This window comes from bacterium (assembly GCA_040754625.1).
In the GTDB taxonomy this organism is placed as follows: domain Bacteria; phylum JACRDZ01; class JAQUKH01; order JAQUKH01; family JAQUKH01; genus JAQUKH01.
In genome coordinates this window covers 1-48,241 of the sequence record JBFMCF010000128.1, presented here as the reverse complement: position 1 = coordinate 48,241, position 48,241 = coordinate 1, and the positions used below count along the sequence as shown (strand labels likewise).

Sequence of the window (48,241 nt, the reverse complement as noted above, 5' to 3'; positions counted from 1 at the left end):
ATTGCGCAATGAAGAGGATAACTGTGTGTCTATACCGAATAATTTTTGTTGGGGAGAAGTTTTTTTATACATGACTCTTTATAGCATAGTATAATTTCTAAATCAAGAGTTACTTCTCAGGAATCAAAGTATGAATTTATTAACGGTTAATCATTTCAAAAAAAACAGGGAAGATTTTATTTGACGGCTCGGCTGAAGATGAGGGTTAAGGGGAAATCGGCGCGTTCAAATCTATTACTATTTGTTTCTATCCAAATATAATTATAGACAAAACCGTAAAAAATGCCTTTTATTTTAATATTTTCACGATTATGTCGACAAAAGCGTGAAAAGGTAAACTTTTGGCAAAAAATAAAAAAAGACAGATTAATATGGCTAATTTTTTATAATTGAATGTTTTTTGAACCAATCCGCGATTTTTTCAATCTGGATTTTCCGGGCGGCGATTTTCAAAGTAAATTTTTCAAGTTCTTCATTTGAAGCTTTCAGTAAATAATTATTGCGTGCCAGGAAAAGCGAGCCGGAAGTTATCGCCGTTCTTTTATTGCCATCGATAAAAGGATGATTTTTAATTAATGAATGCGTCAATGCGGCGGTTTTTGTGAAAATATCAGGATAAAGGTCATTTCCGCCGAATGTTGATATAGGGCGTGCCTGCGCGGATTTAAGCAGTGAGGTGTCCCTGACTCCATGGCTCCCGCCGGTTTCTTCGATTAACCGGTAATGAATAAATAAAATTTGTTCAGTAGTCAGGTATTTCATTTTTTCGCAAGTTCTTTCAAAGCGGGTTTATATTGCTGGATAAATTCCTTGACCTGTGACGCGAACTCCGGATCTATCGGTTCGTGATAAGATTTTACAGACTTTATGATAATTTTTTTGTTTTTCTCCTCAAAACTTAATTCAATTTCATCGCCGGTTGTCAAATTCGCTTTTTTAAGGATTTCTTTTGGTATCAAAACCCCCTGGCTATTGCCGACAGAACATATTTTTCTTAACATGATTTTGCCTCCATTTCTTCTAAGGTTATTACAATGTTATAACATCGCAATAAAATTGTCAAGTGATATTTGGGAAAAAATATCAAAAAGGATTTTAGGCAAGATATCCATTAATTTTAATTGACTTTTTTTTGTTTTTATATATAATAATTTTTGAAATTACAGGTTCAGGGAAGCCGGTTGGAAACCGGCGCGGTCCCGCCGCTGTAATCCGGTCCTTTTTGAAGAGATGATGCGTAGAAGCGCAAAAGCGTGGATGCGTGAAAGAGAAGAGGAAGCTTTTAGCGATTGTTTGCCACTGTCCCGATGTGAAATCGGGGTGGGAAGGCTGCTGAAAGTGCCGGAAAGCCAGAATACCTGCCTGTACTTGCGTAGAAGCGTTGAAGTGTGAAGCATAGACGCGTATTAAGAATTTTAGCGCATATACGCATCAACGCATATACACGTTTACGCGTTTCCTCGAGGAAAGGGTGAAGTTAAATCAGGGTGCAACCCTTAGCATCAATATTTTGGTGTTAAGGGTTTTTTATTTTCTTCACTGTTGGAAGTGAAGAAAATAACCCTCCGAAGCTTTAGCAAAGGAGGGTATTCGGAAAGCAAAGATGAATAAATTTATCTTTATTTTTGGCGGGATAAAAAGCGGGAAAAGTTCTTATGCTGTTCAATTGGCAAAAAAGCTGGGCAAAAAGGTTGCATTTATCGCGACGGCAACCGCTTCTGATGAAGAGATGAAAAAGAGGATCAAACTCCATAAATCCTCAAGGCCTAAAACATGGAAGACTATTGAGGAAAATGAAGATGTTACTGGGATGATAGAGAAAACAGGTAATGAATATGAAGTAATAATAATTGATTGTCTGGGTTTATTAGTGTCTAATTTGTTTCTTAAAGAATTAAAAGAACCGGAGATAATAAAAAAAATTAAAAAATTAAAAAATGTTGTTTCAAAAAGCAAGCGGACTGTAATTTTGGTTTCTAATGATGTGGGTAGTAGTTTGGTTCCGGATAATCCGCTGGGAAGGCGGTTTGCGGATTTAATAGGATTTGCTAATCAGATAATGGCAAAAAACGCGGAAGAAGTAGTTTTTATGCAGGCGGGAGTTCCCGTAAAAATAAAGAGTAGGAGCTAATAATGATAAGCAGAGCTAACAAATTCTGTAAATTTTATCCATGCCATGAAGGATTGGAAGACTGCACGTTTTGTTATTGCCCGTTATATCCTTGTGGAAATCAACTCAGGGGGGAATATGTTTATTCAATAAAGTTTAAGAAAAATATCTGGTCGTGCGAGCATTGTAACTGGATACATAAAAAGAAAACTGTAGATAATATTTTTAAAATAATCCGGAAAAACAAAAGGAGAATAGATGCAGATACTAAAAGAAACAATAAACAGGATTAACAAAATAGACAATTCTTTGGCGGGAAAAACCCAAAAAAGGCTGGATAATCTTACCAAGCCCCAGGGGAGTCTGGGAAGGCTTGAAGACCTGGCTAAACAGGTAGTTGAAATTACAAGGATTGATAATCCGTTGTTAAAAAGTAAGGTTATTTTTACAATGGCGGGAGATCATGGAGTAACGGAAGAGGGCGTAAGCGCGTTTCCTAAAGAAGTGACGCCCCAGATGGTTTACAACTTTATAAATGGCGGAGCGGGGATAAATGTGTTGGCAAGGCATGCGGGGGCGAGGGTTGTTGTGGTGGATATGGGAGTGGCTGAAGAGTTAAAAGTTAAAAGTGAAAAGTTAAAAGTGAAAAAAGTTAATTTAGGGACGAAGAATTTTACGAAGGGGAATGCAATGACAAAAGAAGAGGCGATTCGGTCTATTGAGGCTGGGATTGAAATATTTGAAGAAGAATTAAAAAATGGGATCGATATTGCAGGGACAGGTGATATGGGGATTGGCAACACAACTCCTTCAAGCGCGATTGTTTCATCGATTACAGGGTGCAAGGCCGAAGATGTTACGGGCAGGGGAACGGGGATTGATGATAAAGGATTAGCGAATAAAATAGAAACAATCAAGAAAGGCCTTTTAATAAATAAACCAAATCCAGAGGACGGATTGGATGTTTTGTCTAAGGTCGGAGGCTTTGAAATCGGAGGGTTGGCAGGCGTGATTCTTGCGGCGGCTTCACACAGGGTGCCGGTTGTTATTGACGGTTTTATTTCAGGAGCGGCGGCGCTTGTTGCCTATACAATTGAGCCTAAAACTAAAGATTACATGATTGCTTCGCATTGCTCTGTTGAAAAAGGCCATAAAGTTATTTTGGATTTTATCGGGTTAAATCCTGTTCTAAACCTCAACTTAAGACTGGGGGAAGGAACAGGCGCGGCGCTTGCGATGACTGTGATTGAAGCGGGTGTAAAGATTCTGAATGAAATGGCGACATTTGAAAGCGCGGGTGTATCGGAAAAAAGCATAGAGCATGGAGCATAGTGCATAGAATTGTAGGGGCGAACCCATGTGTTCGCCCAAAATAATTATGAAACATTTTCTAATCGCATTGCAATTTTTAACCATTTTTCCCATTAATATCAATGGTGAATTAAGGGAAGAAGATTTCGGCAAATCTTTAACTTATTTCCCGGTTGTTGGCGCGATCATTGGGCTTGTTCTGGTTTTAAGCCTTTTCACTTTACGATTTTTGCCAATACAAGTTGAAAGCGCGCTGATTCTGATTATTTCGATTTTTATTTACGGAGGGATGCATCTTGATGGTTTTGCTGATACCTGTGACGGTTTTTACGGGGATAAAGAGCTTTCGAAAATTTTAGAAATTATGAGGGACAGCCATGTTGGCGCGATGGGTGTTATTGGCATTGTGTGTCTTATAATTTTAAAATATTCACTTTTCACAGTTTTGCTGCCGTTTGAAAATTTCTGGAAAATAATTTTTTTAATGGCGGTATTCAGTAAGTTCATGCAGGTGGCCGCCTGTTATAAAACCAATTATCCGCGTAAAGAAGGCAAAGCAAAATATTTTGTCGGCAAAACAACATACAAACAATTGGTTTTTGGACTAATTTTTACAGTGGGCCTATTCACAGTATTGCTAAAAATAAATGGAATACTAATATTTATATTGTCAGCAGTTACAATATTATTTATAGTAAACTGGTTTAAGAGAAAAATAGGCGGAATGACGGGGGATACGATAGGTGCGGCAAGTGAAATCAGCGAGGTTATAGTTCTTTTATTTAGTTTAGTTTTGGTTTTATTTAAGGATTTTTAGAGGGGAAAATGATAAATCGAATTCACGGCGGGAATATATGGCTTTATCCTGAAAATAAAAGGCTGGTTGATTTCAGCGCAAATATAAATCCTCTGGGTATTCCTAAAAGTTTAAAGATTAATATTATAAGAAATATTGACAGGTTGATTAATTATCCTGAACCGGAATCAACCGGTGTCAAAAAGCTTTTAGCGGCTTATCACAACATAAAAGAAGATAATCTGATCGCGGGAAACGGGTCAATAGAACTTATTTATTTAATCCCAAGGGCCTTAAATATTAAAAACGCTTTGGTTATTACACCGGCATTCAGCGAATATGAGTTTGCGTTAAAGGCAAATAAATCAGGTATTGTTTTCCATAAAACAAAGGAAAAAGACAATTTTAAGATTGATATCCAGGCAGTAGAAAAGCTGCTTAAAAATATGGATGCAGTTTTTTTGGGCAACCCGAATAATCCGACGGGAAATTTTTTGGAAAAAGATGAACTTTTTGAATTGGTTAAGTATTGCGAAATAAATAATAAACTTATGGTAGTGGATGAAGCTTTTATTGGGTTTCTTTTTAATGGTGAGGAATTTAGTTTAATAGAGAAAGTTAATAGAACAAAAAATTTAATTGTAATAAGGTCGTTGACAAAATTGTATGCGATTCCCGGGTTAAGAATCGGATACGCGGCAGGACATAAAGATTTAATAAAAATGCTCCGCGGCATTCAATACCCGTGGAACGTGAATTTATTCGCGCAGGCTGCAGTAAAAGATATTTTAGAGGCAGACAAATATATTAAAGATACCAGGAAAAATATTTCCACCGAGAAGGATTTTTTATTCAATAATCTCAGGAAAGCAGAGGGTGTTAAAGTATTTTGCCCAAGTGTCAATTTTATATTATGCAAACTTCGAAACAGAAAAATCAAAAATGCAGATGAATTAAAAGATAAACTTATTTCAAAAGGCATTTTGATCAGAAGCTGCGGGAATTTCAGGGGATTGAATAATGAATATTTCAGGGTCGCAATTAGAAAACGGCGTGAAAATATCAAATTAATTAAAGCATTAAAGGATGTTTTGGGTGAAAAAAGCTAAAGCTATTCAGGTCTGCGGGACCGGTTCAGGTGTCGGGAAAAGCGTAATTACGGCTGGACTTTGCAGAATATTTTTGCAGGATGGTTTCATGGCCTGCCCCTTTAAAGCACAGAATATGGCATTGAACTCATATGTCACGAAAGAAGGAGGGGAAATCGGACGGGCGCAGGCGGTCCAGGCGCATGCCGCGGGTATTGAGCCTTCTGTTGAAATGAACCCTATTTTAATTAAACCGAACACCGATACATGCGCGCAGGTAATTGTATTAGGAAAACCGCTCAGAAATATGGAGGCTGTCCAGTATATAAAACATAAAAAAAGCCTGGTAAAGACAGTCCATAAGTCTTTTGATAGGCTGATCAATAAATATGAAGCTGTTGTTATCGAGGGGGCGGGAAGCCCGGCTGAGGTAAATTTAAAGTCGCATGATTTTGTAAATATGAAAATGGCGGAATACGCCAGAGCGCCTGTTATCCTGGTTTGTGATATTGATAAAGGCGGGGCGTTAGCATGGGTGGTCGGGACGCTGGAACTGTTGACCGGAAGGGAAAGAAACAGGGTAAGGGGAATAATAATAAATAAATTCCGCGGGGACATAAATCTTCTTAAACCAGGGATAAAATTTCTGGAAAAACGCACAGGGATAAAAGTTCTTGGTGTGATTCCGTATTTCCGTGATGTAAGGATACCGGAGGAGGATTCGGTGCCGATAGAAAGCATGGTGCATCCTCCACGGCGGACAAGTGGAGCAAAGAGAGTAGAGCAAAAAGAGAAGAAGGAAAAATTATTGGACGTGGCGGTAATTTATTTACCTCACATTTCCAATTTTACTGATTTTGACCCGCTTGAGAAAGAACCTGATGTGTTATTGCGATATGTGAGAAGTCAGGGAGAATTAGGCAATCCTGACATTATAATCCTCCCCGGAACAAAGAACACAACCGGTGATTTGCAATATCTCAGGAAATCAGGCTTTGCTGAAAAAATTTTATTCACGATTCACGGTTCACGGTTTACGGTCCTGATCGGTATCTGCGGCGGGTATCAGATGCTTGGTAAAAAAATATTTGATAAATATGGCATAGAATCTAAAAATAAAGAAATTGACGGATTAGGATTATTGCCTATTGAAACAAATCTGCAAAAAGAGAAAACTCTGACACAGGTAAGAGGTAAGCATTTAAAATCTGGTTTAAATATCTCCGGTTATGAAATACATCATGGCAAAACGAATGTTCCAAAAGGTTTTAAACCATTATTCCAAATTTTAAGTAAAGAAACAAATGATTATGACGGGATGATAGATAAGAGTGGAAGAATTATAGGAACGTATATCCATGGATTGTTTGAAAGTGATAAGTTCCGAAGGGATTTTTTAAACAGGATTAGAATTGCAAAGGGATGGGAACCTTTAAAAACAGAGACAAATTATGACCAGGATATAGAATTTGATAAACTGGCGAATGTGCTGAGAGAGAATTTGAATATGGGTTTGATTTATAAAATGTTAGATTTAAGAAAAAGGGTTGTATGATTGAAAGGATAAATATTGTTATTTTAGCCTACATATTGGATTTGATATTCGGCGATCCGGGATGGCTGCCTCACCCGGTAAAAGGCATCGGTTTTACAGCAGGTAAATTGGAACCGGTCATGCGTAAATTGATAAAAAACGAAAAAACCGCGGGTGTCATTTTTAATATTTTAATTGCCGGCGGCGTTTATTTGTCAGTATATTTTATTGATAAATATCTTTATTCAATAAATAAAAATTTGGGCCTGGTTTTTTCTGTTTTTTGCGTGTATACAGCTCTGTCAATAAAGGATTTGAAAGATGAAAGCATGTCCGTTTATGATGAATTGGAAAATAATAATATAAAATCAGCACGTGAGAGGCTGGGTAAAATTGTCGGGAGAGATACGGGTAACCTGGATGAAAAGGAGATCATAAGGGCGGCTGTTGAAACTGTCTCGGAGAATATCGTAGATGGTATAATTTCCCCTCTTTTTTACGCTTTTATTGGCGGCGCACCTTTAGCTTTGGCTTATAAGGCAGTTAATACACTGGATTCAATGGTCGGTTATAAAAATGAAAGATACAGGGATTTCGGGTGGTTTTCTGCGAGAGTTGATGATGCCGCGAATTATATACCGGCGAGATTGTCGCTTTTATTTCTGCCTTTAGCAGGTTTTTTGGCGGGAAAAAATATGTTTAATTCATGGAAAATTATAAGAAGAGACGGCGATAAAAATCCGAGCCCAAACAGCGGAATACCGGAAGCGGCAGTCGCAGGAGCTTTAGGAGTAAGATTGGGCGGAGCAAATTTTTACAATTCCGTAAGTATTACAAAACCATTTATCGGAGACGGGATAAATTCGTTGGATAAAAAACATATAAAAGAGAGTATTTTTATAGCGTATATTTCCTCCGGTTTGTTCCTGTCATGCGGACTATTTTTATTATGGATTTTAAAAAAATAAGAAAAGTTTTAGTCTTGATTTTATTTGTATTTTTTGTTTTTCAGCAGGGAAATTTTTCAGGGAACCCATTAAGAATAATATCTTTGGCGCCGGTATTGACTGATGAACTTTATCTTTTGAATGTTCCGGATAAACTTATCGGGTGCACGGTTTACTGCAAAGCAGAGGACAGGATTGAACGTGTAGGGACTGTAATGGAGGTTAATCTTGAAAAAATTATGAGCCTTAAACCCGATTATGTACTGGCGTCAAATTTAACGGATGTGAACGCCGTCAAAAAACTTGCCGAAGTGGGTGTGAATGTTGTTGTTTTCCCTCTGGCAAAAAATTATGAAGAACTGTGCGGGAATTTTTTAAAACTTGGGAAAATAGCGGAGAGAGAAAAAGAAGCCAAAGAGATTATCAGCGATTCAAAAAAAAAGGTGGATTTACTAAAAACAAAAGTCAGAGGTACCAGGAAAACAAGTGTTTTTGTCCAGTTAGGTTCAAAACCCTTATTCGCGTTAACCGGCGATATGTTTGGCAATGATTTTATTGAATTTGCGAATGGAATAAATATAACAAAAGGCTTAAAAAGCGGGCTTTATTCAAGAGAAGAGCTTCTGAAGAATGATCCTTGCGTGATTTTGATTTCAGACATGGGGATTACAGGCGAAGAGGAAAAAAAAGAATGGGAAAAATACAGCATGCTTCAGGCAGTAAAAAATAAGAAAATTTTTATTATTGATTCATATGCGCTTTGCAGCCCGACACCTGTAACATTTCCTGAAACTCTAAAATTTATAGCGGAATTATTGCATCCGGAGATTAAAACTCTAAATCCGAAACTGAAAAAAACAACTCCCCCAATCCCCTCTTTTTTAAAAAGGGGGCAGGGGGAGTTAAAGTCTAAGTAAGATGAATTTTTAATTATCATGAATAAAAAATTAATAAATTGGTCTTTTTACATTTTTTTATTAAGTGTTTTTGCCGTATCGGCAGGGATATTTTCTCTTTTTACAGGTTCGGCAGAAATACCTTTTGGCAAAATATTTTCTTTGCTTTTCACAAGAGAGAATACAACTGAATACAGCATTATTTTTGATATCCGCCTCCCGCGCATTATACTGGGTTTTGCCGCGGGTTCAGCGTTAAGCCTTAGCGGTGTAATACTCCAGGGAATGTTCAGAAACCCTCTGGTTGAACCGTATACGCTGGGAATTTCAGGCGGTGCGGCGCTCGGCGTGTGTTTAAATATTATCTTTAAAATAAACAAAATGGCGGGGTTTTGGACACTGCCTTTCTCAGGCTTTATTGGCGCGGGATTAATAATTTTTTGTCTTTATCTGTTAAGTTCGAAAAAAGGTATTGTAAAAATTCATGATTTACTGCTTTACGGCATAATGGTAAGTTTTATATCATCGTCTCTCCTGATGTTTTTAATGGCGGTTTCGCGCAGTGAAGATTTGCAGAAGATTATTTTTTGGATGATGGGTTCCCTTGATGAGACAAACTGGGATTTAATTTATTTAATGGCTTTGGTTTCTTTCCTGGGGCTTGTAATATCATACTTTTATTCCGCTGATTTAAATGCTTTTGTTTTGGGAGAAGAGGATGCCCGCCATTTGGGAATAGATACGGAAAAGGTTAAAAAATATTTATTTTTGCTTACATCAATCCTTGTCGGCGCATGCGTATCAATTGCGGGGACAATAGGTTTTGTGGGGCTTGTAATCCCGCACCTGGTACGGTTAATTGCCGGCAGGGACTTCAGGATAGTTCTTGTATCATCATATCTTGCCGGGGGAGCGTTTCTTATTTTGTGCGATACTTTGGCAAGAACCGTAATTTCGCCGTTGGAACTGCCGGTAGGAGTTATAACAGGTATTATAGGCGGAGGCCTTTTTATATATGTTTTTGCCGGGATGCAAAGAACTGAATAACGAAAAAACGAAAGGACAGAAAAAGTATAAAATTTAAAAGTTTTTAAATTCTTCGGTTTTTTGGTCATTCAGAGAGGAGATATATGCTCGAAATCAGGAATTTAACCTGCGGGTATGAAAATAAAATAATTCTACAGGATGTCGATTTTGAAATGGACGAAAGTGAATTTTTTGGAGTTATAGGACCGAATGGTTCCGGAAAGACCACATTTTTTCGCGCGATAACGAAAATTGTAAATCCCGTGCGGGGAAGTATTTTATTAGATGGATTTGATATAAATAAAATGTCTTGCATGGAATTGGCAAAAAATATTTCCGTGGTTTCTCAAAATGCGAATATGGATTTAATGATGACAGTTGAAGAATTCGTGTTTCTGGGAAGGATCCCGCATAGAAAAAAATTTCAGTTTTTTGAAACACGGCATGACGAAAAAATTGCCTGCGATGTTATGGAAATAACAGACACCTTAAAATTCAGAAACAGGACTTTAGGAAGTTTAAGCGGAGGAGAAAGACATCTGGCTTGTATCGCAAGGTCACTTTGCCAGGAGCCCAGATTGCTTCTTCTGGATGAACCTACAAATCAGCTTGATATAGCGCATCAGGTAAGGATTATGGATTTGATTAAAAGAATGAACAGGGAACGAGGCATTACGGTAATTATTGTTTTACATGACCTGAACCTGGCGTCTGAATACTGCGGCAGGCTGATGCTTTTTAATAACGGAAAGATACACAAAATTGGGATGCCGGAGGAAGTTTTAACCTACCAGACTATCGAAGAGGTTTATAAAACTATGGTTCTTGTTGAAAAAAATCCGGTATCAAAAAAACCGTATGTATTTTTGGTTTCAGAAAATAATAATGTTAATAATAAGAAAGGGGAGTCCGGATTTGAAGGAGGTGAAGATATGTAATTTATAATTTGTTGTCGAAGTATATGTTAATAATAAATATTTACTAAACTAAACCAAATAGGCAAAGGAAGTCTCCGTGATCCGCCTGTGTCGGAAATTCGGAACGCTGCCCTGCAACGGTAATACCTGCCTGAGGCGGGTTAGCCCGGACGATTGCCTGTTATGGAATGTATTCTCACGGGAGAAGAAAGGAAAAGATGAAAAGAATTATTTCTGTTATTTTTGTTTATTTGTTTGTTATATTTTTTAATATTGTATCGGCCCAGGATGAAGATTATGAAACTTGGACAATCAGGGTCAAAGAAAGCGATGTCCAGTGCAGAATTACAAGTATGGAAGAAATTGTTACAGCCAACAGGACAGCCACTCCGAGGAAGCTTGTCGCAAGTTCATATACAGTAATTACATCCGGTGAAATTGAGGATAAAAAAGAAACAAATGTTGTCGAGGTGTTAAAAAATATTCCCGGTATAACTATTGCCCAGACTGGCAGTTTCGGCGGGAACGCCTCTTTATTTATCCGCGGGGCAAATACCGAGCATACCTTGATAATGATTGACGGCATTGAAATGAATGACCCGATATCCATGGGACGTTCATATAATATGAGCAACCTGACACTGGAGAATATTGAAAAAATCGAGATTATACGCGGACCCCAGAGTCCGATTTACGGTTCAGATGCCATAGGGGGCGTTATTAATATAATCACAAAAAAGGGGACGGGAAAAAAAAACGTTTTAAATGCGGCGGCCGGTTCATTTAAAACATTCCGCGAATCTTTTGGAATAGAAGATGCAATCGGGAAATTCAGATATTCATTCGGAATTTCCCGTATCGATACCGAGGGTATTTCATCCGCGGGAGAACAATATGGAAACACGGAAAAAGACGGATATAGAAATACGTCAGGGAGTTTAAAATTCGGGTTTACATCAGGAGACGGCATTAATACGGATTTGGTTCTGAAATATATTGATGCTGTCCAGGATCTTGATAACGGCGGTGGACAGGGTAAGGATGATGTAAATTATACGGGTAAAACCAAAGAGTTTTACGCGGGTTTAAAAAGCTCAATACCCGCGCTCGTGAAAGACGGGGAACAAAATATTAACATTTCATTTTCCCGGCATAACAGGACGTACAAAAACGAAAAGGACCCTGCAAACCCGGATGATTTTTTAGACGATTTTTATTCTTCGCAAATCCGGAAAATTGACTGGCAGCATAATATGTTATTCGCTTCAAAAAATAATTTTTTAATCGGGCTGGAATATGAGGAAGAAAGAGGAAAATCAACCTCCTATTCGGAAAGCTCATGGGGCCCGTTTACCTCTGATTTTTCCCTGAAGACGTCCGGAAACAAGGCGGTTTACCTTCAAAATCAAGATGTTTTTAATGATAAATATTTTGTTAATTTTGGAACGAGATTTGACAGCCGTGATAAATTTGGTTCGAAGCTTACCTATAGAATTGCACCCGGGGTTGTTCTGGATTCTAAAGGGAGCAAGTTAAAAGCCAGTTATGCCACCGGTTTCAAATCACCTTCGCTTTACCAACTTTATTCCTCTTACGGAGATGAAAACCTCAATCCTGAAAAGACAAAGGGGTGGGACGCGGGAATTGAACAGAATTTTCTGGATGAAAGGATATTTTTTGATTTAGTTTATTTTTCAAATGATTTTTCTGATTTGATTGATTATGATTTAGCGGCATCTAAATATAAAAATATTTCAGAGGCGGAAACAAAAGGGCTGGAATTGAATTGCATGCTTAAATTAGTAAATAATTTAACAGTCAATATCAATGGCATGCACTTAGATGCTAAAAATTTGGTAAAAGATGAAAATCTGTTAAGAAGGCCGAAATACAAATATGGAATAGGCGCGGCCTATAATTTTAACAAAAACGGCATATTAAATGTTAATTATTCATATACAGGGAAAAGAGATGACAGGGATACCTCTGTATTTCCGGCGCAAAAGGTAGTCCTTGATAGTTTCGAATTGCTTAATGTTTCTGTGTCATATTTAATAATCGGGAATTTTGAAATGTTTGCAAAGGCCGATAATATTTTTGACAGGAAATATGAAGAAGCTAAAGGGTACGGGACACCCGGTTCATCTTTTTACGGCGGTATTAAGATAAATTATTAACCGGATGTTCGGCTCGTTGTGGATTATCCGGGTTTCAGAGTGGAGGCATATCTTTTAAGGATATGCCTCTATTTTTTTTACTAAGCCTTTAAGTAAAAAACACTTGACAGGGTTTTTTATATCGTGTTAAACTATACAAAATTGATATAGTTAATATACTTTGATACTTTTAATAATTTAATAAGGAGTACAAATATGTCAACAAAAACCTATGAAGAGATTAATGAGAAAATCAGGCAGAAAAAGGCGGTGGTAGTGACCGCGGAAGAAGTTATTTCAATGGTGGAAGAAAAGGGTTTAAAGAAAACAGCGCAGGAAGTTGATGTTGTTACCACAGGGACTTTCGGCCCAATGTGTTCAAGCGGGGCCTTTTTGAATATTGGCCATTCAAAACCTAAAATAAAAATTCAAAAAGCATGGCTGAATGATATAAACGCTTACGCGGGATTGGCGGCTGTAGACCTTTACATCGGCGCCACGGAAATTCCTGACAGCGACCCCGGGACATTTGAATACGGCGGCGGCCATGTCATCGAAGATTTGTTAGCGGGCAAAGACGTAAAATTAAAAGCTATCGCGTATGGAACAGACTGCTATCCGAGAAAGGAATTGAAGACACTGGTTAACCTTAAAGACATAAACCAGGCAGTGCTTACCAATCCGAGGAATTCATACCAGAATTATAACTGCGCGATTAATTTAGGAGAAAAAACCATATATACATACATGGGGACTTTAAAGGGAAACGCCGGTAACGCGAATTACTGCAGCGCGGGGCAGTTGAGCCCGCTTCTAAAAGACCCTTTTTATAAAACAATCGGTATCGGTACAAGGATTTTCCTTGCAGGCGCTCAAGGCTATGTTTACTGGGAAGGAACACAACACAGTCCTACAGCTAAAAGGGGAGAAAACGGAGTGCCGCGGAGCCCGGCTGGAACCATAGCGGTGGTCGGGAATCTTAAGGAAATGAGTACCCGCTATCTAAAAGGTGCGACTTTCGTAAAATACGGCACTACTATTATTGTGGGCATAGGAATCCCGATACCTATACTCAGCGAGGAAATCTTAAAATACGCGGCAATTCCGGATAAGGATATTTATACCCAGATAGTCGATTACAGCCGCGATTATCCGCAGGGTGTAGCCCAGTCTCACGGGGAAGTCAATTACGCCCAGTTAAAAAGCGGAAAAATTACATTTAAAGGCAGGGAAGTTCCCACCGTGCCGCTTTCAAGTTACGCGATGGCAAGAGAAATAGCAGGTGTTTTGCAAAGCTGGATAAGAGAAGGCAGGTTCTTTTTGAGTGCGCCAGCGAGGACACTTGATTTAAACGATAAATTCAAACCGCTGATTGAACGGCCGTTTGAATAAACCCAGAGCACTAAGTATGGCCGGGTTTTAAACCCGCCCTTACAGATTTTACAGGAGATTTTATGCCAAAAAAAATAGCCGGTAATATTCTGGAATTAATCGGCGATACACCGATGGTCCAGTTAAACAAAATCGTTGAAGACGGGATGGCATCTATTTATGGCAAGTTGGAATGTTTCAACCCGGCAAGTTCGGTAAAAGACAGAATTTGCCTTTCTATGGTTGAAGACGCGGAAAAAATAGGGTTTTTAAAAAAAGGGTCGGTGATCATCGAGCCTACAAGCGGTAACACGGGAATCGGGCTTGCCATGGTGTCAGCGGTAAAAGGTTACCGGCTGATATTGACTATGCCGGAAACAATGAGTATTGAACGAAGGAGGATTTTGACCGCTTTTGGCGCGGAGATTGTTTTGACGCCCGGGCCGGAGGGGATGTCCGGGGCCGTGAAAAGGGCCAAGGAACTCGCGAAAGAAATAAAAGACAGTTTTCTTCCAAACCAGTTTGAAAATCCCGCAAATCCCGAAATACACAGGAAAACAACAGCAAAAGAAATTATTGAAGCGACAGGCGGTAAAATTGACGCGTTTGTCGCGGGTGTAGGAACAGGCGGGACATTGACAGGGGTAGGAGAGGTCCTTCGGAAGAACGGAATCAACGCGAAGTTAGTGGCCGTGGAGCCTGAAAATTCACCTGTTCTTTCAGGAGGAAAACCCGGGCCCCATAAAATCCAGGGGATAGGCGCGGGTTTTGTCCCCGCAGTTTTAAACCAGAAAATAATTGATGAAATAATTAAAGTCAATGATACTGACGCGTTTAAAACCTCAAGGCGTCTTTGCGCGGAAGAGGGCCTTTTTGTTGGAATTTCCGCCGGTGCCGCCGTTTTTGCCGCGTTGAAAGTCGCAAAAGATTTAGGAAAAGGCAAGATCGTTGTTGTGATTTTGCCCGATACCGGCGAGCGGTATTTAAGCATGGAACAGTTGTTTAATACATAAAGGATTTGCACTTGTTAATAATAAGGCGCTCTGGTCCCGATTTGGAAACCAGGGTGCCTTTTTTGTGTTTGATAAATCGGTTTATTGTGATAAAATAATTAATATGACAGATTTTTTTTTGAGTTTATTGCTTGGAATAGTGAGTATCGTGGCAATCGGCAAGGGATCAGACTGGTTTACGGATTCGCTTATACCTATTGCCCGGAAGCTCGGCACATCACGTATAAGCGTGGGCCTGATTCTTGTTTCAGTCTCTGTAAGTCTCCCTGAGGTCCTGATTGTTATTTACGGCGTTCTTGAAGGCCATGCCTCACTCAGTTTCGGAGTCACACTGGGTTCAATAATATGCAATATTGCGCTTATGACAGGCCTTTCCGCGCTTGTCAGACCGTTGCAGGTAAGTACCGTAATTATTTTGCGTGACGGTATTTTTTCCATAACAGTCCCCGTGCTTATCTTTGCCGTAGGTTCTACCGGCATGATAACACGGATCGAGGGATTTGCCTTTTTTCTTCTCTTTATACCTTATCTTATAAATGTTTTTTTGCAGGAGAGGGAACGTCCGGAACCAAAGGAAGAACGGCTGAAAGAGATTGAACTGGAACTTGACTTACTCGGGTTTAGTTTCGGGAAAATCCGTTCGGCATGGATTGCTTTCACCCTGGGATTGGCCCTCCTTCTGGCGGGCGCGCACCTGTTTACTTCACAGCTTATATATTTATCCAAGTTATTTTGTATAGATGAACGGTTTATAGGTATGACAATAGGCGCGATAGGGCCGTCAATCCCCAATATTATAGCCGCCTACCAGGCTGTTAAAAAAGGGCTGACTGATGTTGTCGTATCGGAAACACTCGGTTCCAATGTTTTTACGTTACTTGTCACTTTAGGGATTTTAGCCGTTCTTTCACCGGTAATTATTTCCCAGAAAAACCTGATGTTTGATATCCCGGCTGTTATTGTGATGAGTTCTGCATTATTTATTTTTATGCTTTCCGGGAAATCTGTTTCCAAATTAGAAGGCGCTATACTAATAGGCGGATATGTTTTATTTATTATTGTCCAGGTGTTTTTTGAAGGTTGATTAGAAGTGGTGAAACTGCTTGCAGGAATTTTCTAATCTCTGCTATATGCGTTCCCTGCCAGAACATTCTCTGGCATTTGGGGCAGGATGAAAAATCGGACTGTGTTTCATAGACATAGTCCGGCACTTTTCCTTTTACCTTTTCTTTTTCAATAGAAAGAAGCGTTTCATTGCAGATTAGACACCGGCTGAAAATGCGTGAAGTAAAATCTAACTGTATTTTACCTTTACCCGCCAATTCTTTTATTTGTTCCCTCCACAGGTCATTTTGCATAAGAATGAAGTTTTTGACGAGTTTTCTTTTGATTAAACGCGTGTCGCGGGTTAAGATTATTCGGTTTTCATTTAAGGCAAGTTTAATTAGATTATCGTCTTCGATATTCCTGAAATAAAGCGTGTCATAACCGAGTATCCGAAGCCAGGTCGCGAGGCGTCCAAGCATATTGTCTGCGATGAATTTGGGTTCCATTCAGGGTTTTTTAATATCGTGGGGCGTACTTCTTATCCCGCCATAAAAAGAATTTATTAATTCTATCCTGGCTTTTGCTTTCGGATACGCGGAACTTCCCGGGTGGTTGTCAATGACTTTTTGGTATTCAACTAAAGCCTGTTCGAAATCATTCACCCCGCCAAGTTCATCCCAGTCAAAGATTACACCGATGTTAAACTGGGCGTCATCCGCCAGTTCGCTTTTCGGAAATTTTTCAATAAGCTTTTCAAAATAATGCCTGGCATTTTTAAGATAGGATAAATATATGGATTTGGTTTCATCATCAAACATGATAATAGAATCCCTGTATTCTATAGATTTTTTGAAATATGTTTCGCCGCTCAGAAGGAAAATTTCAGGTGTTAAATTTTTTTTTAAATCTTTTTTTTCGGCTTTTTCGAGGTAAGAAATGGCCCCGGAATAGTTTTTGTTTTTAAGATTTTCTTTGGCTTTTTGGAAGTAGTAATCTGGTGTATCTTTTTTAATCGTTGCGCAGCCTGAAAAAAGAAATACAACGGATATAATAAAAATAAAACAAGACGCAAACAGGTTTTTAACCATTTTTTTGTCCTCACCATTAATATTGCTACTAATTTTTTTTGCTGTCAAGATATTTTTTAATACTTTTTGGCTGGAATTAAGGTATAATACAAAAATAAATCAGGAGGCCGGATGAAATATTGGCAGTTAGAAGAAAATGAAACAGCAAAATTGTTAAAGACAGATTTGGTAAACGGACTTGCGCCTAAGGAGGCAAAAGAGCGGATTGAGAAGTACGGGCATAACCAGATGGAAGAAGCGAAGGCCAGAAACCCGCTTGTTTTGTTCCTCGGGCAGTTTAATGATTTTATAGTATGGGTTTTGATTTCCGCGAGCATAGTTTCGGGTTTTTTAAAGGAATGGATTGACGCGGTTGTGATAGTCGCGATAGTGATTTTAAACGCGGTCCTCGGTTTTATCCAGGAATACCGCGCGGAAAAATCACTCCAGGCCCTCAAAAAACTATCAAGCCCGAATTCAAAAGTTATAAGAAGCGGGAAACACCAGACTGTTCCGTCGAGAGAAATAGTCCCCGGTGATTTAATAGAATTGGAAGCGGGAGACAATGTTCCCGCGGACAGCAGGATTACATGGTCAACATCAAATTTCTCCAGTCTGGAGGCTTCCCTGACCGGTGAATCCACCCCCGTAATCAAAACAAGTATCGCCCTGGATGAAAAAGAAATACCCCTGGCTGACCGCGCCAATATGGTTTACATGGGGACGTCGATATCGACAGGAAAGGCGCGCGCGGTTGTCGTTGAAACAGGAATGAAAACGGAATTAGGCAGGATTGCGGGCATGATCCAGGGCATTGAAGAAGAGGCAACGCCCCTGCAGAAGAAACTCGAGGAATTCGGGAAATGGATTGTTTATTTATGTTTCGCGCTTGTAGGAATTATTTTTGTAATAGGTTTTTTTCATGGGGAAAAAGTCATAGATTTGTTTTTGTCCGCTGTAAGCCTTGCAGTAGCGGCAATACCCGAAGGGCTCCCGGCGATTGTAACAATTTCACTCGCGCTCGGCGTCCAGAGAATGGTCAAACGGAACGCTTTAATAAGAAAACTGCCTTCGGTTGAGACCCTGGGCTGCGCGACAGTCATTTGTTCGGATAAAACAGGGACCTTGACAAAAAATGAAATGACGGTCCAGGTGGTATATTCGGGGGGTAAATCGTTTAAAGTGACGGGTATCGGGTATAACCCGGCTGGAGATATTCTTTATGATGATAAAAAAATAAACCCTCCGGATTTTCCCGCTTTAAATAAAACATTATTGACCGGGGTGTTGTGTAACGGCGCCCAGCTTGTGAAAAATAACGGTGATTACAGGATAGCGGGGGACCCCACTGAGGGCGCGATTTTGACCTTATGCGGCAAGGGAGGTATATGGAAGGAAAAAGCAGAACAGGAATATAAATTTATTGATGAAATTCCGTTTGATTCTGAGCGGAAAAAGATGACGGTTATACGGCAGTATAACAACCATTATTCCATTTATGTGAAAGGCGCGCCCGATGTATTGTTAAAAGAGTGTGTTTACATAGAAGACGGCGGAAATATAAGGAAATTGTCTGAAGATGACCGTGAAAAGATAGATGAGGAAAATAATAATCTCGCGGCAGGTGCGATGAGGGTATTGGCTATTGCCTATAAGGACCTTGTAAGCCTGCCCCCGAAGATTGAAGCTGGTGCGGTTGAAAAAGACCTTGTGTTTCTCGGCCTTATCGCGATGATCGACCCCGCGCGCCCGGAGGTTAAAAAGGCCATGGAAGAATGCAAGACCGCGGGGATTAAAACAGTGATGATTACAGGGGACCATAAAAATACGGCGGTGGCGATAGCGAAAGAACTGGGGTTTTTTAATGAAAATTCGATCGCACTAACGGGGGAAGAACTTGATAAAATGGGCGAGGAGGAATTCAGCAAAAAAGTGAGGGATATTTCCGTTTACGCGAGGGTGTCCCCCGAACATAAATTGAGGATTGTCCGCGCGTGGAAAAAACTCGATGAAATCGTCGCGATGACCGGCGACGGAGTGAATGACGCTCCCGCGGTCAAGGAGGCGGACATAGGGGTCGCTATGGGAATCACGGGGACCGATGTCACGAAAGAGGTGTCCAGTATGGTCGTGACGGATGATAATTTTGCCTCAATCGTCGCGGCGGTTGAAGAGGGAAGGGGCATTTACGATAACATCAAGAAATTCATTTTATACCTCCTGTCATGTAACGCGGGGGAGATACTTGTTATGTTTATCGCGTCAATTGCCGGGCTGCCTGTCCCCCTACTTCCTATTCATATCCTCTGGGTCAATCTTGTTACTGACGGCCTGCCGGCGTTCGCCCTGGGGGTTGATCCTGTTAACCCTAATATCATGAAACGCCCGCCCCTTGCCGTAAACGAATCGATAATCAACAAAGAAAGAGGGATTTCGATGTTAATGCAGGGTTTATTTATCGCGTTATGCAGTTTGTCGGCGTTTGTTTACCTGTTGTATGTTAAGAACGAAAGTTTGCTTCACGCAAGGACCGGGGCGTTTGTGGTCCTTGCCTGCAGCCAGTTGTTCCACTCTTTTAATTGCCGGAGCACGACAAGGTCCATATTTGAAATGGGGATATTCACGAATAAAAAACTGGTTTTCGCGGTATTAATGTCTTTCTTACTGCAGATGATGGTGGTTTATGTCCCGTTCTTCCAGAAAATATTTAAGACGGACCCCCTGCAAATGTATCATTGGATATTTGTGATTATTATTTCTTCTTTCCCTCTCTGGGCGATGGAGATAGTAAAATTCATCAAAAGGAAGAAGTAGGGGCCGGAATTTTGTTTAGCCGCCGGCAGGAATGTCCGGCGCGGTGCCGGGTTTTGCCTCTATATAATTCAGGTATGTTTTATATCCCCCGGATAAATTATAAGCGTTGAAACCGTTCTGGACAAGGATCCTTACAGAATTATGCGTCCTTATTCCAACCTGGCAGAACGCAAGAATACGCTTGTCTCTCGGTATTTCATCAAGCCTTTTTCTTAAATCGTCAATTGGAATATTATACGCGTTTTTAACGGTGCCGTTTTTATATTCAATAGGTGTCCGGACGTCAAGCAGGAAATCCGTGTCTAAAACATCTTCCCAGTGAATTAGTTTTGCCAGCCCTCTTAAATGATTGACCGCGATCATTCCCGCGAAATTCAACGCGTTTTTCGCGGAGCTGTATTGAGGAGCGTAGCAGAAATCGGATTCTGACAAATCATACATTGTTAAACCATGTTTTATTGACAGTGACAGGACATCCATATATTTATCAACGCCCTGGCGGCCTATAATCTGCGCGCCCAGTATCCTGCCGTTATCTTTTTCATAAATGATTTTAAATGATAATTGCGACGCGCCGGGATAATAACCCGCGTGATTATAAGGGTGCGTGTAAACTTTTTCATATTTTATGTTTGTTTTTGAAAGCAATTTTTCATTTACCCCGCATGAGGCCGCCGTTAAAGAAAAAACTTTAACTATGGAAGCGCCGTAATTTCCGGAATAAGAATCTTCTATTCCGAATATATTATTAACTGCTACAAGGGCCTGCCGGGCGGCGGGCCATGCCAGGGGGACATGCCAATATTCGCCGGTTATGGGATTTTTTGTTTCAACGACATCTCCCGCGGCGTAAATGTTTTCATCGCTGGTCCGCATTTTGTTGTTTACGCGCGCGCCTTTTGCGCCGGTTTCAAGGCCCGCTTTTTTAAATAAACCGGTTTCAGGCTGGACGCCTATCGCGCAAATAACCATGCCGGATTTTATCTTTAAACCGGATTTGGTTTTAATGACAAGTTCATTTTTATCTTTAATAATGCTTTCTATTTCTTCATCCAGATGCAATTTTACGCCGTTATGCCTGAGTTCCCTGTGGAGGATGACCGCCATGTCTTTGTCAAAAGGAGGGGCGGCCTGGTCCAGTTTTTCTATCAAGTGAGTTTCAATATTCAGTTTAATAATATTTTCAGCCATTTCAAGCCCGATAAATCCTCCGCCGACTATTAAGGCGCTTTTTATATCGCTTTTCAGCTTTGTTTTAATTTTATCTATGTCAGGTATAGTCCGGACGGCGTATAAATCTTCAGGATTAATTCCGCTGAAAGCCGGAATGACAGGCTTCGCTCCGGGGGAGAGAAGCAGTTTGTCGTAAGATTCCTCGTATTCCTTATTTTTGATCAGGTCCTTGACAGTTATTTTTTTATCCTGCCTGTTTATGCCGGTTACCTCGCTGTTGATTCTTACGTCAATGTTAAATCTTTTTGAAAAATGCTCCGGTGTCTGGAGAATTAGCGAATTCCTTTCTTTTATCACGCCGCCGGCGTAATAAGGCAGGCCGCAATTCGCGAATGAGATATATTCGCCGCGCTCAAAAATAATTATTTCGGCATTTTCATCAAGCCTTCTCGCCCTTGCCGCGGCGGCAGCACCGCCCGCTACACCTCCGACTATCAGTAATTTCATAATATTGATATTACGATAAAGCGAAATATTATGTCAAGCGGTTTTTTGGAAACAAAAATAGAATATTATGTTGAATAAATATAATATAAAAGCTAAAATAAACGAAAATGGCTTAAAGAGGAAAAATGAAAATTGCGCGTTTTGATAAAAACAAAAAAATATATTACGGTGAAGTATTAAATGGCAAAATAAAAGTTATTAAAGGTGATATTTTTAACAAATATAATTTTACTGATGAAGAATTTAGTCTTGATGAAGTGAAAATATTGTCCCCTGTGTTTCCAGGCAAGGTTGTATGCGCGGGATTAAATTACGCGGATCACGCGAAGGAAATGAATCTTAAAACGCCTGATGAGCCTGTTATTTTTATAAAACCGGCCACCGCTGTTATAGGGCCTGGTGATAATATTATTTATCCTGCTTCCGTCAGCCAGCTTGATTACGAGGCTGAACTCGCGGTTGTCATTAAAAACAAAATAAAGGACATAACGCCTTCGGAATCAAAGAAAAATATACTCGGATACACCTGCCTGAATGATGTCACGGCCCGCGACCTGCAGAGAAAAGACGGCCAGTGGACGAGGGCAAAATCTTTCGACACGTTTTGCCCGACAGGGCCGTATATCGTTAACGATATTGACCCTGATAATTTATCGATAAAACTTTATCTGAATGATAAAATAAAGCAGAATTCCAATACTAAAAATTTTATCTTTAAAGTTGATTTTATGGTTTCTTTTATCTCTCGTATTATGACTTTGTTTCCGGGAGATATTATTTCAACCGGGACCCCGTCAGGTATAGGCCCGATGAAGGCGAATGACACTGTAATAGTTGAAATCGAAGGAATCGGCTCTTTAAAAAACAGCGTAAAAGGAAAAACCCGATGAAATTTGGTTAAAAAAATATCTGTTTGGAGAATTCGAGAAAAAAAGGTATAATATTATAAATTAAGATTAAAATATGAAAGAAATCCATATTATTGCAGGGCCAAATGGCAGTGGAAAAACAACAGTTGGGGTAGAATTAATAAAAGGATATGGTTTGCCTTTTTTGAATGCGGATGATATCGCTTATGAATTGTCAGAAAACGGCTCAGTAGAAAAAGTAAGAATTAAAGCAGGAAAGATATTTTTAAAAGAAATAAAAAAATATGCTGGTGAAGGTAAATCTTTTGCTATTGAAACCACTTTGGCGGGTAAATATATTACAAGAGTTATAGAGTTGTTAAAAAAAAGCGGTTATAAAATTATTTTAAATTATATTTTTGTGGATAACCCTGAAATTGCCATTAACAGGATAAAGATCAGAGTGCGTAAAGGCGGGCATTTTATTTCGAATGAAGACGTAATAAGAAGATTTTCGCGAAGCAAGAAAAATTTTTGGAATATTTACAAGAAAACAGCAGATAACTGGAGTTTATTTTACAATGGTGAAGATAAATTCATTCAAGTTGCCACAGGAGAAGGTGAAAATTATAAAATTGTTGACGATGAGTCTTTTGACTTATTTAAAGAGGATTTAAAATGAAAAAAGAAACATATGAAAAGTTTTTAGAGGTTACAAGAATCGGGAATCGTGCTGTAAGAAAAGCACAGGAAGAAAATAGGGCAAAGGGATTGCCGAATGTTTACGCCAGGCGTAAGAAGTTATATTTTGAATTGCCCGATGGAACTATTACGACAAAGAATCCCCTTTGATAAAACATATAATATTTTTTCAACTTCTCCGTTGCTTTTTCTAAAAACTTAAAATATTCACCTTTATGGAAGTGGTTAACCGGTGATTGATATAGAAAAGTGCCCCAAAAAAAAACCCGATCAGATTAGAGAGACCAAACCAGGCCGTTTTAAGTCCGGCGGTTGTAAAGGCCACCACCCCATTTTAGCCTTTTTTTTCATCTCCAACATTTGATCGGGACGGCCTAAGCGGGGATTATATTTTTTTATTTGTCCTCGTTGGCCGTTTCTATTTAAAATCTATATGCCACATAAAAAACTCCGTCAATTGATTTATTGTGTTGACAAAAATAAATTTTGTTGTATACTTTGTGTAAAGTAAAATTACTTTACAATTATGAAAGCTTTAGATAAACAAGTCCGCAACAGCCTGCTGTTTGATTTTTACGGTAATCTTTTAACTAAAAAACAACAGAAGGCGGCAAATCTTTATTTTAATTGCGATTTAAATCTTTCTGAGATTGCGGAAAAATTAAAAGTGACAAGACAGGCAGTCTACTTCAGCATAAAAAACATAACGAAGGATTTGGAAAAATACGAATCCAGTTTGAAGCTTTATCATAATAAGTTCAGCAAAATGAAAAGGAAGAAAAATGTTTGAAAATTTGTCAAACCGCCTGCAGGATGTTACACGTAAGCTGTTAGGCCAGAACAAACTGAATGAAAAGAACATTGAAGATATTTTAAGAGAAATCAGGGTCGCGTTTCTCGAGGCGGATGTTGATTACAGGGTGACCAAAGATTTCATAGAGGTGATAAAATCCAGGGCATTGGGGCAGGAGGTCCTTTCCAGTGTTACTCCGGCCCAGCTTGTTATGAAGTATGTCGCGGATGAATTGACCCATTTAATGGGTGATAATGTGTCGAGAATAAAATTCGCGGATAGTTTACCGACTGTTATTATGATGACAGGCCTCCAGGGAACAGGTAAAACTACTACGACAGCGAAATTAGCGGTCCATTTGTCCAAAAACGGGCACCGCCCACTTATGGTTGGACTGGATATATACCGTCCCGCGGCGCAGGAACAGCTTAAAATTTTAGGGGAATCCTGCAATATCCCGGTTTATCTGGAGGAAAGTAGAAATTGTTTAAATATCGCAAAAAATAGTTTAAAACATGCCCGTGAAAATAATTATGATTGTGTGCTGCTTGATACTGCGGGACGCCTCCATATTGATGAAGAGATGATGAATGAGTTGCGGGAATTAAAAGCAGGGCTTTCGCCCCATGAAATTCTTTTGGTAGTTGATTCTATGACCGGCCAGCAGGCGGTTGCCGCGGCGAAAGAGTTTAATTCGTTATTAGGGATTGACGGCGTGATTCTTACAAAACTTGACGGTGATGCGAGGGGAGGTGCCGCGCTTTCGCTCCGTTCCATTGTCCAGCGCCCGATTAAGTTTGTCGGTATCGGTGAAAAGCTTGATGATTTAGATTCGTTTTACCCGGACCGTATGGCCAGCCGGATTTTAGGAATGGGGGATATTTTTACGCTGGCTGAAAAAGTGGAAAAAATTTATTCTGAAGACGAGGCGAAAAAACTCGAACAGAAGTTTAGAAAAAATGAATTTACGCTGGAAGATATGAGAGAACAGTTTAAAAATATGAAAAGATTAGGCGCGATGGAACAGGTAGTTAAATTGATTCCGGGGTTAGGCAATAAAATTAACATCGGCGCGGCGGAAAAAAACAATATGAAGGCTATGGAGGCGATACTTAGTTCCATGACAAAAATAGAAAGATTAAACCCGAGGATTTTAAACGGCTCGCGCCGTATAAGGATTGCAAACGGCAGCGGGACAACGGTCCAGCAGGTAAATCAGCTGATTAACCGTTATGAACAGATGAAAAAGATGATGAAACAATTCGGCAAAGGCAATAAATTCGATATGGGTGGTTTGAAAAATATGATGGCGAATAGATAATCGTTAAACTGTTTAAACGGTTTGAGCGGTTTGAACAGTTTAAACGGTTATAAGTAAGGAGGTGATCACTTTTGGCGGTAAAGATTAGACTAAAACGAATGGGTACTAGGAACAGGCCGTTTTTTCGTGTTGTGGCGGCGGAATCTACCAGGGCGTTAGGCGGTAAATTTATTGAAGAACTTGGTTATTATAATCCTTTGACAAATCCTGCGGATATTAAGCTTAATATCGACCGGATAAATTATTGGATTGGCGTCGGAGCAAAGCCCTCGGATACGGTAAAAAATTTATTATTAAAAAACAAGCCCCGTTAAAAATTACCGGTATAAATTTCCCGGCAGGGTATAGAAAATTTGAGGTAAATATTCCAGGGGAAACACTGTATCATTAATGCGGAGCTTCAAGGGAATTTTGTTGCTAAAGGGCCGGATATATTATAGATACAGATCCGGCAGAAAATTCCGGGGGAGGTTTCCCAAGGTAATTCGTATGATCCATTTTGAAATATTGACGATTTTCCCTGATATGTTTAAAAATGTTCTCGGGGAGAGTATAATTAAAAGGGCGCAGGAAAAACGCCTGGTTAAGATTGATGTTCATAACATAAGGGATTATTCTAAAGATAAACACAAAACGGTTGATGATTATCCTTATGGCGGCGGCCCCGGAATGATTATGAAGGTTGAACCCATCTATGAATGTTTGAAAGCGGTTAAGTATAAAAGAAAAGATACATGGGTGGTTTTATTGAGTCCCAGGGGGAAAAGGCTTGATGTCCGATCAGTAAAAGGTTTAAGCAGGAAAAAACGGTTAATTTTGATATGCGGCCATTATGAAGGAATTGACGAGAGAGTAAAAGAATTTATTGATGAAGAGATTTCAATCGGAGATTTTATTCTCACAGGCGGCGAATTGCCCGCGATGGTTTTAATCGATTCGGTTGTGCGGTTTGTCCCGGGAGTGCTTGGAAGCGAAGATTCCGTAAAAAATGAATCTTTTAGCGATGGGTTACTGGAATATCCCCAATATACAAGGCCCCGGGAATTCAGGAAAATGCGGGTCCCGGATGTTCTTTTATCGGGTAACCATAAGGAGATAGAATCATGGAGGAAAAAGCAGAGTATACGGGAAACTTTGAAGAAAAGGAAAGATCTATTCACAAAGTGACCGGCTTATGGCTGATAAAAAATAATTAGCAGGATGATAAAAAAATGGAGGAAATTAGTCATGGATTTTAGGAAAATAATCGAAAGTAAACAGCCTAAAAGGGTTTTCCCTGATTTTAGGCCGGGAGATACCATAAAGGTTTATTTAAAAATTGTCGAGGGAGATAAGGAAAGGATCCAGGCCTTTGAAGGAATAGTGATTTCCCGCGAGAACCATGGAATACAGGAGACTTTTACCGTCCGGAGAATTTCATACGGTGTTGGTGTTGAAAGAAAATTTTTTATTTGTTCACCTTCCCTGGAAAAGATTGAACTGGTAAAAAAGGGAATGATAAAAAGGTCGAAACTATATTATTTGAGAGGAAAATCCCGTAAAGAAGGAAGGATTAAAGAAAAACTCGAAGAAGATTTGCAGTCGAAAGGGGCTTTACCCGAAGTAAAAGCAGAGGTGCAATCTGGTGAAATTGAAAAAGATAAGGCGAAAGAAGAAACGAAAGCGGAAGAAAGCGCGAAAGTAAAAACTGAAGTCAAGAAAAAAACGAAAAAAGCCGCAAAAGAGAAGTCGAAAAAGGAAACTGAAAAGGTTTAAAAGTAGTTCCATGCTAAAGGCTTTAGGTCTCCAGGGTGAAGATCCTGGATCCTTGACCCTGGAGCCGATAACCAAGGGGGTTGTTTTTGAAAAATAATCTCTTTTATGAAAAATTAGTCTGGTCAAAAGGCTGTAATTTTATTGCCGGTGTCGATGAAGTCGGGCGCGGCCCGTTAGCCGGGCCTGTTGTCGCGTGCGCTTTAATACTTCCGAAGGAATTCTATCTGGAAGAAATTGATGATTCCAAAAAGCTTTCTCCCCGTAAAAGGGAGGAATTGTTTGACATAATTAAAAACAAAGCCCTGACTTTAGGTTTAGGCAGGGTGGATGAAAATGTGGTAGACCGGATAAATGTCAGACAGGCGTGTTTTTTGGCAATGAAGAAGGCGATAAAAAGCCTTGAAATAAAGCCCGGCTGCCTTTTGGTAGATGGAGAAAAAATACCGCAAATAGGCATTCCCCAAATCCCCGTAATCAGGGGGGATTCTCTTTCATTTACAATATCCTCCGCTTCAATAATAGCAAAAGTAACCAGGGACAGGCTGATGGATGAATATCATAAGCTCTGGCCTGAATATAATTTTATAAACCACAAAGGCTACGGAACAAAGGAACACCTTTTATCATTAAAAAAACATGGCCCGTGCCCGATTCACAGGAGAAGTTACCAGCCTGTGAAGGAAACGGTGGAACGTGAAATGTAAATAGTAAATAGTAAATAGTAAATAGTGGATAGTATTATATTTACATTTAACGATTCACGTTTCATGGCATTTAGTAAGGTGATGATATGGAAAAGCAGCAAAAAGGAAATTTCGCCGAAGAGGAGGCCTGTAACTTATTAACACGCGAAGGGTATAAAATTCTTGAAAGAAATTTCCGTTTCAAACACCAGGAAATTGATATAATAGCGTTAGACAGGGAAACACTGGTATTTGTGGAGGTCCGCAGCAGAAAAGAAGGGCAGTGCCCGCCTGAGGATTCCATTGGATGGCGGAAAAAGAAAAATATAATACGGGTAGCCCAGTTTTACCTGAAGAAAAAAAGCTTAAATGATTTTTCATGCAGATTTGATGTTGTGGTTATTTTATATCAAAATGGTTCAATTAATATTAAAAAAATTGAATTAATCAAAGATGCTTTCCAGCTTGAATGAAAGGAGTCAGATATGCCTCAAACTCAGGAAGATTCTAAAGTCCAAACCGTTCTCCCAAGGGTTGACGCGAAACAGGTAACAGGTCCGGAACGTTACCGTCTTTTCCAGACCATCACGGTGATTTTTACAGTCTTTGGTTCTGTAATCAGTACAGTCTATACTTCCGAGCTGAAGGGCGGCGTGGCAGGAGGGATAATAGGTTTAACAACAGGTTTTATTCTGATGAGGCTTCTAATGGGAGAAAATAAAAAAATTTTCAGGAGGAATGTTATTGAAAGAACACTTGACTCAGCGGTCAGCATGCTCGGCGCGGGTATTTTTTCCGGTGTATTAGGCGGGTTATTCGGGTTTTTTCTGGAAAAAGATTTTAACCTCGCTCTTTCTATAGCGTTAACCTGTGTTATTGCCGGTGTTATAAGCACGAGCCTCGCGGGATTGGCGGTAATGTTCTGGGAAGCGGTAACAAAAAAGAAAGGCTGAAATTATGGAAGACAAAAATTCCAGGTGGATTAAGCATTTATTGGATATTAAAGCAATTTCCAGTGACGGTCTTGAGACAGCTTTAAAAGAGCAGGAGAAGACAGGAGGGAGATTGGGCGAGATTCTGGTTATAAATAATCTTATCGACAAGAAAAAACTGGAAAAATCTATTTTTGGAATATACTCAGGCAGAAATGTAGGGGAAATATTAGTTGAAGACGGAGTAATTTCCCAAACTCAACTGGAAAAGGCTTTGACGAAACAAAAAAACGGGAAAGGACAGTTGACGGAAATTTTACTGGAAGAAAACTTGGTTAACGATGAACAGGTGGCAAAAGCGCTGGCAAAACAACAAGGTTTGGAATATATTTCCCTGGAAAATTTTTTTGTTGATAAAGGGCTGTTTAAAGAAATTACAGTGGAGAAAATGCGGGATTATTTATTTATTCCATACAAAAAAGAAGGCAATGTTTTAACTATCGCGGTTTCTGACCCGGCTAATCTTGTATTGCTTGATGAATTGAAAATATTGCTGGGTACGCAGATAAAACTTGTGGTCAGCACGGAAAGGGCGATTAAAAATATTTTAGAGAATTTTGAAAATAAATCCAATGTCCTGCAGGAAATGGCGGAAGATTTAGGGATGCATATAATAAAAGAAGACGGGGAAGAAGAAAAAAAAGAGGAAAATATTACAGAATTGGAAGATAAAAACAATCCTGTAATTAAAATGGTTGATTCCATTATTAATAATGCTATCAGAAAGAGGGCAAGCGACATCCATGTTGAAGCGAGAGAGGAAGATATAAGCGTGAAATACAGGATAGACGGAGTGCTTTACCCGGCGATGGAAAAAATGGCCAAGAAATTCCATGAAGTGATAGTTTCAAGAATTAAGATAATGTCAGAATTGAATATCGCGGAAAAAAGGATTCCCCAGGACGGGCGTTTTAAAATCAGATATGAAGGGCGAAACATTGATTTCCGGGTTTCGGTTATTCCCGGTAATTTTGGAGAAAATGTGGTTATCCGCATATTGGATAAAATAGCGCTGGACCTGGATTTAACAAGCCTTGGGTTTGACCCTGAAGAATTGGAAAGATTCAAGAAAGAAATAATAAAACCCTATGGCATGATACTGGTTACCGGGCCCACCGGGAGCGGAAAAACCACGACCCTTTACGCGGCAATTTCCGCGATATATACGCCGGAGGAAAAGATAATTACTATTGAAGACCCCATTGAATACCAGTTATCAGGAGTAACACAGGTTCCTGTTAATGAAAAAAAGGGGCTTACCTTTGCGAGAGGACTGCGTTCTATTTTGAGGCATGACCCGGACAAAATAATGGTTGGAGAAATCCGTGACCCTGAGACAGCCCAGATTGCGGTCCAATCAGCGTTAACCGGTCACCTGGTATTCAGCACAATACACGCGAATAACGTTGTTGATGTTATTACGCGGCTGATTAACATGGGGATAGAGCCGTATAATTTTGTTTCCGCGCTGAATTGTATGATTGCACAAAGGCTTGTAAGGAGCATTTGCCGCCATTGTAAAGTTTCTATTAAGATTCCGGAAAAGGAACTGCTGGATTCGGGGATTGATTTAACTTATGCGGCAGGCAGGAAATTCTATAAGGGAAAAGGCTGTGAACATTGCAATTGGACAGGTTATTTCGGAAGAAAGGCCATTTTTGAATTGATACATCTTTCCGATAATATTAAAGAAATGATTTTAGAAAAAAAGCCGTTTTCAGAGATAAAACTTAAGGCGAAAGAGGAAGGCATGGTCTTCCTGCGCGAAGCGGCATTAAAGAAAGTGTTTGACGGAGAAACCACGCTCAAAGAGGTTAACAGGGTGACGTTTGTGGAGTAAGGTAGGGGCAGGGCTTGCCCTGCCCAAAGAAAAATATCGGGCAGCCGCAAGAGTTGCCCCTGCTAATAATGGAGAAATATGTTTTTTTTGACCCCAAAAGATATTTCAGTCGGGCTTGATATCGGCAGCCATAGCATTAAATTAATTAAAATAAAACGGGGCAAAAAAATAAAAATTATAAATTCCGGGAATATACTTCTGCCCGGGGATTTAATCCGGGGCAGTTTTGTTAACGGGAATATCCGTGATAAAAAAGTTTTTACGGAAAAAATAAAAGAATTATTTCTTAAGACCGGAGTATATGATAAAGAAATAGCAATCGGTATGCCTGATACCTGCGGACGGAGCGTCTTTCTGGAATTGGAGAACGTGCCGGCTGAAAGGGAAGACGCGAAAGAGCTTATTATATGGAAATTGAAGAAGGAAGCAGATCTCAATCTGGACAAAAATTTCGCGGTTGATTACCAGGTTTTGGAAAAAGAGACAAAAGACAAGAAAGAGTTTAATAAGCTTTTTGCGGTGCTGGTTAATAAGAATATTCTGGCAGAGTATGAAGAATCATTAAGGCAGTCCGGATTAAAACCTGTTTCAGTAGTTTTAAGCTCTTTTGGGCTGGTTAATTTTTTTAATTTTGTTGAAAAAGGCGGCGGTAGTTATCTTATAATAAATTTTGGCCACCAGGTAACGACTTTATTAATTATAAAAAACCGGAAACTTGATTTTTTCCGCCCGGTTGATACAGGCGGGAGAGATTTTACAACAAGGATTAAAGACCATTTTTCGATAAGCTGGGAGGACGCGGAAAGTAAAAAAATGAAAGATGTGTTTTTCCCCGGAGACATTGATGTTTCCAAATTAATAGAAATGGGTTTGCTTGACAATTTCAGCTCGATTAAACCGGCGCAGGGAAATCTTGCGAGGGAAATATCCGCGTCTTTGCAATACTATAAAAATAAGGCAGGCGGAGGCGCGGTAGAAAAGATTTTTCTGGCAGGCGGGAGCGCGGAATTTAAAAATATTAATATATTTTTTAAAAATATTTTTAATCTGGATACTTTTAAGATTAATCAGACAGACGAAATAAATTTTGTGCAAAGTAAAGAACCAGGCTGTATGTCAAATTATGCTTCGGCCACCGGGTTATTGATATAGGTAAAACATGCATTTGGAAATAAATTTATCCCAGCACCGGTATGAGAAAAAGTCAGTTATTGTTATTTTTTATGCCGGGATTTTTTTCCTGATATCAGGCGCGGTATTTTATAACTATAAATTGGTCTATAATTATGAAAAGCAATTAACTGTTTTGAATGAAAGAAATTCTAATTTGAATAAAGAATTGGAAAAAACAGGGCGGATAATTAATGAAAAGGGGCTGTCAGAAAAAGATTTAAAAGCTTTATCAAAAAAAGTGAATTATGTTAACACCTTAATAGAAAAACAGGAATTTTCATGGACAGGGCTTATTTATCATCTTGAAGAGCGCACCCCTGATGAAATAAGTATTACTGAAATAATACCTTCTTTTGCCGAAAATAACATCAAGATTATCGGTTTGGCAAAGACAATTGACGATATCGTGAAATTTGTTGATAACCTTCAATTATCCGGTTATTTTAAAGATGTATTTTTATCAGAGCACAGTAACGTGGAAATTGAAGAAAACGATTTGGTGAGGTTTGTTATAACAGCCAAATATAACAAGGAATAAATGGAAAATTTAAGGCAGCCGCTAAAGGTTTTAGTAATAGGTTTTATCACGGCAATAGGTTTAAATATTGTATTTTACTGGTTTGTAATACGGCAGAAAAAAACGGTGGTAAATCACAAAGAATCAGAGTATTTTGAGTTAAGAGACAACCTGTTTGGAGCAAGGAAAAGAATAAAAAATGAAAAATATTTTAAAGATAATTTTAGTAAAACTGAAAGCGACCTGCAAAAATTTGATTTAATACTTCCCCGTTATGAGGAAATTACAAGATTAATCAGGGAACTGCCCAATATAGCGGAAAAAACAGGGGTTAAAGTAAGCGGTGTAAAATATCAGCTTATAAAAGATGAAGGTTATAACCGTCTTTCTTTTTCTCTGCCCGTGGAAGGAAGTTATTCCGAAATAAGAAGGTTTATCTATGAAATAGAAACAATGAGAAAAGTCATCTGGATTGAACGTTTGGCGATTAAAACGTCGTATTCCATGCGCGAGGAGTTATCAATACAATTAACGATGTCTACTTATTTTTTATGAGGAGAATTAGATGAAAAAGGGAATTATCCTGTTTTTAATAACGGGTATCTTTTATCTTCAAACCGGGATTTACAGCGAAATTGACAACGAACCGGGAGACGGGGCTTCAGAAAAAAATTCCGGCACCGTCCATGTAAAACCGGCGGATCCGGCAAACCCGGGGAAAAAACAGGACCCCGCGATCCAGCCGATTACTCTTAAATTTAAAAATGCTTATCTTAAAGATATTTTTGAGATTTTATCAAAAATGACAGGTGTAAACATATTTTTTGACGAAACGGTCCAAAATAAAAAAATCAATGTTTACATTGATTCTCTTCCTTTTGAACAGGCGCTGGATATTTTATTGAAAACAAACGATTTGACAAAAATAACCATTGATAAAAATTCCATGGTGGTGGTGCCTAAAAAGGGAGAAAGGATAAAAAATTACCAGGATATGGTGATAAGGACCTTTTATTTGACCAATGCCGAAGCGAAAGACATTATAAACCTGCTTCGCACTATGATTCAGACGAAACAGATATTTATTAATGAAAGGCTTAATGCTATTGTCCTTCGCGATACAAAAGAAAATATTGATATGGCCCAGCAGGTGATTGAGGCCAATGATAAGCTTGGGACCCAGGTCGACATTGAATTGGAGCTCCTGGAAATAAACCGGAACAGGTTGGAAAATCTCGGTATGCAGTTAGGCGGGGGAGAAGGTGATAAAAAAGGGGTTTTATCCGGTTTAAACGAGATAAAATTTGAAGGAAGCGTGAAGAAAAACATAAATCTTTCGCTCCCCAGTGTCTGGTATAACCTTGTTAATGATAAAAGCTTTGCGAAAATACTTGCTAATCCAAGAATAAGGGTGACTAACAAGCAAAAGGCAAAGATTATGATAGCGGACCGTATCCCCGTCGAAATTTCTTCGTCCACAAAGGACAGCGAGGGGAAAGAGACCATTAATACCCAGGTCCAGTATAAAGATGTGGGAATTAAACTTGATGTGGAACCAAATATCCATTTTGATAACCAGGTGACAGTTAAAATAAACCTGGAAGTAAGTTCAATAGTTGAATATACTTCAAAAGGATACCCGTTAATCCGCACAAGGAATGTAGAGAGTTTTATCAGGTTAAAAGACGGTGAATCCAAAATTTTAGGCGGGTTAATCAGCGATGAGGAGCGAAAAGGCGCTTCCAGGGTGCCGATGCTGCATAAAATTCCATTTCTTGGGACATTATTTACTTCAAGCCGCGACCAGAAAATTGAAACTGAGATTATTATGAAGATGACACCCTATATAGTTGATAGAACTGTTCTGGCGCAGGACACGGCCGTAATGTCTAAGGAGATAGAAGTTTCTTCTGCCGGTCCCGCAAAGCCGGAATTATTGCAGGAGATACCCCCTTTGCCTAAAGAAGGCAGTGAACCTGTGGAAGAGGCTTTCACAAAAATGCAGAAGATAGTTGAAGAAAAATCCGCCATGGAGGAAGAAAAAACAGAAAAGACAAAAGAGGATTTATCCGGCCAGCCAGATATAGTTTCAAATATGATTTATATTAATCCCCAGACTAAAGATGCCAAAATTAATGAAGAGTTTTCATTAGAGATAATGGTAAATAATATTTCAGATCTTTTTGCCGTGCCTTTTTATATTACATATAACCCAAAAGTCCTGCAATTTGTCTCGGCAAAAGAAGGATCTTTTTTGGGGCAGGACGGGAACACGACTACCTTTTTATTTTCGAATGATGTTAACCGGGGACGGGTGATAGTCGGCCTTACCCGTCTGGGGCAGGTAAAGGGTGTAAGCGGTTCGGGGCTGCTTATGAGCGTTAATTTCAAAGCTTCCGGGACAGGGGAAAGTCTTATTGGTTTTGACAATGCTTCTGCAAAAAAGGTTACCCCTGAAAGCCCGATGCCCCAGTCATTTCCTGTAACTTTCAGGGGCGCGCAGGTAAATGTTAAATAAAAAATTCAAAATTCAAAATTCAAAATTCAAAATTTCGGAGGGCTTCAGTTTTATCGAGTTAATGGTTACTTTAGCTATAATCGGGATTTTATCTTCTGTTGTTTTACCCCTGACAAGGATAACAATAAAGAGAAACGACGAAATAGAATTGCGAAGGGCCCTAAGGGAGATAAGAAAATCGATTGACAATTACAAGATAAAATTTGATGAATTAAAAACTGAATTTTACAGCACAAAAAGGGATGAAAACCGGGAGGAACTTTACAAGAAGTTCAAAGTTGAAGAAGTGGACCGTATAGGTTATCCTCTTACCCTGGAAGAACTGGTTGAACTTAAATTTTTGAGGCGGATACCGGAGGATCCTGTTACAGGCTCAAAAGAATGGGCGGCACGTTCATATAGTGACGCGTTTGACAGTAAAAATACAGATGGAAGGAATATTTATGATGTCCGTTCTAAAAGTGAAGAAGAGGCGTTAGATGGGACAAAATACAGTGACTGGTAATTTTTTAAATGCAAAATGCAAAACGCAAAACGCAAAATTGGAGGACAGGGGATTTACTTTAATCGAACTGGTAATTGCGCTTTCCATACTCGGGATTATTCTGTCATTTGCCGAGCCGATTTATAAAAATTCTGTCATAAAAGCAAAAGAGGCCGCGTTAAAAAAGGATATATTTGTCATGAGGGACACTATTGACCAGTACTACGCCGATAATAATGCCTATCCGGCAAGCCTGGAGGACCTTGTCGAAAAAAGATATATCAGGTCAATTCCCATGGACCCTTTTACTAAAAGCAGGGACACGTGGGTCACAATATCTTCAGCCCCTGAAGAGGTGGATGTTTTTGATATACACAGCGGGAGTGATCTATTGGCATTGGACGGGACCGCGTATAATGAATGGTGAAATCGATCCGCCTTTGGCGGATCAAAGTGAAAAGTGAAAAGTGAAAAGTGAAAAGTTGAGGAGTGCCTTTGGCACAAAAAATTCAAGTGAAGGATTTACCTATATCTGGCTCATGATTTTTATTGCGGTTATGTGCATAAATCTTGCGGTAGTGGCACCAGTCTGGAGGACTATAGTCAAACGGGATAAAGAAGAGGAATTGAAGTTTCGCCTGGAAAGCATAAGAAACGGGATAAAAGAATACAAAAAAAAATATAATAAATTTCCCGCCGATATCAGTGAATTGGTGGCTTTCAAATGTCTTCGCAAACCGTTTTTTGACCCTGTAACCGGCAAATTGGATTGGACCCTAAACGGTGATCTGGGTTTTTCTGATATACACAGCAGGTCAAAAGAAGAATCTATGAAATCCAGCGAGGGGAAAAGAGACTATTATTCTGCATGGTGATAAATAACAAGCAGCAAGGGGCGAGGGTCAAGGGTAGCAAGGAGAGAGCAATAATTTGTTTTTCCTTGATGACCCCATTTAAAGGAGCAAAGAGACTGATGGACACGCATGAAGAGGATATAATTCTTGTAAGAAAATGTCTCAAAGGAAATAATGACGCCTTTACGTCGCTTGTTAATAAGTATAAACTTCAAATATATAATCTGGCATACAGGCTTTTGGGAAACAGGGAAGAGGCAAAAGATGTTGCCCAGGAGGCCTTTTTCAGGGCATACCGGTCATTAAACAAATATAAAATAACATACAGTTTTTTTACATGGATATATACTATTTCCATAAATGTTTGCCGGAACCGCCTTAAAGATAATAAAAAGATGCAGATGGTTTCATTTGAATCACCTTCTAACCTGGAGGACGATGATTTTGAATTGCCGATAGCTTCGGATGAATTAACACCCGAGGAGGTATTGCAAAAAAAGAGAAACGATATGATTGTCCAGCGGATTATCAGCCAGCTGCCTAAAAAATACAGGGTGGTGGTGGTTTTAAAGTACCTGCACGGTTTACAATACAATGAGATAGCCAATATAGTTAATTTACCGCTTGGGACAGTGAAGATTCAGATACACCGTGCGCGCAGGGTCCTTAAAGAACTTTGGGACAAAGAAACAAAAAATAAATTTTGAAACTTACACAAAAAATTTTGGTATATTAAAGCAGGAGAAGATAAAAATGAAATGCAATGAAGTAATTGAATTATTAGACGCCTATATAGAGGGGATCCTTGCCGGGGATGAGCATAAGAGGCTGGCCTCCCATTTGGAGGAATGTAATAGCTGTAAAAGGGAGTTTACAGAGCTTAAAGAGATGCTTGACGGCTTAAGATCAGTTTCAGTGATTACTGTTCCCGCTGATTTTACATACCGGGTTGCAGACCGCATTAACAAATACAGCAGTAACAAAATAGCCGATTGGCTGGATTTTATTTTTACGCCGAGGGTATTAAGATGGAATGTGGCAGTGGCCTTCTCGCTCGTTCTTTTAATGGGCATAAGCCTTTACTTATTTCCAAGAAACCGGTTTAGCGGCGCGGAGGTAATAAATGTTAAATTCCAACTCGAATTGCCCGGGAATTACAATGGAATAAACACGATTTCTTTAGCCGGTGATTTTAACGGGTGGGATACAAAGGCCATGATGCTCAATCCTGACGGCGATAATAAATGGGCAATTGATGTTCCCCTGAAAAAAGGGCGATACCAATATATGTTTGTTATTGACGGTAAAAGATGGATGCCTGATCCCGGTGCAAAGAAATTTATAGATGACGGTTTTGGTGGAAAAAATTCATTGCTTGAGTTATAATATAAGCAGAGGGAAATACAATGAAGTTAAATAAGTCTGTTATAGCAGTTATATTATGTGCAGTTTTCGCAGGTCTTTGTCAAATTAAAACATTTGCCTCTTCGAATTTCCAGGAAGAAATAAATCTGGATAACATTATTACAGAAATAAAGAATTATCAATACCGGGAAACAAAATACCAGGTTGAATTATTGGAGATATTGGACCAGGCAAAAAAGGAAATGGTCCCGGTTACTCCGCTGATTAACAAAATCAAGGAAGGACTGTCCAAAGACATCGGATTGAAAAATATTATCGACGTTGTAAACAAAAATAAAGAAACCCTGAAATTGTCCCGGGCATTATTAAATGAGTTTGAAAATAGAGGGTTGAAAAAAGGTAAAGAAGAAGATGCGGAGGAGACCGCGGTGATATCGCTGGCTGAATTTTTAATGAGGGGTTTAACAGAGGAAGGTGCCAGAAAAATAGCGGGCCAGGTAATCAGCCAAAAAGGAGATTACCCGCGGTTTTTGCTTTTGGGCGGTATTTTTGCGGATTTAAAGGAAAAAGAATTAAGAGAAGATATTATATGGACAATGGTAAATGTGATTTTAGAACAGAATTTGAGGGAAATTGATACAAAAAATTTGATGAACAATATTTACAGGAAAATAGATTTGGGTGAAGATATAGAGAGATATGTCAGGCAATTAGAAAAAGATAAACCGACCCGCGCCCTGATCAGGAAATAAAGTACGGCTATTTTCTGAATTTTTGAAAACCTTCATAAGGATGATAACTTATGAAGGTTTTTTTATTTAAACTTCTTTGACACAAGATAGAAGTATGCTAAAATATTCTTCATTATGAAACCGCGTATTTTATTTTCTTATGTTTCCATAGGGTCGGGCCATCAGCAGGCCGCGAAGGCGATTGAAAAGTATATAAAAACGCGTGACCCTGATATTGCCACATTATGCGTAAATTCCTTCAGCTTTTCAGGTTTTGTGGCAACGAATATTGTTTCATTTATTTATTTTTATACAATAAAATTAGCGCCTGAATTATGGGGGTATTTATACGATAATACCTGGGTAAAGAAAAAAATTAATATATTCTACTCATTGATAAACTGGGGGAATTCTATAAGGTTTTATTCACTTATCAAGAGGTTTAACCCTTCGGTAATAGTATGCACGCAGGCCATCCCGTGCGGTATAGTCGCCGGGTTAAAAAGAAGGAAAAAAATAAATATCCCGCTTGTTGCCATAATGACGGATTTTGTGGCGCATATTTACTGGATTTATAAAGAAGTGGATATATACTTTGTCGCGACAGAAGATATGAAAATGAAACTTATGGAACACGGAATTGATGAAAATAGAATAAAACTTTCCGGTATCCCTGTAGCCCAGGATTTCGCAATGTCCAATAATAAACAGGAAATATTAAGGAAAGAAAAATTATCAGATAAAATAAAGACAATACTTTTAATGGGCGGAAGCCGCGGGATAGGGAAGCTCAAGGAAGTCATATCTGAACTCGATAAGATTGATATTCCATACCAGGTGATCGCCGTCGCAGGGAATAACAAAAAACTGAAGAAAAAACTGGATTTAATAAAAGTTAATCAGGGCAATCAACTGAAAGTTTATGGGTTTGCTGAGCATTTGAACGAACTCATGGACATAAGCGATTTAATTATTACAAAACCGGGCGGTTTAACAAGCGCCGAGGTCCTAATCAAGGGTTTGCCGATGGTCATTGTTAATCCTATTCCCGGGCAGGAAGAATATAACAGCCGGTTTCTTGTTAAAAATGGGACAGCCGTCAGAGTGGATAATATTAATGAATTAGGCAGTACAGTTAAAATGCTGTTTAAAGACCCTGAAAAGCTTCTACAAATGAAGCAATCCGCGTTGAAACTCGCAAAACCAACGGCCACAAGTGACATCGGTAACATAATAATTGAATTGGGAGGAAAATATGCAGATAGAAGTTTACATACAACGTAAAGCAGGATTGTGCCGTGAGTCGGGCATGAAACTGGCTTCCGTAGAGGGACGTGTTAAAAATCGTGCGCTTGAATTAATGGGCAAAAAGCTTAAAGAAAAAGCTGATTTTGTCATAGCTGAGAATAAAAAAGATGTGGAGGCCGCGAAAAAAAGCGGGACATCAGGCGCAATGATTGACAGGCTGGTTTTGAATGAAAAAAGGATAGATGAAATGTGCGAAGGCCTTAAAGATGTGATAAATTTACCCGACCCCGTGGGAGAAGTGATAAAAATGTGGAAAAGGCCGAATGGTTTGACTATTGGCAGAATGAGGGTGCCGATTGGAGCGATAGGGATTATTTACGAGTCACGGCCGAATGTTACTGTGGAGGCCGCTTCCCTGTGTGTAAAGGCGGGAAACAGTGTTCTTCTCAGGGGAGGTTCAGAGGCCATAAGGTCTAATATAGCACTTGCCGGAATTTTAATTGAGGCGGCAAGGGAAGCGGGCCTGCCGGAATCATGTGTCCAGATAATTGATATTACTGAACGCGAAGCGGTGATGAAAATGCTGAAACAGGATAAATACCTGGATGTGATAATCCCGCGCGGTGGGGAAGAACTTATACGAAACGTTGTGGAAAATTCGACTATTCCTGTGATAAAACATGATAAAGGTGTCTGTCATGTTTTCGTTGATGAATCGGCGGATTTTGATATGGCTGATAAAATTGTTTTTAACGCAAAGGTCCAGAGGCCAGGAGTCTGCAACGCGATTGAAACACTGCTGGTCCATGAAAAAATCGCGGGAAAGTTTTTACCCATTACCGCGAAATCTTTAACTGGCGCTAAGGTTGTTTTAAAAGGCTGTCCAGAAACAAGGAAAATTTTGAAGGGAATCGAAGAGGCATCGGAAAATGACTGGTATACTGAATATCTTGATTTGATTTTGTCCATCCGCACAGTTAAGGATATGGATGAAGCGATAGGGCATATAAATTTTTACGGGTCGCACCACTCGGACGCTATTGTGACATCAAGTTATGAAAATTCACAAAGGTTTCTGCGGGAAGTGGATTCCGCCGCGGTTTATGTTAACGCGTCAACGCGGTTTACGGACGGCGGCCAGTTCGGGCTCGGCGCGGAAATAGGCATAAGCACCAACAAACTCCACGCCCGCGGGCCGATGGGACTGGAAGAGCTTACAACAAGCAAATTCATTATCTACGGGAACGGGCAGGTTAGAGAATAAAAAATGCCTTCTGATGCCCCGGTTAATTTTAGAATAAAGGGAAAAATATTAAAAAATAGATAAGTAAAATGAAATTAATGGAAGTTAAAATGGCATAGAAAGAATATTAAACAGGAGCGATAAATAATGGTTGACGGCGATGCCAGGCTATACAAAAAGAGGAAGGTGATATATTGGGTCTCAACTATATCGTTAGCTTTATCCTGGTATATTGTTACAGGGATTGAGTCTTGTCAAATGGGATTACATCCATTGACCAGGCGGTTTTTTAGCTGGTTTGACGCGCTTTATTTTATATTAATACTTGTTGTGATAATCTTTTTAGATAAATGGTATAGGAAATGCCCGAAATGCGGCCATAAAATGATAGAACGTTATTCTCCAAAGTGTTTAAACTGCAAATTTGGATACAAGGAGTAAAACCAATTAAGAATTAACAGGAATGAAAAAAGGAAAAATAATACAACTTATCGGTGTTTTTGGAGGCACATTTAATCCTGTCCATAACGGCCATCTTTTGATTGCAGAAGAGGCCAGGAAACGCCTGAAGCTGGACAAAGTTGTTTTTATTCCTTCTTCCTATCCTCCGCATAAAAAAGTGTCTGGTTTAGTTAGCGGTTGCCACCGCTTAAACATGGTAAGGCTTGCAATAAAAGATAATCCTTTTTTTGACTCATCCGATATTGAAGTAAAACGCGGGGGGAAATCCTATTCAATTGAAACAATAAAGCAGTTAAAGAAAAGTTTTAAAGAAGGGGCAGAATTTTATTTTATAATGGGGGCGGATTCAATTCTGGAATTTATGGAGTGGAAGGAATGGAAAGAATTATTAGAGCTTTGCAATTTTGTTGTCACGCCCCGGCCGGGATATGAGCTGGTAGGGGCCGGTTCTAAACCCGCCCTAACATTGTTAAAGAATAAAATACGGAAAATATTGCATAATAACGCATTGGCTGATAAGATAATTTTTCTTGAAACAGGCGAATTTGATATTTCGTCAACTGAGATAAGGGAAAAAATAAAAAATGGGGAATCTGTAAATTATTTTGTACCTAAAAGAGTTTTTGAATATATTTATGAGAATGGTTTGTATCAGAAAGTTAGTTGAGTTTATTGGAAATTATGCTAAAATATTTAAATTTAATTGTTTTTATAATAGAAGGGAAATAAAAAAATGCAGACAGCTATTATGTTTGATGTTGATAATACATTAACCCCGCCGCGTCAACCGATTAACGAAACAATGGCAGAAATCTTGAAACATCTTTCTGTCCCGTTTCATGTTGTTGCCGGCAGCCACCGTTCGCTTTTAGAAAAGCAGTTTTTTAAACCGCTCTACAATTTTGGTTTTCGGGGACAGTTTAGCGCTTTTGTGAGCAACGGGGCAATTCATTATAAGTGTGATTATTCAAATGATATGTCTATTGAACTGGTTTCACAATTTAACATCCGACAATATCTTGGTGAAACTGATTATAATTTTTTGATGAAGGTACTGGAGAAGACTTTGGGATTACAGGAATTCCACTTACCCAAGTCTTTAAAGATTATAGGAGAAAGAATAACTGATAGAATCTCCATGATTAATTTTTGTCCCATAGGCAGGGTAGAGCAGGAAGATTTAGAAGTCCAAATTAACAGAAAAAATTTTAGTGAATTTGATCGAATTAACGGATATAGACAAAAAATTATGTCTTATCTTAACCAGGAATTGTCAACTTTAATAAACAGAAGGGGTTTAATAATAACATTAGGGGGGCAGACATCTTTTGATATCGGTATTATTGATCAGGACAAAACAAATGCAATTAGAACTTTATTGAAAGAAGGGACTGAAAGATTGATATTTATCGGAGATGCCTTATTTGAAGGCGGTAATGACGCCGCCATAAAAAAATTTATAGAAAAATGGCCTTCAAAAACTAAATGTCCGGTTGAAGCTATACAAACAAACTCATGGAAAGAAACAATAGAAATATTAAGAAAATATAAATATATTTCTTGAGTGGATTCTTATATGTTCATAGAAATAGTTTACATAAGTGGGATGAAATGAAAAGAGAAAAGGCTAAAATTGATCCTTATAATAATAAAGAACAAAAAATCGAAATAAATGAATTATTGGTTGTCGAATATTCTCTTGTAAGCTGGGTAGAAAATTTTTCTTTAATGACAGCCGGTTATCGAGATCAATTAGATCCAAAAGATATAGCAAATCCTGAAGTGGCATTTAATATTATTACTATTGCTATTTTAGGCGAAGCTAAAGCACGTGTTTTTAAACGAAAACTTAAAGATAACGAACAAGCACACGTGCATATCGGAGGAGAAACCCGGCCTCATACACAAGAATTCATTTGTATTTTATCTCGTATTTATTCCGCCCATAATATTAAAGTCCATCTTCGTAAATCGGTGACAACAACACCGCTCTGGTATTCATCCTTTGGTATTTTTTATAACAGTTACCAGAGCGGAGATAATATTACAGCAAGTCACTCTCAATTTTTTAAAGGCGGGTGGAAACCTATGGATTCTTGCGGGAAACAACTTTTAGCTGAAGAGGAAGAACTCATTGCCGAAGTTAAAAATATAGTCAAAAACCGTCAAACAATCAAACTTGCTCCATGGCAGCCGAATGAAAATATTAGTTATGATTTTAATATTGATGAACCATATATTAAATATCAGAAGTCGATAGTTTTGAAAAAATCGCAAGATGATATATTAAAAGCCGTAAAAAAGGGTTTTCGTTGTTCTGTCTGCCCCGTTGGCGGTTCGATGAAGAAAACTACAGAGCGGTTATTCCAGCTATTTGGTATTGAAATCGGAGAAAATAGTGTTATTCAATATTTTTATGGGGAGGAAGACCAAAAATATCATGGTATAGGAGGAGAATACGGCCCCGATCCAAGCAAACCACAAGTATACCGTAATATTGGAGCGCAAGAGATTCTTCTTGATAATAAAGCAAATGTTGTTTTTATCTGGGATCCCGATGGTGATAGATTTAATATTGTGACTATTGCATCCGCAAATAGAGCAAAATATTATAGTGATCTTGGATTAGAAGTTGAAATAATTCCTGATAGTGATAAGTGTATAGTATATTTTACCCCTAATCAAATTTATTTAATGCTTGTTTCCTATAGAATTGATGTGTTAAAATCAGCTAATCTTATTGATGCCTATAGCTGGTTTGTTACAACTTCAATTTCCACTTCTCGTTCTATTAATGAAATTGCTTTATTTTATAAATTACCGGTTGCTAAAGTCCCGGTAGGTTTTAAATATATGGGAACTTTTGCAGAATGGCTGGAAAACCGTCTTGATATAAATGAACCTTTTATAACTCCGGATGGAGAAAAAGTAAAAATAGGAAAAAATCCGAGAGCAATAATTATGTGTGAAGAATCAGGGGGTGCAATTTTGGGTAGTTCCGAGCTTTTAATGAATAAAACCGGCACAAAAGGTTTAATTGCTCTGCGTGAAAAAGACGGAATGCAGTTAGCTCTAATAACACTCTCACTTGCGTCTTCTTTATATAATTCAAATCGGTCATTTGCTGATTATTACTGCGGTTTAATTGAAAAATATAAAATAAAAAATAAATATTTTAAAAGGGCTGACGTCCGTTTATATGATGAAAGTTTGAAAGGGGAAAATTTGAGAAAAGCGAAATCTATAGGAATTGTTAAAAGAGATCAGACTATTAAATATTTTCAGGGTTTAGCAGAACAATCTTCAAATGGTAGACCTCAAGAAGATATATGTAATGAAATTAATAGTAAATTACCTAATGGGGAAAAACACCTGCCAGTTAAAGAGATTGAAAAGATTTGTTCTATTGGAGAGGATGGCGGGGGTAAAGGAACACTTATGGAATTCCAGACCTTCTGGTGTATTATTCGCGCATCAGGTACTGATGCTCTTTTGCGATATTATTTCGAAGGGCAGGATAAAAGTGAAATTGAGGCTTATCAGAGGTCGATTGTTAATATAAGAATTTAATAAATGGAATATATTTACAAATTATTTAGCCATATAAATTTGACAAATTATCCATATGACATTGAAAATTAATAGTTTTGAACCTGATATATTTCTTAACAGGGATATCAATTTAAACATTCCTGTTTATGGGATAAATCTTGCAATTTGGCCGCTTCCTTCCGCTTTTAAGGAATCTTATGATAAATTTCGTAACAAACTCCTTGAATTTGATTCAACAAATATTTATGTATATCCTTATAAACAGACACACATAACTTTAATGACTCTTGTAAATTTTAAAAATTATGAATACCCCTCAGATAAAAAAGTTTATCAGTTTAAAAAAATTGTCCCTCAAATAATATCTGAAGTCATACCTATTTTACATGAAGTAAGACCGTTTAAGATTTATGTCGGCAAACCCAAATTGTTTAAAAACGCTGCAATTCTTGAAATATTAAACGAGTCAGGCGAGATAAAAAAAATAAGAGATGATGCATACAAAATTTTAAATCAAGAATTATCCATAGAACTTGCTCCTCTCCCTAAAAGAATTCATTGTACAATTTTAAGATTTAAAAACTGTCCGGATAATATTCAAACATTTACTAAAAAATTTCAATCATTAACTGATAATTTTTATTTGGGTGAATCAATTATTGATGAAATTTTATTGACTGCAGAAAAAAAACCTTATATGATTGCAGGGGAAATACTCTACCGTTTTAGTTTAAGGAAAAATTAAATGAAATCTAAAAAAAGATTATTAATTACAGGTGGTCTTGGATTTATTGGAATTCATACAGTTAGAAGGTTATATAGTAAATATGAGATTGTTATTATTGATTTTGATGATTCGCCAAAATCTATTCGTTATAAGGAAGAATTAAACAAAACAAATGTAGAAATATATCAGAAAGATATTGCAGATTCAAACACCTGGACTATTATTCCGCCGTGTGATTATATTTTACACGCGGCAGCACAAGTTTCAGCGGTTATTTCGGAAAATGATCCTGTAACAGATTTTAAATCAAACGCTTATGGAACACTCCTTGTTGCTGAATATGCACGTAAACACTCTGCTAGTGTTATTTACTGTAATTCTATGCGGATATATGATCCTATTTCAATAAAAAAAGAAATGCAAAAAGGTAATAAAGTTTCAGAAAACTGCAATACAATAGAGAAACTAAGTAAACCCAAACCGCCCTTTGCACTTTCAAAACGTATGGGAGAACTTTACTTAAGTTATTATGCAAATAAATATAATTTTAATGTCATTAGTCATCGAATGAGCAGTATTGTAGGTCCCGCACAAAATGGATCTAAAATTCATGGCTGGCTTGTTAATATTATAAAATGTGCAATTACTGGAGAGGAATATACTATATATGGAGATGGTAAACAAACCAGAGATATATTATATATTGATGATTTTTTAGATATTATTGAGATGGAACTTGAGAACTTTAAACATTTTGCAGATGGTAAATTTACAGTTTATAATGTAGGTGGTGGCCCAAAAAATGAATTGAGCATATTGGAGACAATAGGAATTCTTAAAAAAGAGTATAATTTAAAATTATCTTATAAATTTGGGAAAGCGCGTCAGGATGAACCTAAGCACTATGTTTCTGATATTAGTAAAATCATACGAAATGGTTGGCGGCCAAAATATAAAGACCCTAAACAAATCATTAATAAATTGATTGATTTTTATAAAGGGAGTTAGAAAAATGGGAAAAACTGTTCGTAAACAAAATGTTTTTATTAGTTTTAAAGAAAGCAATGAAAAATCTGAGCAGATTGTTGAACAATTTAAAAAATTTTTCAATGAATGGAATAATCTAAATTATTCTATTGTTAGATCTGAACTTACCAAAGGTAAAAACAGAGAAGATACAGTTCAAGATTGTCTTAATAAATCAACATGTTTTCTTCAGATACTTACGGATCACAAAGAATCAGATTGGCTTACAAAAGAATTGTATTGGGCACAGATGATAAAGCTAAAAATATTTGTATTATATACAAATGATGCAGATAGAAAAACAATCGATAGCTTAAAAAATGAAAGACTTGATATATACGAAATTATTGATGAAAAAAATTGTCAAAGGATTTTTAAGGAAATATTATTTTTAAATAAAAGGTTACCAAAAAAGTGTGGCAAAATTGAATTGCCAGATTGTTGTTTAAAACCGCAAAAACAACAAATTGAAATAGACCGTGTAAAAGAATTTATTTCGAATTTTTACGAGGCTTCTATGCGGGGACTTATAGGAGTTTATCCAAATAGGGACTCTGTTATTAATTCGTTAGAAAAAAGGTTTGAAAAATTATCAAGTGAAAAAGGGGAAATACGAATGTTAGGTTTCACACTCCGCAGATATGTTATGCCATATAAAAAAGATGAAAAAGGAAACGAGCAAGAAAATAAAATTGGGAGGTTATTTGAAAGTGCAATTACAAATGGGGTTAATGCAAAAATGCTTTTATTGTCTAAAAATTGTTATGCCGCGAAGGAACGTACCAAAATTGAAAATGAAGATAAAGTCCATAAACAAAGTGACCTTGTAATTCATAGTAATGAAGTTTCATCTAAATATTTAAGTTATAAAAATGTAAAAATTAAATATTATGAAACACCATATACCGGAATGATAATATTTGATGACGAAGTGTATGTAGAATTATATCATCTCGGCAAAGAGATAAAAGATAAAAACCTATGTGGACATGTTCCTATTTTACTGATAAAGAAAGGTCAAGAAGAAGGTTATTACGATTTATTCGAGCATCATTTTGATAATATTTGGAAGAAGTCTAAAAAGTAATTGTAAATAGTTTAGAAGAAAAAATATTATGGAAAATAAAATTAAACATCTTGAAATGATTCAAAATATTATTAATAGAATGGCTAATAACTCATTTTTATTAAAAGGATGGAGTGTTATTTTGATAGCTGCGATAGTCGCGTTAGCAAACAAAGATACAAATATAAAGTTTGTCCTTTTAGCATTTTTTCCAGCAACAGCTTTTTGGATTTTGGATGCATATTTCCTTAGACAAGAAAGACTTTTTAGAATGTTATATGATGTAGTCCGGGAGAAAAAAGAGGCAGAAATTGATTTTTCGATGAATACGCTTTCTCTAAATGAAAAAGTTGATACATGGTTTAATGTGCTTTTTTCAAAAACCCTTGTTATTTTTCATAGCATTATTATTATGGCAATTATAATAATATATTTAGTTGTCAGAACTTTGACAGTTAAACCCTAAAAAATCGCAAAAGAAGCGAAAAGAACCGCATAGAAATAAGGGGCGGTTCTTTTTTTTGGCCAAAGTGTAGTGCCATGTTTGATTAAAAATAATTAAAATTTT

51 protein-coding genes, 1 pseudogene and 1 riboswitch are annotated in these 48,241 nt (G+C 38.2%); of the genes and pseudogenes, 47 read left to right on the top strand and 5 right to left on the bottom strand.

Annotated features, from left to right (window positions below; all coding sequences use genetic code 11):
* Nucleotides 1-375 precede the first annotated feature (375 nt).
* Both AB1498_12635 and AB1498_12630 read right to left on the bottom strand, forming a co-directional pair.
* Nucleotides 376-762 carry a type II toxin-antitoxin system death-on-curing family toxin gene (locus tag AB1498_12635; GenBank protein ID MEW6089138.1) on the bottom strand — a complete coding sequence of 129 codons (387 nt, stop codon included), beginning with the start codon at nucleotides 760-762 and terminating at the stop codon, nucleotides 376-378.
* Nucleotides 759-1,001 (bottom strand): AbrB/MazE/SpoVT family DNA-binding domain-containing protein, encoded by a 243-nt coding sequence (locus AB1498_12630; GenBank protein ID MEW6089137.1) that lies wholly within the window; start codon nucleotides 999-1,001, stop codon nucleotides 759-761. The genes AB1498_12635 and AB1498_12630 overlap by 4 nt, the downstream gene beginning before the upstream one ends.
* 146 nt (nucleotides 1,002-1,147) lie before the next feature.
* Nucleotides 1,148-1,381, top strand: a riboswitch (cobalamin riboswitch).
* A gap of 222 nt (nucleotides 1,382-1,603) precedes the next feature.
* Here AB1498_12630 and cobU point away from each other — a divergent pair.
* From cobU to AB1498_12560, 14 genes are all read left to right on the top strand, one after another.
* Entirely contained in the window at nucleotides 1,604-2,131 is a 528-nt protein-coding gene (gene cobU / locus AB1498_12625) for a bifunctional adenosylcobinamide kinase/adenosylcobinamide-phosphate guanylyltransferase (protein ID MEW6089136.1), read from the top strand.
* Between the two features lie 2 nt (nucleotides 2,132-2,133).
* Nucleotides 2,134-2,403 carry a cysteine-rich small domain-containing protein gene (locus tag AB1498_12620; GenBank protein MEW6089135.1) on the top strand — a complete coding sequence of 90 codons (270 nt, stop codon included), beginning with the start codon at nucleotides 2,134-2,136 and terminating at the stop codon, nucleotides 2,401-2,403.
* Nucleotides 2,369-3,442, top strand: coding sequence for a nicotinate-nucleotide--dimethylbenzimidazole phosphoribosyltransferase (gene cobT / locus AB1498_12615; GenBank protein ID MEW6089134.1), 1,074 nt, complete (start codon nucleotides 2,369-2,371; stop codon nucleotides 3,440-3,442). The genes AB1498_12620 and cobT overlap by 35 nt, the downstream gene beginning before the upstream one ends.
* A gap of 46 nt (nucleotides 3,443-3,488) precedes the next feature.
* Nucleotides 3,489-4,238 carry an adenosylcobinamide-GDP ribazoletransferase gene (gene cobS / locus AB1498_12610; protein ID MEW6089133.1) on the top strand — a complete coding sequence of 250 codons (750 nt, stop codon included), beginning with the start codon at nucleotides 3,489-3,491 and terminating at the stop codon, nucleotides 4,236-4,238.
* 8 nt (nucleotides 4,239-4,246) lie between these two features.
* Nucleotides 4,247-5,326 carry a threonine-phosphate decarboxylase CobD gene (gene cobD, locus AB1498_12605; GenBank protein MEW6089132.1) on the top strand — a complete coding sequence of 360 codons (1,080 nt, stop codon included), beginning with the start codon at nucleotides 4,247-4,249 and terminating at the stop codon, nucleotides 5,324-5,326.
* A complete protein-coding gene (locus tag AB1498_12600) occupies nucleotides 5,313-6,860 on the top strand; it encodes a cobyric acid synthase (GenBank protein MEW6089131.1) in 1,548 nt (515 codons plus the stop codon). The genes cobD and AB1498_12600 overlap by 14 nt, the downstream gene beginning before the upstream one ends.
* On the top strand, nucleotides 6,857-7,807 hold the full coding sequence (gene cbiB, locus AB1498_12595; GenBank protein ID MEW6089130.1) for an adenosylcobinamide-phosphate synthase CbiB: 951 nt from the start codon (nucleotides 6,857-6,859) through the stop codon (nucleotides 7,805-7,807). Before AB1498_12600 ends, cbiB begins: the two co-directional genes overlap by 4 nt.
* Nucleotides 7,789-8,703 carry a helical backbone metal receptor gene (locus AB1498_12590; GenBank protein MEW6089129.1) on the top strand — a complete coding sequence of 305 codons (915 nt, stop codon included), beginning with the start codon at nucleotides 7,789-7,791 and terminating at the stop codon, nucleotides 8,701-8,703. Before cbiB ends, AB1498_12590 begins: the two co-directional genes overlap by 19 nt.
* Before the next feature lie 18 nt (nucleotides 8,704-8,721).
* Nucleotides 8,722-9,729 (top strand): iron ABC transporter permease, encoded by a 1,008-nt coding sequence (locus AB1498_12585; protein ID MEW6089128.1) that lies wholly within the window; start codon nucleotides 8,722-8,724, stop codon nucleotides 9,727-9,729.
* Nucleotides 9,730-9,812: 83 nt separating this feature from the next.
* Nucleotides 9,813-10,646: an ABC transporter ATP-binding protein gene (locus AB1498_12580; protein ID MEW6089127.1), complete on the top strand. Its 834-nt coding sequence runs from the start codon at nucleotides 9,813-9,815 to the stop codon at nucleotides 10,644-10,646.
* A gap of 197 nt (nucleotides 10,647-10,843) precedes the next feature.
* A complete protein-coding gene (locus AB1498_12575) occupies nucleotides 10,844-12,802 on the top strand; it encodes a TonB-dependent receptor (GenBank protein ID MEW6089126.1) in 1,959 nt (652 codons plus the stop codon).
* 195 nt (nucleotides 12,803-12,997) lie between these two features.
* Entirely contained in the window at nucleotides 12,998-14,173 is a 1,176-nt protein-coding gene (locus AB1498_12570) for a homocysteine biosynthesis protein (protein ID MEW6089125.1), read from the top strand.
* Nucleotides 14,174-14,235: 62 nt separating this feature from the next.
* The gene (gene cysK / locus AB1498_12565; GenBank protein MEW6089124.1) at nucleotides 14,236-15,165 is read left to right on the top strand and encodes a cysteine synthase A; all 930 of its coding nucleotides are present in this window, start codon (nucleotides 14,236-14,238) and stop codon (nucleotides 15,163-15,165) included.
* A 64-nt stretch (nucleotides 15,166-15,229) separates the two neighbouring features.
* Nucleotides 15,230-16,249, top strand: a complete 1,020-nt coding sequence (locus AB1498_12560) for a hypothetical protein (protein ID MEW6089123.1) — start codon at nucleotides 15,230-15,232, stop codon at nucleotides 16,247-16,249.
* Here the strand turns inward: AB1498_12560 and AB1498_12555 are convergent.
* Together AB1498_12555 and AB1498_12550 are read right to left on the bottom strand one after the other, a co-directional pair.
* Nucleotides 16,221-16,718, bottom strand: coding sequence for a Mut7-C RNAse domain-containing protein (locus tag AB1498_12555; protein ID MEW6089122.1), 498 nt, complete (start codon nucleotides 16,716-16,718; stop codon nucleotides 16,221-16,223). The genes AB1498_12560 and AB1498_12555 overlap by 29 nt on opposite strands.
* Nucleotides 16,719-17,300 carry a tetratricopeptide repeat protein gene (locus AB1498_12550; protein ID MEW6089121.1) on the bottom strand — a complete coding sequence of 194 codons (582 nt, stop codon included), beginning with the start codon at nucleotides 17,298-17,300 and terminating at the stop codon, nucleotides 16,719-16,721. It lies immediately after the preceding gene.
* Between the two features lie 111 nt (nucleotides 17,301-17,411).
* On the opposite strand from AB1498_12550, the gene AB1498_12545 reads away from it, so the two are divergent.
* Nucleotides 17,412-20,093, top strand: coding sequence for a calcium-transporting P-type ATPase, PMR1-type (locus AB1498_12545; GenBank protein ID MEW6089120.1), 2,682 nt, complete (start codon nucleotides 17,412-17,414; stop codon nucleotides 20,091-20,093).
* 15 nt (nucleotides 20,094-20,108) lie between these two features.
* On the opposite strand, the gene AB1498_12540 is transcribed toward AB1498_12545, so the two are convergent.
* Nucleotides 20,109-21,773: an FAD-dependent oxidoreductase gene (locus AB1498_12540; protein MEW6089119.1), complete on the bottom strand. Its 1,665-nt coding sequence runs from the start codon at nucleotides 21,771-21,773 to the stop codon at nucleotides 20,109-20,111.
* 125 nt (nucleotides 21,774-21,898) lie between these two features.
* Here AB1498_12540 and AB1498_12535 point away from each other — a divergent pair, with 125 nt between their 5' ends.
* The 32 genes and pseudogenes from AB1498_12535 (at nucleotide 21,899) to AB1498_12380 (ending at nucleotide 48,139) form a co-directional block, all read left to right on the top strand.
* Nucleotides 21,899-22,663 carry a fumarylacetoacetate hydrolase family protein gene (locus AB1498_12535; protein MEW6089118.1) on the top strand — a complete coding sequence of 255 codons (765 nt, stop codon included), beginning with the start codon at nucleotides 21,899-21,901 and terminating at the stop codon, nucleotides 22,661-22,663.
* A 73-nt stretch (nucleotides 22,664-22,736) separates the two neighbouring features.
* Nucleotides 22,737-23,303: a zeta toxin family protein gene (locus tag AB1498_12530; GenBank protein MEW6089117.1), complete on the top strand. Its 567-nt coding sequence runs from the start codon at nucleotides 22,737-22,739 to the stop codon at nucleotides 23,301-23,303.
* The gene (locus AB1498_12525) at nucleotides 23,300-23,473 is read left to right on the top strand and encodes a hypothetical protein (GenBank protein MEW6089116.1); all 174 of its coding nucleotides are present in this window, start codon (nucleotides 23,300-23,302) and stop codon (nucleotides 23,471-23,473) included. Before AB1498_12530 ends, AB1498_12525 begins: the two co-directional genes overlap by 4 nt.
* A gap of 376 nt (nucleotides 23,474-23,849) precedes the next feature.
* Nucleotides 23,850-24,113: a YlxM family DNA-binding protein gene (gene ylxM / locus AB1498_12520; protein MEW6089115.1), complete on the top strand. Its 264-nt coding sequence runs from the start codon at nucleotides 23,850-23,852 to the stop codon at nucleotides 24,111-24,113.
* Nucleotides 24,106-25,437, top strand: coding sequence for a signal recognition particle protein (gene ffh / locus AB1498_12515; protein ID MEW6089114.1), 1,332 nt, complete (start codon nucleotides 24,106-24,108; stop codon nucleotides 25,435-25,437). The genes ylxM and ffh overlap by 8 nt, the downstream gene beginning before the upstream one ends.
* 71 nt (nucleotides 25,438-25,508) lie before the next feature.
* Nucleotides 25,509-25,751, top strand: coding sequence for a 30S ribosomal protein S16 (gene rpsP, locus AB1498_12510; protein ID MEW6089113.1), 243 nt, complete (start codon nucleotides 25,509-25,511; stop codon nucleotides 25,749-25,751).
* A 175-nt stretch (nucleotides 25,752-25,926) separates the two neighbouring features.
* Nucleotides 25,927-26,604, top strand: a complete 678-nt coding sequence (gene trmD / locus AB1498_12505; GenBank protein MEW6089112.1) for a tRNA (guanosine(37)-N1)-methyltransferase TrmD — start codon at nucleotides 25,927-25,929, stop codon at nucleotides 26,602-26,604.
* Between the two features lie 60 nt (nucleotides 26,605-26,664).
* Nucleotides 26,665-27,009, top strand: a pseudogene (gene rplS / locus AB1498_12500) (50S ribosomal protein L19).
* Between the two features lie 269 nt (nucleotides 27,010-27,278).
* Nucleotides 27,279-27,896 (top strand): ribonuclease HII, encoded by a 618-nt coding sequence (locus AB1498_12495; GenBank protein MEW6089111.1) that lies wholly within the window; start codon nucleotides 27,279-27,281, stop codon nucleotides 27,894-27,896.
* 86 nt (nucleotides 27,897-27,982) lie between these two features.
* A complete protein-coding gene (locus AB1498_12490) occupies nucleotides 27,983-28,348 on the top strand; it encodes a YraN family protein (protein ID MEW6089110.1) in 366 nt (121 codons plus the stop codon).
* A gap of 12 nt (nucleotides 28,349-28,360) precedes the next feature.
* A complete protein-coding gene (locus AB1498_12485) occupies nucleotides 28,361-28,828 on the top strand; it encodes a hypothetical protein (GenBank protein ID MEW6089109.1) in 468 nt (155 codons plus the stop codon).
* Nucleotides 28,829-28,832: 4 nt separating this feature from the next.
* Complete coding sequence (locus AB1498_12480; protein MEW6089108.1) at nucleotides 28,833-30,707, top strand: ATPase, T2SS/T4P/T4SS family; 1,875 nt, start codon at nucleotides 28,833-28,835, stop codon at nucleotides 30,705-30,707.
* 78 nt (nucleotides 30,708-30,785) lie between these two features.
* The gene (gene pilM, locus AB1498_12475) at nucleotides 30,786-31,859 is read left to right on the top strand and encodes a pilus assembly protein PilM (protein MEW6089107.1); all 1,074 of its coding nucleotides are present in this window, start codon (nucleotides 30,786-30,788) and stop codon (nucleotides 31,857-31,859) included.
* 7 nt (nucleotides 31,860-31,866) lie between these two features.
* Nucleotides 31,867-32,418, top strand: a complete 552-nt coding sequence (locus AB1498_12470; protein ID MEW6089106.1) for a PilN domain-containing protein — start codon at nucleotides 31,867-31,869, stop codon at nucleotides 32,416-32,418.
* Complete coding sequence (pilO, locus tag AB1498_12465) at nucleotides 32,419-32,952, top strand: type 4a pilus biogenesis protein PilO (protein MEW6089105.1); 534 nt, start codon at nucleotides 32,419-32,421, stop codon at nucleotides 32,950-32,952. It begins immediately after the preceding gene.
* A 10-nt stretch (nucleotides 32,953-32,962) separates the two neighbouring features.
* Nucleotides 32,963-34,915 carry a secretin N-terminal domain-containing protein gene (locus AB1498_12460; GenBank protein MEW6089104.1) on the top strand — a complete coding sequence of 651 codons (1,953 nt, stop codon included), beginning with the start codon at nucleotides 32,963-32,965 and terminating at the stop codon, nucleotides 34,913-34,915.
* Nucleotides 34,905-35,420: a prepilin-type N-terminal cleavage/methylation domain-containing protein gene (locus AB1498_12455; protein ID MEW6089103.1), complete on the top strand. Its 516-nt coding sequence runs from the start codon at nucleotides 34,905-34,907 to the stop codon at nucleotides 35,418-35,420. Before AB1498_12460 ends, AB1498_12455 begins: the two co-directional genes overlap by 11 nt.
* On the top strand, nucleotides 35,395-35,826 hold the full coding sequence (locus AB1498_12450; protein MEW6089102.1) for a prepilin-type N-terminal cleavage/methylation domain-containing protein: 432 nt from the start codon (nucleotides 35,395-35,397) through the stop codon (nucleotides 35,824-35,826). The genes AB1498_12455 and AB1498_12450 overlap by 26 nt, the downstream gene beginning before the upstream one ends.
* Before the next feature lie 40 nt (nucleotides 35,827-35,866).
* Nucleotides 35,867-36,274: a type II secretion system protein gene (locus AB1498_12445; protein MEW6089101.1), complete on the top strand. Its 408-nt coding sequence runs from the start codon at nucleotides 35,867-35,869 to the stop codon at nucleotides 36,272-36,274.
* Between the two features lie 98 nt (nucleotides 36,275-36,372).
* Nucleotides 36,373-36,960 carry a sigma-70 family RNA polymerase sigma factor gene (locus AB1498_12440; GenBank protein MEW6089100.1) on the top strand — a complete coding sequence of 196 codons (588 nt, stop codon included), beginning with the start codon at nucleotides 36,373-36,375 and terminating at the stop codon, nucleotides 36,958-36,960.
* Between the two features lie 46 nt (nucleotides 36,961-37,006).
* Nucleotides 37,007-37,639 carry a zf-HC2 domain-containing protein gene (locus AB1498_12435; GenBank protein ID MEW6089099.1) on the top strand — a complete coding sequence of 211 codons (633 nt, stop codon included), beginning with the start codon at nucleotides 37,007-37,009 and terminating at the stop codon, nucleotides 37,637-37,639.
* A 20-nt stretch (nucleotides 37,640-37,659) separates the two neighbouring features.
* Nucleotides 37,660-38,370 carry a hypothetical protein gene (locus tag AB1498_12430; protein MEW6089098.1) on the top strand — a complete coding sequence of 237 codons (711 nt, stop codon included), beginning with the start codon at nucleotides 37,660-37,662 and terminating at the stop codon, nucleotides 38,368-38,370.
* Nucleotides 38,371-38,484: 114 nt separating this feature from the next.
* Nucleotides 38,485-39,633, top strand: coding sequence for a glycosyltransferase (locus AB1498_12425; GenBank protein ID MEW6089097.1), 1,149 nt, complete (start codon nucleotides 38,485-38,487; stop codon nucleotides 39,631-39,633).
* Nucleotides 39,611-40,861 (top strand): glutamate-5-semialdehyde dehydrogenase, encoded by a 1,251-nt coding sequence (locus AB1498_12420; protein MEW6089096.1) that lies wholly within the window; start codon nucleotides 39,611-39,613, stop codon nucleotides 40,859-40,861. The genes AB1498_12425 and AB1498_12420 overlap by 23 nt, the downstream gene beginning before the upstream one ends.
* A 126-nt stretch (nucleotides 40,862-40,987) precedes the next feature.
* On the top strand, nucleotides 40,988-41,281 hold the full coding sequence (locus AB1498_12415; protein ID MEW6089095.1) for a hypothetical protein: 294 nt from the start codon (nucleotides 40,988-40,990) through the stop codon (nucleotides 41,279-41,281).
* Between the two features lie 22 nt (nucleotides 41,282-41,303).
* Nucleotides 41,304-41,969 (top strand): nicotinate-nucleotide adenylyltransferase, encoded by a 666-nt coding sequence (gene nadD / locus AB1498_12410; GenBank protein ID MEW6089094.1) that lies wholly within the window; start codon nucleotides 41,304-41,306, stop codon nucleotides 41,967-41,969.
* A 66-nt stretch (nucleotides 41,970-42,035) separates the two neighbouring features.
* Nucleotides 42,036-42,866 carry an HAD-IIB family hydrolase gene (locus tag AB1498_12405; GenBank protein MEW6089093.1) on the top strand — a complete coding sequence of 277 codons (831 nt, stop codon included), beginning with the start codon at nucleotides 42,036-42,038 and terminating at the stop codon, nucleotides 42,864-42,866.
* Between the two features lie 47 nt (nucleotides 42,867-42,913).
* Nucleotides 42,914-44,872: a hypothetical protein gene (locus tag AB1498_12400; protein ID MEW6089092.1), complete on the top strand. Its 1,959-nt coding sequence runs from the start codon at nucleotides 42,914-42,916 to the stop codon at nucleotides 44,870-44,872.
* Nucleotides 44,873-45,134: 262 nt separating this feature from the next.
* Nucleotides 45,135-45,599: a hypothetical protein gene (locus AB1498_12395; GenBank protein MEW6089091.1), complete on the top strand. Its 465-nt coding sequence runs from the start codon at nucleotides 45,135-45,137 to the stop codon at nucleotides 45,597-45,599.
* Nucleotides 45,600-46,589: an NAD-dependent epimerase/dehydratase family protein gene (locus AB1498_12390; protein ID MEW6089090.1), complete on the top strand. Its 990-nt coding sequence runs from the start codon at nucleotides 45,600-45,602 to the stop codon at nucleotides 46,587-46,589.
* Nucleotides 46,590-46,593: 4 nt separating this feature from the next.
* A complete protein-coding gene (locus AB1498_12385) occupies nucleotides 46,594-47,694 on the top strand; it encodes a hypothetical protein (protein ID MEW6089089.1) in 1,101 nt (366 codons plus the stop codon).
* Between the two features lie 28 nt (nucleotides 47,695-47,722).
* A complete protein-coding gene (locus tag AB1498_12380; GenBank protein MEW6089088.1) occupies nucleotides 47,723-48,139 on the top strand; it encodes a hypothetical protein in 417 nt (138 codons plus the stop codon).
* The last annotated feature ends 102 nt before the right edge of the window (nucleotides 48,140-48,241 follow it).

Coding starts and splice junctions, on each gene's coding strand:
- AB1498_12435 (MEW6089099.1), top strand. CDS start 37,007: ATGAAATGCAATGAAGTAATTGAATTATTAGACGCCTATATAGAGGGG.
- AB1498_12550 (MEW6089121.1), bottom strand. CDS start 17,300: ATGGTTAAAAACCTGTTTGCGTCTTGTTTTATTTTTATTATATCCGTT.
- nadD (MEW6089094.1), top strand. CDS start 41,304: ATGAAAAAAGGAAAAATAATACAACTTATCGGTGTTTTTGGAGGCACA.
- AB1498_12425 (MEW6089097.1), top strand. CDS start 38,485: ATGAAACCGCGTATTTTATTTTCTTATGTTTCCATAGGGTCGGGCCAT.
- cbiB (MEW6089130.1), top strand. CDS start 6,857: ATGATTGAAAGGATAAATATTGTTATTTTAGCCTACATATTGGATTTG.
- AB1498_12440 (MEW6089100.1), top strand. CDS start 36,373: ATGGACACGCATGAAGAGGATATAATTCTTGTAAGAAAATGTCTCAAA.
- AB1498_12525 (MEW6089116.1), top strand. CDS start 23,300: ATGAAAAAAGAAACATATGAAAAGTTTTTAGAGGTTACAAGAATCGGG.
- cobD (MEW6089132.1), top strand. CDS start 4,247: ATGATAAATCGAATTCACGGCGGGAATATATGGCTTTATCCTGAAAAT.
- AB1498_12470 (MEW6089106.1), top strand. CDS start 31,867: ATGCATTTGGAAATAAATTTATCCCAGCACCGGTATGAGAAAAAGTCA.
- AB1498_12620 (MEW6089135.1), top strand. CDS start 2,134: ATGATAAGCAGAGCTAACAAATTCTGTAAATTTTATCCATGCCATGAA.
- AB1498_12545 (MEW6089120.1), top strand. CDS start 17,412: ATGAAATATTGGCAGTTAGAAGAAAATGAAACAGCAAAATTGTTAAAG.
- ylxM (MEW6089115.1), top strand. CDS start 23,850: ATGAAAGCTTTAGATAAACAAGTCCGCAACAGCCTGCTGTTTGATTTT.
- AB1498_12635 (MEW6089138.1), bottom strand. CDS start 762: ATGAAATACCTGACTACTGAACAAATTTTATTTATTCATTACCGGTTA.
- AB1498_12490 (MEW6089110.1), top strand. CDS start 27,983: ATGGAAAAGCAGCAAAAAGGAAATTTCGCCGAAGAGGAGGCCTGTAAC.
- AB1498_12530 (MEW6089117.1), top strand. CDS start 22,737: ATGAAAGAAATCCATATTATTGCAGGGCCAAATGGCAGTGGAAAAACA.
- AB1498_12390 (MEW6089090.1), top strand. CDS start 45,600: ATGAAATCTAAAAAAAGATTATTAATTACAGGTGGTCTTGGATTTATT.
- AB1498_12380 (MEW6089088.1), top strand. CDS start 47,723: ATGGAAAATAAAATTAAACATCTTGAAATGATTCAAAATATTATTAAT.
- AB1498_12535 (MEW6089118.1), top strand. CDS start 21,899: ATGAAAATTGCGCGTTTTGATAAAAACAAAAAAATATATTACGGTGAA.
- AB1498_12400 (MEW6089092.1), top strand. CDS start 42,914: ATGAAAAGAGAAAAGGCTAAAATTGATCCTTATAATAATAAAGAACAA.
- AB1498_12540 (MEW6089119.1), bottom strand. CDS start 21,773: ATGAAATTACTGATAGTCGGAGGTGTAGCGGGCGGTGCTGCCGCCGCG.
- trmD (MEW6089112.1), top strand. CDS start 25,927: ATGATCCATTTTGAAATATTGACGATTTTCCCTGATATGTTTAAAAAT.
- AB1498_12385 (MEW6089089.1), top strand. CDS start 46,594: ATGGGAAAAACTGTTCGTAAACAAAATGTTTTTATTAGTTTTAAAGAA.
- AB1498_12450 (MEW6089102.1), top strand. CDS start 35,395: ATGGGACAAAATACAGTGACTGGTAATTTTTTAAATGCAAAATGCAAA.
- AB1498_12430 (MEW6089098.1), top strand. CDS start 37,660: ATGAAGTTAAATAAGTCTGTTATAGCAGTTATATTATGTGCAGTTTTC.
- pilM (MEW6089107.1), top strand. CDS start 30,786: ATGTTTTTTTTGACCCCAAAAGATATTTCAGTCGGGCTTGATATCGGC.
- cobU (MEW6089136.1), top strand. CDS start 1,604: ATGAATAAATTTATCTTTATTTTTGGCGGGATAAAAAGCGGGAAAAGT.
- AB1498_12570 (MEW6089125.1), top strand. CDS start 12,998: ATGTCAACAAAAACCTATGAAGAGATTAATGAGAAAATCAGGCAGAAA.
- AB1498_12455 (MEW6089103.1), top strand. CDS start 34,905: ATGTTAAATAAAAAATTCAAAATTCAAAATTCAAAATTCAAAATTTCG.
- AB1498_12415 (MEW6089095.1), top strand. CDS start 40,988: ATGGTTGACGGCGATGCCAGGCTATACAAAAAGAGGAAGGTGATATAT.
- AB1498_12585 (MEW6089128.1), top strand. CDS start 8,722: ATGAATAAAAAATTAATAAATTGGTCTTTTTACATTTTTTTATTAAGT.
- AB1498_12580 (MEW6089127.1), top strand. CDS start 9,813: ATGCTCGAAATCAGGAATTTAACCTGCGGGTATGAAAATAAAATAATT.
- cobS (MEW6089133.1), top strand. CDS start 3,489: ATGAAACATTTTCTAATCGCATTGCAATTTTTAACCATTTTTCCCATT.
- AB1498_12555 (MEW6089122.1), bottom strand. CDS start 16,718: ATGGAACCCAAATTCATCGCAGACAATATGCTTGGACGCCTCGCGACC.
- AB1498_12480 (MEW6089108.1), top strand. CDS start 28,833: ATGGAAGACAAAAATTCCAGGTGGATTAAGCATTTATTGGATATTAAA.
- AB1498_12405 (MEW6089093.1), top strand. CDS start 42,036: ATGCAGACAGCTATTATGTTTGATGTTGATAATACATTAACCCCGCCG.
- pilO (MEW6089105.1), top strand. CDS start 32,419: ATGGAAAATTTAAGGCAGCCGCTAAAGGTTTTAGTAATAGGTTTTATC.
- AB1498_12575 (MEW6089126.1), top strand. CDS start 10,844: ATGAAAAGAATTATTTCTGTTATTTTTGTTTATTTGTTTGTTATATTT.
- AB1498_12395 (MEW6089091.1), top strand. CDS start 45,135: ATGACTCTTGTAAATTTTAAAAATTATGAATACCCCTCAGATAAAAAA.
- AB1498_12590 (MEW6089129.1), top strand. CDS start 7,789: ATGGATTTTAAAAAAATAAGAAAAGTTTTAGTCTTGATTTTATTTGTA.
- ffh (MEW6089114.1), top strand. CDS start 24,106: ATGTTTGAAAATTTGTCAAACCGCCTGCAGGATGTTACACGTAAGCTG.
- cobT (MEW6089134.1), top strand. CDS start 2,369: ATGCAGATACTAAAAGAAACAATAAACAGGATTAACAAAATAGACAAT.
- AB1498_12460 (MEW6089104.1), top strand. CDS start 32,963: ATGAAAAAGGGAATTATCCTGTTTTTAATAACGGGTATCTTTTATCTT.
- cysK (MEW6089124.1), top strand. CDS start 14,236: ATGCCAAAAAAAATAGCCGGTAATATTCTGGAATTAATCGGCGATACA.
- AB1498_12630 (MEW6089137.1), bottom strand. CDS start 1,001: ATGTTAAGAAAAATATGTTCTGTCGGCAATAGCCAGGGGGTTTTGATA.
- AB1498_12485 (MEW6089109.1), top strand. CDS start 28,361: ATGCCTCAAACTCAGGAAGATTCTAAAGTCCAAACCGTTCTCCCAAGG.